The sequence below is a fragment of the Brevundimonas sp. genome, from assembly GCF_032055285.1.
Classification (GTDB): Bacteria; Pseudomonadota; Alphaproteobacteria; order Caulobacterales; family Caulobacteraceae; genus Brevundimonas.
Map to the genome: position 1 here is coordinate 111,795 of NZ_DAMBRE010000005.1, position 55,722 is coordinate 167,516.

Sequence of the window (55,722 nt, forward strand, 5' to 3'; positions counted from 1 at the left end):
TATGTGCTGGACGGCTGTCACGGATCGTCAGCAGCCATGATCAAGGCGGCGAACCTGCGTCCGGTGCTGAACCAGCCGGGTCAGATCGAGGCCTGGACGGCGGCGGGCGGCGGCGCCTGCGGCCTGCAGTTGGACACCGGCATGAACCGGCTGGGCTTCCGCGTCGAGGATGCGCCCGAAGCATTTGCGGGGCTGGAGTTGGTGATGACCCACCTGGCCTGCGCCGACGAGCCGTCCCATCCGCTGAACCGGGCGCAGCGCGACGCCTATGCAGCCGCAGTGACCCGCTATCCGGGCGTGACACGTTCCTTCGCCAACTCGGGCGGCTGCTTCCTCGGCCCCGACTTCGCCTTCGACGTCGTGCGTCCGGGCATCTGCCTGTACGGCGGCGGGCCTGAGGGCAAGCCGGACGAACGCATCGCCCCGGTGGCCACCCTGAACGCCCAGATCATGCAGGTGCGCGACGTGCCGACGGGCGAGACGGTCGGCTATTCGCAGGGCTATCGCGCCGAGACGCCGATCCGCGTCGCGACCTGCGGAACCGGCTATGCCGACGGCGTCATGCGCAGCAACAGTCCGCGCGGTCAGGTCTGGGTGGCGGGCGAGCTTCGGCCCATCATCGGCCGGGTGTCGATGGACGTGCTGGCGGTGGACGTCACCGGCCTGGACGTGGCGGCGGGCGACACGGTCGAGATCTTCGGCGCCAATCGCCTGGTGGACGACGCGGCGACGGCGGCGGGAACCATCAGCTACGAGATGCTGACCTCGATCACGCCGCGCGTGCCGCGCCTCTACGTCGGCTGACTTAGCTCAGGGCCATCGCGCCCAGGCCGATCGTTCCGACCACGAAGCTGGCCACCACGGCGGCGGCGATGGCGCTGACCACCATCCACAGCACGATGGCCGAGATGACGACGACGGCGGTGTAGGCCAGGGCCTTGTCCTGCGGGGCCTTCATCACCGTCGGCAGGCCGAGATACAGCAGATAGAAGCCGTAGAGGCCCAGCAGACCGCCCAGCCAGGCCAGCGCCGGGAACAGGTTGAAGATCGAGGCCGTCCACGCCGCCGTCATCGAATAGACGGCGACCTTCATCGACTGCACCTTGTCCTTGGTGCCGTTGAAGGTCGGGGCCAGGGCGTCGATGATCAGCCCCAGAACAAAGACCGACACCAGCGACAGGCCCCAGGTGACGATGGCGCCCAGCAGGCCGCCGACCATCGGGGTCCGCATCACCGACCCGAAGATGGAGATCGGGAACAACTGGCCGCCGATCAGGCTGGCCACCGGGCCGATGGCGGCCAGGATCATGGCGTAGCGGGCGAACAGGCTACGCGTCGTGGCGTACTCGGCCTCAATGACCGGCCATTCCAGCTTGGGCCGCATAAGGATGTTCTGCACGCGGGCGACGAGGCCCGGATCGATGGCGGGCGGGTTCGGAGCGGTCATGAAGGCCTCGGCGGGGGTTGAGTCGTAACGACGCTATAGCTTGGCAGGATGACGGGCATATGAGGCCCAATGCAAGCCGCGCGCGTCGCCCTGCGTCAGAACCGGACGCAGCCCGTCGCATGGCCCCTCGCCCGCGCCGCGATTCCTGCTAGGTCAGGGGCATGGCGCGCGACACCCTTCTCTATGTCTGTCAGTCCTGCGGGGCGGTTCACTCCAAGTGGTCGGGGCAATGCTCCGGCTGCGGGGAATGGAACTGCCTGTCCGAGGAATCCAAGTCGGCCCCGCCCGGCGCGATGAAGCCCGCCTCGACGGCACGCGGACGCGGCCTGACGTTCGAGACCCTGCAATCCGACACGCCCGAGCCGCCGCGCATCGTCACCGGCGTGACCGAGTTCGACCGCGTCTGCGGCGGCGGCGTGGTGCCGGGCTCGGCCATCCTGCTGGGCGGCGACCCCGGCGTCGGCAAGTCCACCCTGCTGCTGGAGGTCACGGCCAAGGCGGCCCGCAACGGCGCCCGCGTGGCCTATATCTCGGGCGAAGAAGCCATCGAACAGATCCGCGCCCGCGCCAAGCGCATGGGCGTCGCCGACGCCGCCGTGTCCCTGGCTTCCGCGACGGCCCTGCGCGAAATCCTGACGACGCTGAAGCGCGACAGGTTCGACATCGTCATCATCGATTCCATCCAGACCCTGTGGTCCGACGCCCACGAGGCCGGCCCCGGCTCGGTCACACAGGTCCGCGCCTGCGCCGCCGAACTGGTGCGGCTGGCCAAGGACGGCGGTCCGGCCATCGTCCTGGTCGGCCACGTCACCAAGGACGGCCAGATCGCCGGGCCGCGCGTGGTGGAACACATGGTGGACGCCGTCCTCAGCTTCGAGGGCGAGCGCGGCTATCCCTTCCGCATCCTGCGCGCGGGCAAGAACCGTTTCGGCGCCACCGACGAGATCGGCGTCTTCGAGATGAGCGACGTCGGCCTGCGTGAGGTCACCAACCCGTCGGCCCTCTTCCTGGGTGAAGGCAAGGACCGCGCGCCGGGCGCCGCCGTCTTTGCAGGCATCGAAGGCTCGCGACCGGTTCTGGTGGAGATTCAGGCCCTGGTCGCGCCCTCCGCCTACGGCACGCCGCGCCGCGCGGTCGTGGGTTGGGACAACGGTCGTCTGGCCATGCTGCTGGCCGTGCTGGAGGCCCGCTGCGGCCTCGGCTTCGGCGACAAGGACGTCTATCTGAACATCGCCGGGGGCCTGCGGATCAATGAACCCGCCGCCGACCTGGCCGCCGCCGCCGCCCTGATCAGTTCGGCGCTGGACAAGCCCCTGCCGCAAGGCTGCGTCGTCTTCGGCGAGATCGGCCTGTCGGGCGAGGTCCGCGCCGTCAATCGCGCCGAGGCGCGGCTGAGAGAGGCCAAGAAGCTCGGCTTCGACCGCGCTCTGGCCCCGTCTCAGGCCAAGGACAAGGTCAAGAAGGGCGACGTCGCCGTCACGGCCGCAGGCCTGCTGACCGAGGTGGTCGAGCGAATCTCCCAAAACCGCTATTGAGGCGGCGTCTTCTTCTCCAGCGATTGCAGCGCGCGTGACCGGCTACGACGTCTTCGTCATCCTTGTGCTTCTGGCCTCCGGCGCCGCCGGCTGGTTCCGGGGCGGCGTACGCGAGCTGACGGCCTTCTTCAGCTTCTTCCTGGCGGGCCTGTTGGCCCTGATCACCCTGCCCTGGACCGCGCCGGTGGGGCGGTCGTTGGTCGATCCCGACTGGGCCGGATCGGTGCTCGCCGTGGGGCTGACCTTCCTGATTCTCTACTTCGGCCTGCGCCTGCTCGGCGCGGCGATTTCCAAGGGCGCACGCGGCAATGCGCTCGGCGCCCTTGATCAAACCTTCGGTCTGACGCTGGGCGCCGTGCGGGCCTTGGCCCTGATCGGGGCCGCGCACCTGACCATCATGGGCGTCATGTCCGACAATCCCCCGCGCTGGCTAACCGAAGCGGCCCTGTCGTCTGTCAGCGAAGCCTCGGCAAAGGCCATCCAGACGGTCCTGCCGACGCTTGGAAAGGGCGCCGACGCCCTGACTCCCGTGGTCGGTTCTTCCGTCCGCGAAGGGTTTTCCGATCAATGAGCCTTGCCCTCGACGCAATGGCGGACTACGTGCGCGGCGCCGCCGCCTGAGTTATCCTGTCCCGGTCATCGGAGCCTGACGATGCGCCACCATATCGCCGATCCCATCGTTCACCGCGAGCACTGGCGCGAGCCGGAGGATGACCAGCTGCGGCTGGAATGCGGCGTCTGCGGCGTCTGGGGCGCGCCCGAGAACGAGGCCTCCTCCATCGTCGCGCTGGGCCTGCACGCCCTGCAGCATCGCGGTCAGGAAGCCTGCGGCATCGCCAGCGTCCACGACGACCGCTTCTACACCGAGCGCCATCAGGGCCTCGTCGGCGAGGCCTTCGGCAACGCCGAGCTGACCACCCGCCTGCCCGGCGGCGCCGCGGTCGGCCACACCCGCTATTCCACCGCCGGCGGCAGCTTCCTGCGCAACATCCAGCCGATGTTCGCCGATCTGGACCAGGGCGGTATCGCCATCGCCCACAACGGCAACCTGACGAACTTCAAATACCTGCACGGCCAGTTGGTCTCGGAAGGCGCGATCTTCCAGTCCACCTCGGACTCCGAGGCCATCCTTCACCTGATCGCCCGCAGCCGTAAGGCCAAGATCGTCGAGCGCTTCATCGACGCCCTGGGCCGGATCGAGGGCGGCTACGCCCTGGTCGCCCAGACCCGCTACAAGATGATCGGCGCCCGCGACCCGCTGGGCATCCGCCCCCTGGTGCTGGGCAAGGTCGGCGAGGCCTGGGTTCTGGCGTCCGAGACCTGCGCCTTGGACACCATCGGCGCCACCTTCATCCGCGACATCGAACACGGCGAAGTGGTCGTGATCGACGAGGACGGCCTGACCTCGATCAAGCCCTTCCCGCCCCGCGCCGCCCGACCCTGCCTGTTCGAGTATGTCTACTTCGCCCGCCCCGACAGCGTGGTGAACGGCCGCTCGGTCTATAACGTCCGCAAGGAAATGGGTCGCCGCCTGGCACGCGAGTTCGAGGTCGAGGCCGACATCGTCGTGCCTGTGCCGGACTCGGGCGTGCCTGCGGCTCTCGGCTATGCGCAAGAAAGCGGCATTCCGTACGAAGTCGGCATCATCCGCAGCCACTACCTGGGCCGCACCTTCATCCAGCCCAGCCAGGGCGCTCGGCAAAAGGGCGTGCGGATGAAGCACAGCCCCAACCGTTCGGCCCTGGAAGGCAAGCGCGTCGTGCTGATCGACGACTCGATCGTGCGCGGCACTACCTCGCTGAAGCTGGTCCGCGCCGTGCGCGCGGCGGGCGCCAAGGAGGTTCACCTGCGCTCGGCCAGCCCGCAGATCCTCTTCCCCGACTTCTACGGCATCGACATGCCCGAACGGACGCAGCTGATGGCCGCGACCCACACCATGGACGAGATGCGCGCCATCCTGGAAGTCGATTCGCTCGGCTTCCTGTCCATCGACGGCCTGTATGACGCCCTCGGCGCCGGACCGCGCGACGCCGCCAATCCCCAGTTCACGGACCACTACTTCACCGGCGACTATCCGACCCGGCTGCTGGACCGCGAAATCGAAGAAGGCGGCCGAGACGCCAAGGGCGGGCAACTTTCCCTGCTGGTGACCGCTTAAGGCGGTATGATCCAACTCGGCTACTTCACACTCGACACCCCGGACATCCAAAAGGCCCGCGCCTTCTATGCGGGCCTGTTCGGCTGGACCTTCGACGAAGCTAGTTCGCACCCGGCCTACGCCCACGTCAGCGGCTCTGATCCCGCCTTCGGCATCACCAAGGGCGAGCACCGGGCCTATCCCCACCTCTACTTCCGCGTGGACGACATTCACGCCACATGCGCGCGGGTGAAGGAACTGGGCGGCCACGCCGCCATGCCGGCCCAGAGCCCGTCCGGCCTGTCCGCCGTCGTCGCCGACGACCAGGGCGTCAGCTTCAGCCTGTGGCAACCGGCGCCTGGCTATTGATGCAAGGCTAAGCCTTTCGCAGGATCAGTCGGCGCGCTATCAGCGCAACATGTCCGAACACGCTTCCCTTCCCCTCGCAAATCGCATCGCCCTGGTCGTCGGCGCCTCGCACGGCATCGGCTATGAGACCGCCCTGGCCCTGGCCAAGGCCGGCGCCCACGTCGTAGCGACCGCCCGCACGCAGGGCGGCCTGGAAGAGCTGGACGACGCCATCTTCGCCGCCACCGGCCAGCACGCCACACTGGTCCCGTTCGACCTGGTGGACGGCGGCGCCATCGACCGTCTGGGCGGCGCCCTGTTCGAGCGTTTCGGCAAGCTGGACATCTGGGTTCAGGCCGCCGCCACCATGGGCCCGTCGGGCCTGACGCCGGTCGCCCATGCCGAACCGCGCGAGTTCGCCAAGGTCGAGAAGATCAACTTTACCGGCGTCTATCGCCTGATCCGCTCGCTGGAGCCGCTGCTGCGCGCCTCGGACGCCGGCCGCGCCATCTATCTGACCACCAGCGTCGCTGCTGACCCGCGCGCCTTCTGGGGCATGTACGCCGCCACCAAGGCCGGGGCCGAGAACCTGGTGAAGTGCTGGGCCGACGAAGTCGAAAGCACGCCCATCCGCGTCGCCGTGGTGGATCCCAGCCGCATGCGCACCCAGTTGCGCGCCCAGGCCTTCCCGGGCGAAGATCCCGCGGTTCTGCCCCATCCTTCGGAGATCGGCCCCCTGATGGTCGAACTGGCTCGTCCCGACCTGACCCCGCCCCTGACCGTCAGCTTCAAGGATTGGAAGCAAGGCCTGTCGGCGGAAATTCAGGTCTAGAGACCGGCTCATGTCGATCCAGTCGCCGGGGGGGCGGCTTTCAGGACCGACCGGACGCGCCGTCCGAACAGCGGCAGACGCAGCCACGCGACCCGCGCCCGTCATGCGCGCCACCCCCTATGGCGACATCCTGGCCTTCATCGCCTCGGTGATGATCGTCCTGATCTATTCCCAGTCCTGGGCGGCGCCGATGACGGGCTATGGCGCTCGCTCTGCGGACTTCCTGCGAAACGGCTTCTATCCCGCCTATGCTCTGGCCGTCGGCCTGTTGCTGACGCGGCCCGGCACGGCTTTGAAGGCCGTGGGGCGATCGCCCCTGCTCATCCTGATGCTGCTGCTCACCGCCGCCTCAGTCGCCTGGTCGATCACGCCCGACGTAACGCTGCGTCGGATCATGGCCTTGCTGTTCACTACTCTGGGCGGCGTCGCTCTGGCGGCGCGTTGGCGATGGTCCACCCTGACCGAGGTCCTGGCCGTCGCCATGACGGTGATGATGGTCGCCTCCCTCTTCCTTGGCGCCCTGATGCCCGAGTGGGGGCGGATGCATGAATTGTTTCCCGGAGCCTGGCGCGGCCTGTGGCTGGAAAAGAACGCCCTGGGCGAGAACATGGGGCTGGCCGCCATATGCATGGCGGCGGCGGCCGTCATGGTTCCCCAGCGACGGAGGCTTTGGCTGGTGTGCGCAGCGCTCGCCTCCGCCCTAGTCATTCTTTCAACCTCCAAAACCGGTCTGGTGGTCCTGGTTCTCGCCTTCGCCAGCATGGGGTTCGTCGGCCTGGTTCAGGGCGGTCCCAAGCGGGCCATCATCGGCACCTGGCTGGCCATCATGGTCGTTTGCGCCGCCCTGCTGGTGGTTGCGACGCAAAGCGACCTGATCTTCGACCTGCTGGGCAAGGACGCGACGCTAACGGGCCGCACCGAGATCTGGAGCGGCATCCTGCACCAAATGGAACAACGCCCCTGGTCCGGCTTCGGCTATGGCGCGATCTGGGACGACGCCTCCTTAGCCGGTCCAAAGGCCTGGATCGCCTATGAAGCCAAGTTCAGCGCCGCCCACGCCCACAGCGGCTGGCTGGAAGTCTATCTGGCCCTGGGCATTCCCGGCGTCATTCTGTTGGCCGCCTGGATGATCGAGATGTGGGGGCGTTCGCTATGGGCGGCCTATGCCCGGCCGTCTGGCTGGCTGCTTATGCCGATGATGACAGCTTACACCCTGACCATGCTGACCGAGAGCATCACCATGAACTGGCACAACCTGCGCTGGGTGCTGTTCGTCGCCCTGGCCTTGAAGGCGGTCATCGGCGATCAGGACGCCCCCGCCCGCATAGTCGCCGCCAACAAACGAACCAGGCGAACAAGACAGGCCTAGGGCTCGCTCAAAGAAAAAGGGCGAGCCGTCGTCGCTGACGGCTCGCCCTCAACCTTTACAAGCCGCCCCGGGCGACCCGCCTACTTCTTTGGCGCGTGCTTCTGGCCGGTGCGAATACGGCCCGAGCGCGAAACCTGGCGGGCGCCGCCGCGGGCGCCTTTCTGGACGGCTACGCTTTGACCGGCCTTCTTGCTGGCGCCGGCCTTAAGCCCGCCCAGGGCCTTCACCTTGGGTTTGATGCCCGACTTCTTCTGCTCCAGCGCCTTGCCCGGCAGGTTGGATAGGGCTTCAGCGGCCTTCTCGGCCTTCAGCACCTTGCGCGGCGCAGTCTTGGCCGTGCCCTTGTAACGCTCGGGACCGGACTTGGCGCCGCCCTCGGCATAGGGGTTGGCCGAGCCCGACTTGACCGTCAGGCGGATCGGCGTGCCGGGCAGGTCAAAGCTCTCGCGCAGGCTGTTCACCAGATAGCGCTTGTAGTGTTCAGGCATGTCGCCTGCGCGGCTGGCCATCAGCACGAAGGTCGGCGGACGGGCCTTGGTCTGGGCCATATATTTCGGCTTCACGCGCTTGCCGTCGACGGCGGGCGGCGGGTGCCTCTGGGTGGCCATGGACAGCCAGGTGTTCAGGTCCTTGGTCTTGACCTTCACCGACCAGGTTTCATAGGCCTTGATGATGGCCGGCATCAGCCGATCCACGCCGCGCCCGTTGTGCGAGGACAGGGCCACGAAGGGCGAGCCCTTCAGTTGCGGCAGCTTGTCCTCAGCCAGGCGTTTCAGCTCGGCCATCTTGGATTGAGGCTCTTCCTCCAGGTCCCACTTCGACGCGACATAGACCAGGGCGCGGCCTTCGCGCTCGACCAGGTCGGCCAGTTGCAGGTCCTGGGTGTCGAAGGCGTCGTCCTTGTCCATCACCAGCACGACCACCTCGGCGAAGGTGATGGCGCGGATGGTGTCGGCGACCGATAGCTTTTCCAGCTTCTCCTGGACGCGGGCCTTGCGGCGCATCCCGGCGGTGTCGACGAAGCGGATCGCCTTGCCTTCGTATTCCCAGTCGACCGAGATGGAGTCGCGGGTGATCCCGGCCTCGGGACCGGTCAGCAGGCGATCTTCGCCCAGCAGGCGGTTGATCAGCGTTGACTTGCCCGCGTTCGGACGGCCGATGATGGCGATACGGATCGGCTTGTCGGTCTCTTCCTCTTCCTCGATGAAGACATCTTCGGAAGCGACCAGCAGGGCCTGATACAGGTCGGCCATGCCTTCGCCGTGCTCGGCCGAGATGGCGACCGGTTCGCCGAAGCCCAGGCTGTGGGCCTCGCCTACGCCACCCGAGCTTTCGCGGCTCTCGGACTTGTTGGCCAGCAGGATGACCGGCTTGTGCACCTTGCGCAGACGGTCCGCAAAGATGCGGTCCAACTGGGTCACGCCCTCGCGGGCGTCCATGGTGAACAGGATGACGTCGGCGTCCTCGATGGCGGCCTCGGTCTGCTCGCGCATGCGTGCTTCAAGACTTTCGTCGGTGACGTCCTCGTAGCCGGCCGTGTCGATCAGCGTCAGATCCATGTCGCCGATATTGCCGTCGGCATAGCGACGGTCACGGGTCACGCCCGGGCGATCATCGACCAGCGCCAGACGCTTGCCGACGAGTCGGTTGAACAGTGTCGACTTGCCCACGTTGGGCCGGCCGACGATGGCGACTTTTAGAGCCATGTCGGCTTTCTAACTCAAATTCAGAAAAAAGATCAGCGGATGCTGACCAGTTCGCCCTTGTCCGTCAGGACATAGAGGGCGCCGTTGTAGGCGGCGGGAGCGATATAGGCCGCCGCACCCAGCCGGATGCTGGACTGCTGCGCGCCGGTTTTCGGATCAAAGGCCACGGCCTCGCCGTCCGAATTGACCAGCACCAGACGGTTCGATGCCAGGATCGGACCCGACCATGTCGGACGCACGGTGCGCTTGCCGAAGCCCAGAATGCCGCCTTCCTTGCGGACACGCCCCTCGTTCAGGTCGCGCGTCCAGTAGACCTGACCCGAGTCACGATTGACCACCGTCAGTTCGCCCGCCTTGGACACGACATAGACGACGTCGCCGACCGGCAGAGGGGCATTGACGCCAGCGACCGGCAGCGACCACTTGGCCTGACCCGAGCGAATGTCCATCGACTGCAGGACGCCCGATTGGCTGATGGCGTAGACAAAGCCGCGGCTGACGACCGGGCGACCGGCGATGTCGCGGATCTCCGACAGGGCGCTGGTGCGGCTGGTGCGCGACAGCACCTCCTGCCACACGGGCTGACCGTTCGAGGCGCGCAGCGCCACCAGTTCACCCGAGGAGAAGGGCGCCAGGACCGTGTCGCCGCTGACCGCCGGGCTGGAGGCGCGCATGATGCGGGCCGGCTCGGTGATGCCGCGATAGGACCAGTCCTGCTGGCCGGTGTTCACGTTGAAGGCGATCAGCTGGTTGTCGACATCGATGACGAAGACCCGCTGGCCCTGAACCGTCGGCGCGCCGTGGATCGGCAGATCAACCTTCGACGTCCAGACCACTGCGCCCGTAGCGGCGTCCAGCGCCGTCATGGAGCGATAGCCCGAGGAAACGAAGACCTTGCCGCCGCCGACGGCTACGCCGCCGCCGAAGCCGCCGCCGCCTGCACCGCCCCCGAAGCCGATGCCCAGGAAGCGCGAGCCGCGATCGGCCTCATCGACCTTGACGTCGGCCTTCCACAGAACCGCGCCGCTGCCGGCGTCGACGGCGGTCACGCCGGCCTCGCCGTCCAGAACGAAGATCTTGCCGTTGTCGGCCACGACCGGCGCCATGACCTGACGCGTCTTGCTGGAGCCGGCGCCGATGTTGCGCTTCCAGGCCACGGTGAACTCAGGAGCGGCGATGACGTGCTCGACCGCGTTTTCGGCGTTGCCGCCGGGCTGGGTCCACGCCGTGGCGGCCTGCGGTCCCGGCAGGAAGAAGTCACGCCCCGACAGGGCCGCCGAAGGCGCCAGCTGTTGCTCGAACTCGAGGATCGAGACGCGTTGACCTTCGGTCGCCTTGGCGATGTCTTCCTTTTGTCCGCCCAATCCGAACGGCAGGGCGTTACGCACCGTGCCGCAGGAGGCGACGGTCATGGCCAGACCGCACAGCAGGGCGACTTTCAGCGTTCGGTTCATGCAGGGCGTCCTGAAAGCGGCGATTACGGGCGAGCGGCGGCGGGCGCCGCTTCGGCAGGAGCGGCGGCGGCCGTAGCCGGCGCAACAGGCGCAGCAGCCGGCGCCGGCAGGGCGACAGCAGCGCGAACGATGGCGGCCAGAGCAGGCGCAGTGCCCGAATCAACCGCCTGAACCCCCGCCTGGGCGCGCTGGCGGATGTCGTCCGGCACGTTCTGACCCAGTTGCAGCTGGACGAAGATCTGACGCGCCTCGGCGGTCTTGCCATGCTGCAGCAGGGCCATGGCCTGGGCTTCCTGCGCGAAGGCGTGCAGCGGGCGCTTGTCGTTCGCCAGAGGCTCCAGACGCTTCTGGATATCGGCCAGCGGGGCTGTGTCCATCAGCAGGAAGGCCGCCTTGATCGCGGCGGCGTCGGCGATGATCGGATCGCCAGCGGCCTTAGCGGCGTCGTCGAACAGCTTGACCGCATCCTCGATCTTGTTGGCCGTGACGGCGATGCCGGCCTGCTGCATCAGGGCCAGCGCCTTGTAGGCGCCGTTGCCCGACTTGGCGGCTTCGGCGAAGGCGGCGTCAGCGCCCGACGGATTATTGGCCTGCAAGGCGATCATGCCGCGGTCATAGGCGGCCGAGGCCTTATCAGCCTGATTCGTCACATAGCTCTGCCAGCCCCACCAGCCCAGGGCGGCGACGAGCGCGACCGCCAGCAAACCTGCGCCGATCGGCAGCCAGGTGCGAGCCAAGCGCTTGTATCGATCGGAGCGAAGCTCCTCCTCGACCTGTTCGAAGACATCAACCACGAAACGTCGCCCCAAAAACCGCTGCCAAGACTGGTCGCTAAACCGGCGCGACCCTAGAGGGTCGTCGTCCTGCCCGCAACGCAGGCGTTCGCGCCGCGACCTGAAATTTCAGCAGTAGGTCGCGACTTCGGCAGGAAAACGGCGCTCAGATTTCCTGCGACAGCTTCACGACCCCGGCCGCAAGCAGCGCAACCAACACGCCAGCCGTGGCCCAGAACATCTGCATCCCGCCCATGGCGCTGAAGTCCAGCCCAGCCAGACCAATCCGGTCCAGCAAGGATTGCGCGGCCTGAGCGGCGTCCACGCCGGCCATGCTCAGCCCCTGAGCGGCAGGCTCTGAGCCGGCCGATGCAGACACGGACGACGACGCGAAATTGAAATCAACGTTCAGGACCTCGCGCACGGCGATGACGCCGCCGATCAGTCCCGCCGCCGAAAGGGCCACGGTGCGGAAACGCGAGGACTTGTTGAGTTTCGCGGCCAAGGCCGCCTCGAACTGGGCCGAATCGGCAAAGCTCGGAGCCTTGGCGAACAGGCGCTCGATGGCAGGGTCGAACTCATCAACCGACATGGGACGCGCTCCCGTGAGCAACCGGTTCCGACTGGAGCCGGGCCCGAAGTTTATCCAGACCACGCTTGACATGAGATTTCACCGTTCCAAGCGGCAAATTAATGGCGGCCGCGATTTCAGGATGGGACAGGCCCGCCCCGTGGCACAGGGAGACGCACAGGCGCTCCGGTTCCGTCAGCCCCTTCATCGCCTCATCCAGATCCATCCGCCCGGCGCTGTCGACGTTGGGCGCGATTTCGTCGTTCTCGACCTCGTCCACATAGCGGGCGTCCTTCGAACGACGCTTCAGATACAGACGCGCGGCGATGCGCTTGATCCAGGCGCCGAAGGTCCCCTCGCCGCGAAACTCGGCGCATTTCTCAAACGCCAGAAGAAAGGCGTCCTGGGCCACGTCGTCGGCCAGGGCGGGTTGCGCCCCCATCCGACGCAGCAGGCCGCGCACCGCCGGGCTGTGGCGACGCACCAACTCCCCGAACTCGCGACGCCCGCCCGCCGCCGACAGGGCGGCGAGCTCGACATCGTGCAGGTCACGTAAAGGCTTGGCCATGACGGTCTCCCCTCCCCGTCGCCCCTCAGCCCTTGTTCTTGTTGAAGATGCTCAGGACGATGAAGGCCAGACCGATCATGCCCGGAACCGCGGCGCTGCCGGCGATGGGATAGAAGGCGTCCATTTCAGCGAAGCTGACCATGTAGCCAAAGAGGGCGACGCCCAGGCTGACCGCCAGTAGGATGACGCCAACCCGCAGGTCGCGCGCCGCCGACGCCGGAGGCTTGATGTTGTCCTTGCTCAGCGAGTCGATGACTTCGGGCGGCAAGGGCTGGCCCTTTTCGATGGCCGAGCGCAGGGTCGCCTGCATCTCCTTGCGCTCCTTGCTCTTCAGCCAGCTCGGCACGATCACGATCGCACCGATCATGATGAAGAATGCAACGGGAATGAACTCTTCCATGGGTTTCGCCCCTTCTTGAACAGTGGAGCCGAGCGTGACGCTGCGGCCTTCTGATAACAAGAGGTGATGAGCGCGCCGATCAGATGCAGGATCGCGCATGAACTCTTTGTAAGGTGGTTCAACCCAGCGCCAGTCGACGAACCGCCCAGAAAACCGTTCCCACAGCGACGGCGCTCAACCCCACCACGCCCAAGGCCGGCTCCAACTCTCCGAACCCTGCCCCCACCATATCCAGCATTGGCCGCAAGGCCCACAACACCGCTGCCGCCACGACCGCCCAAGGCAGACAGGCCAGCACAGACAGAATTGCGCGACGTCGGGCGATCCTCTGAGCCGCCACGGTCATGAAGACAAGATCGCGCGCAGGCGCAGCGTCATTGGCGAAAAAGGCCTCCAACTTCTGTTCAGGCGTCATCGAGACCTCCCAACGCTTCGAACAGGCGCGCTCGACCGCGAGCAATATGCGACTTCACGGTTCCTATCGGCAAGGACAGAGCAAGAGACGCCTCGGCGTGCGACCAGCCGTCGGCCAAGCACAAGGCCACGCAGGCCCGCACGTCCGGCGGCAGATCTGCCATCGCCCCGGCAAGCGCCAGTCGGTCGGTAAGTGAAACGCCAGATGGCGCATCCACTGTCCCCAGCCAATCGGCGTCGCGCGCCGCGCCACGCCGCGCCGAACGTATCCGGTCCTGGGCTTTGCGCCAGGCGATGCCCAGCAGCCAGCTGCGAAAGCCGGTCGCGTCCTTCAGCCGATACAGGCTGCGCCAAGCGGTCAGGATCGCCTCCTGCGCCACGTCGTCGGCCTCGGCCCAGCCGCCGCCCAGGGTTCTGCGCAAGAACCCCCGCAGCGCCGCCTGATGCCGCTCGACCAGCCGAGTGAAGGCGATGTCCGACCCCGTCCGCGTCAGACCGACCAGTTCCGCATCCGTCATGCCCCCCAGCCCCCGACTGACGCCTCAGGATCGCCCGCGCCGGGTCAGGGCGTTGATCAGCGCCCAGATCGCCACCGCGCCCATGGTGACCGCCACAACCAGAAAGGCGCCGCTGCCCCCATCAATGCCGGTAAAAGCGCCGGCGGATCCGAACCCGGCGGCCAGGGCAGCAAACAAGCCGAACAAGGACCAGTAGTCCGCCGCCACGCGCGGCGCACGGGGCGTTGAAGCCTCAAACGACACCTCGCACACGGCGTCGGGATCGTGAGGCTTTTCAATCATCCGCAACAGCGCCTCAGGCGGTTCCTGGCCGCGCTCGACATAGGTCCGCACCAGATCCAGCGCATTCTTCTGGCCGCGATAGCGGAAGAAGCTCGAAAAGGCGCTGCCGACGATCCAGGCCAGCGGGAACATCAACCACCAGAAGTCACGAAACAGGCTTTCCATCGCTCTCTCCCCCTGCGCCCCGGCGACCATCGCCCCTGCGCTTTCATAGAGTAGTCGTCGCCGAACGCGGAAACGGATGCAGCCGACTTGGCTTTTTGTCACCACAGCGTGACTCGACAGCGGCCTCGGGTCGATCAACGGTGACGGCGCGGCGTTGTTCGCGCGTGCAGTGGCCTTGATCCTTCCTCCTGAACCTGAGGTGTCGCCATGCTGCCCCAACTGTCTGCGCTGGGCTGGTTTCATACGCTCGGCAGTCTGCCCGCAGTCCCCATCGGCCTGATCCTGCTGCTGATGCATGGGCGGATCGACCCCGCCACGCGGATGGGCAAGGCCTATCTGGCCTTCATGTTCATCGGCGCCATCTCGGCCATCTTCGTCATCAAGACCCCGCCGGGCGCGGCCGTGGCGGCGCTCAGCCTGATCTCGCTGACGGTCGGCGCGACGGTCGGCTTCATCAAGCCCCTGGCCAGCTATCGCTGGTCGATCGAGACCATCGCGCTCAGCGTCTCTTACTTCACCCTGCTGCTGCCCAGCGTCACCGAGACCCTGACGCGGCTGCCGGCGGGCGATCCCGTCGCCTCGGGCGTCGAGGATCCGCTGGTGGTCGGCTTCCAACTGACGTTGCTGGTCCTGCTGATCCTCGGGGTGAGCCTTCAGCTTATGTCCCGCCGCCGTCGCCTGTCGTCGGCGGCCCTCGCGTAAAGGAGACCGCGTGACCCGTATCGTCTATCGCATCGTCCCGCATGACGGCGGCTGGGCCTACAAGCTGGGCGACAGCTTCTCCGAGACCTTCGCCACCCACGACGCCGCGCGCGCCGCCGCCGTCGCGGTCTCGCGCGAACAGCAGGTGCCGGACCGCACCTCCTGGATCGAGTTCGAGGACGCCTCGGGCCAGTGGATCACCGAACGCGCGGACGGCCACGACCGCCCGGAAACCACCGTCGAGGACTAAGCGCCAAAGGCCTCGGCATAGCGCTCGGGCTTGAAGCCGACCAGGGTCCGCCCGTCGCCCAGGTCCAGCACCGGCCGCTTGATCATCGACGGCTGGGCCAGCATCAGGGCGACGGCCTTGTCGGCGTTCAGGTCGGCCTTGTCCGCGTCCGACAGCTTGCGGAAGGTGGTCCCGGCGCGGTTCAGCACCGTCTCCCAGCCATGCTCGGCGATCCAGCGCTCCAGATCAGCCTTATTCGCGCCCGCCACCTTGTAGTCATGGAAGGCGTAGTCCACGCCCTGCCCGTCCAGCCAGACGCGCGCCTTCTTCATCGTGTCGCAGGCCTTGATGCCGTGCAGGGTGATGGTCATGGGGCGCTCCCTCGCTTTGCTGAGGGCCGCGATCTGGCATCGGGCGGCGGAGGGGTCAAATTTCCACTTTTCTGATTTGAAATGGATATCGACTTCCGAGCCTTTGAAGACGCGCCACCTTTCCAGCGCTACATTAGGCCTACGGCCTAGCAGGGCGAGAGCGAGATGAGTGACGCTGACGACCATCGACCGATGCATCTCTGCCGGACTGCGAGATGGAAGGCTGCCCTCGGGGTCCTAGGTAGCATTGCCTTCGTCTGGATGGGGTGGGTTCTCATCAACGGAACTGGCACGGCACGCCATCCCGCAGTTTTGCAACATCTGACAGGCTGGACCAGTATCGTCTTCTTCGGGATTTGCTTTTTGAGCTGGCTGATCGCGCTCTTTGTCCCCGACCGCCTTGTACTTGAAAGTGATGGGTTCAGTTTGAGGAGGGGTTGGAGAGGAACAAAGCACTACAGATGGGACGAAATCGACCGGATCACGGTCCTTCGGCAGATGGGAGGCGCAAGGGTGGTCTGGACAAATAACGAGCAGTCTCGCGCCATCACAAGGGCGAAGCTCGGCTACGACGGATCGCTGCCGGGAGGCTTGAATATGCCCCCCCATCCGACTGGCAGAAGAGTTGCTATCCGCCAAGGAACGATATCGGCTCCGCACTACTTGAGATCAGCTTCCCACCCTTCGCTGACGCTTGGAATGCCCGCAGGCGGCTATCAGCGCCTGAAGGAGCCCTCATGAAGCTCTACGCCCATCCCTTCTCGTCCTACTGCCAGAAGGCGCTGATCGCGCTGTATGAGAACGACACGCCGTTCGAGTTCCGGCTGCTGGAGGGCGAGGCCGCCTTCGCCGAACTGACGGCGCTGTGGCCGGTGCGCAAGTTTCCGGTCTTGCAGGACCGCGACCGCACGGTCGTCGAGGCGACCTCCATCATCGAGCATCTGGCTGTGCATCACCCCGGTCCGGTGCGGCTGATCCCCGACGATCCCGCCGCCGCCGTCGAGGTGCGGATGATGGACCGGGTGTTCGACCACTATGTCTCGACGCCGCAGCAGAAGCTGGTGGCCGACGCCCTGAGGCCCGAGGGCGACCGCGATCCCTATGGCGTGGCCGAGGCGAAGCGGATGCTGGACGCATCTTACGCCTGGCTGGACGAGCGGCTGGCGGGGCGGGAATGGGCCACCGATCACGGCTTCAGCCTGGCCGACTGCGCCGCCGCGCCCGCGCTCTTTTATGCCGACTGGTCCCACCCCATCGAAGATCGCTTCACGACGCTGAAAGCCTATCGCGCCCGGCTGCTGACCCGGCCGTCGATGGCGCGGGCGGTGGACGAGGCCCGACCTTACCGCGCCTACTTCCCGCTGGGCGCGCCCGACCGCGATTAAGCGGCCTTTTGGCTCCACAGGTCCAGGTCGGCTTCGCGGCCGATCAGGGCCAGGCCCGAGGCGATGGATTCAAACTCGCCGCCCGTCTCGATCCGGTCGGCGCCGAAGCGGCGGATGAAGATGTCGCGCACCGCCGGCACGAAGGAGGTGCCGCCGGTCAGGAAGACGCGGTCGATCTGCGCCCCGTCCAGACCCGACTGGGCCATGGCCTCGTCGACGGCGACCTCCATGGCCTGAAGTTCCGGCGCGATCCAGCCTTCGAACTCTGTGCGCTTGACCGGCTTCTCGATCCGCACCGATCCGGCGATGAAGGAAAAGATCGCCTCCTCCTCGCGCGACAGGGCCTCTTTCAGGCCCGAGACGGCGCGATAGAGGGCGTAGCCGTGGTTGTGGTCCAGCACCTCGATCAGGCGTTCGATCTTCTCGGGCTCCAGCGCGGTCGAGGCCAGTCCCCGAATGTCGCGCATGTCCTTGGACGCGCGCAGCAGGGCCAGTTGGTCCCAGCGGGCAAAGGCGCTGTAGTAGCGCTGGGGGATCGGCAGGCGGTTGTCGAAGGCCCGGTACAGGCTGCCCTTGCCCAGTTCCGGCGAGACCAGCTGGTCGATGATCCGATAGTCGAAGGCGTCGCCCGCCACGCCCACGCCCGACCGCGCCAGCGGCGTGGACGTCAGCGCGCCGTCCGCCCGCTCGAACCGCACGATGGAGAAGTCGCTGGTGCCGCCGCCGAAGTCGGCGACCAGGACATTGGCGTCCTGTTTCAACTCGCGCGCAAAGAAGAAGGCTGCGCCGACGGGCTCATAGGCATAGCGGATGTCGGTGAAGCCCAGACGGGCAAACGCCGCCTCATACCGCTCCAGCGCCAGAGCCTCATTGGGATTGCCGCCTGCAAAGGTCACGGGCCGCCCCACGATGATGCGCGGCGGCAAGTCGTCCATCGCCCCGTCGGCATGGTGCTTGAGCCGCAGGAGGAAGGCCGACAACAGGTCCTCGAACCGATAGCGGCGGTTGTCGATGCGCGTCTCGGTGAAGGCGGCGCTGGCGGCGAAGGTCTTGAACGACTGGATGAAGCGCGTCTCCAGCGGGTCCTCGACATAGGCCTCGATGGCCCAGGGCCCGGCCTCGATCACCCGCTCGGGCGAGCCGCCGTCGCGCGCTTCGTGCAGTTGAAAGCTCAACGCCGAGCGGAAGGCGAACAGGTCCTTCTCCTCGACCTGGAACCGCACCAGGGTCGCGGGGCCGTCGCCGTGGGTCAGCGACACCACCGTATTGGTCGTGCCGAAGTCGATGCCGATGGTGGCGGGCGTCGCGGACGTCATGGGGGAGAACCTGCGGGGAGAGGGGCCGGGGTTCGTAGTCCCCTGCCCGCTCACGTCAAGGCCGTGCATGACTTGTCGCAGCAAATGGACCCCACGGCCCGGCTGCTTCACAGTCGCCCCATGCGCGATTCGTCCGATTCAGCCCCCAGCTTCTACGAGTTCTTCGCCGGCGGCGGCATGGTCCGCGCTGGCTTGGGCGCCGACTGGACCTGCCTGTTCGCCAATGATTTCGACGCCAAGAAGGGCTTTTCCTATCAGGCCAACTGGGGCACGGGCGGCGAGCTGACGGTGGGCGACATCCGCGCGCTGGAGGCGGCGCAACTGCCGGGCACGGCCGACATGGTCTGGGGCTCCTTCCCCTGTCAGGACCTGTCGCTGGCCGGAGCCGGCGCAGGGCTGAAGGGCGAGCGGTCCGGCACCTTCTACGCCTTCTGGGACCTCATCCACGGCCTGATCAAGGACGACCGCGCGCCGCGCATGGTGGCGGTCGAGAACGTCTGCGGCGCCCTGACGTCCCACGGCGGCAAGGACTTCGAGGCCATCTGCCGGACCTTCGCCGAGGCGGGCTATCGCTATGGCGCCCTGGTCATCAACGCCGACCTGTTCGTGCCCCAGTCGCGCCCGCGCCTGTTCGTCATCGGCGTCCACGCCGACGTGGAGGTCGCCTCCGATCTGCTGTCGCCCGAACCGATCGAGCCTTTCCACACGCGCGCCCTGCGCCGGGCGGTCGGCGCCCTGCCCGTCGACGTGCGTGAGCATCTGCTGTGGTGGAACGTGCCGACGCCCGAGCGACGCATCGCCACCTTCGCCGACATCATCGAGGACCGCCCGACCAGCGTCGCCTGGCACACCCAGGCCGAGACGAAGAAGCTGCTCGACATGATGTCGCCGGTCCACCTGGCCAAGGTCGCCGCCGCCAAGCGCGCCGGGCGCCGCATGGTCGGCGGCGTCTATCGCCGCACCCGCATTGACGAGACCGGCGCCAAGGTCCAACGCGCCGAGGTTCGCTTTGACGACGTCGCCGGCTGCCTGCGCACCCCTTCGGGCGGCTCCAGCCGTCAGGTCATCCTGGTGGTCGAGGGACGGCGCATCCGTTCGCGCCTGATCTCGGCGCGAGAGACGGCGCGCTTGATGGGGCTGAAGGACAGCTATGTCCTGCCCCGGCAATACAGCGACGCCTATCATCTGACCGGCGACGGAGTCGCGGCTCCGGTCGTGCGGCATCTGGCGGAACATGTTTTCGAGCCCCTGTCCGGCTCGCACGTCGCAGCCGCCCGGCCTGCGCGGGTCGCCTAAACCCGATCAAACCTGACTGGTTTCCGGCGCCTTGGTCATGGCCCTCGGCGTCGATAAGCGGCATGCGGCCAAAATGCGGCAAAGCGCGATTCGTCGGGAATGTAAACGGAACTCAAGCCCGAAATGTTGGTTAAGGGGAGGTTAACGTCCCGCTTAGCTTTGGCGCACTCGCCTTAAAGATGAATGAAATCGCCAAAGCCAAGTATCCAAGATACAAGCAACTGATCACTTAGGGCTGTAAGAGATGGTTGAAAATCGTCATTTCTACAATCGCCATGAAAACTATGTCGAACCGAGCTCGGCTGTAATAGTTGTTGCTGGTGGAGCTGGATTTCTAGGGTCGCATCTTTGCACCCAATTAATCGATAGCAGGCATTCGGTCTTCTGTGTCGACAACTTCCACACTGGACGCCCGCAAAATGTCGAGCACCTAAAGGCGTCGGAACGCTTCACGCTCGTGCATCACGACATCAACGAGCCTCTGCCGGCCGCCATTCCCCGATGCGACCAGATCTACAATCTGGCCTGCCCGGCCTCACCGGTTCACTATCAATATGATCGTGTGAAAACCGCGCTGACCTGCTCGCTCGGGACACTCAATCTGTTGAAGCGCGCCGCTGACGACAACGCCCGCTTTTTCCAGGCTTCTACCTCCGAAATCTACGGCGACCCTGAGGTGCATCCGCAGACGGAAAACTACCGAGGCAATGTCAACACGGTCGGCCCCCGCTCCTGCTACGACGAAGGCAAGCGCTTCGCCGAAACCCTGGTCACTGACTTCGGCGCTCAACACGGCCTGACGACCCGGATCGTGCGCATCTTCAACACCTATGGCCCGCGCATGCATCCCGACGACGGGCGCGTGGTGTCCAACTTCATCGTGCAGGCCCTGCGCGGCGAGGACATCACCATCTACGGCAGCGGCGAACAAACCCGCTCATTCTGCTTCGTCGACGACCTTGTCGAAGGCTTCGTGCGGCTGATGAACGCCAATGCGGACATCGACGGACCCATCAACATCGGCAATCCGAATGAAACGACCGTCAACCAGTTGGCCGAGCAGATTCTCGCCATGGCGGGATCGTCATCCAAGATCGTCTATCACCCCCTGCCCGTGGACGACCCCCGCCGCCGCAAGCCCGACATTTCACGCGCCCTGACGCGCCTGAACTGGTCGCCGCAAGTGCCGCTGCAGGACGGCCTGTCCCGAACCATCGCCTACTTCCTGGACGAAATGAGAAACAGCGGCCGCAATCAGACCAACGCCTTCGCATCCTGAAATCAGCGCAACACTGCCTCAAAGAGACACGCACGACACCACCGGAACGACAGTACTTCACCACGAAAATCCTGGGCGGGCCTTTCGATGCAAAACTATAGTATCCCGACGATCCTGATCTGGCTGTTCGCCATATCGCAGCTGCTCTATTTGGGCTGCTTCCTGCTCGAGATGTACTTCCGGTCACTGCGGGTCAATCAGGTCGACATGAACGCCCCCATGCCCGCCGAATCGGACACTCCCTTCATCGTCCTGCTCTATCCCGTGCTGCGGGAACTCGAACGCACCATGGAGACGACCTTCACAGCCCTGGCGAAGCTGGACTACCCAAGCGACCGCTATCGTGTCCTGGCCATCCCCAACTCGAACGACGTCGAGACAATCGCCAGCCTGGAACGACTGACGAAGACCTACCCTTTCGTGGAAATTCTGGCCGTTCCGCCGACCAGCGATCCTCGCTGGGACATGGTCTGGAACGCTTGGGACGCCAACCCCAAGGCCTACTGGTGGCATAGCGGCAAGCGCGCGGGCGTAAAGGATCTGCCGCCCAAGAAGACCCGGCAACTGATCTACGCCCTGTATCAGGTCGCAGAGACCTATCGTGACAAGACCAAACTAACCATCGACTATATCGACGCCGACAGTTGCCCGCCGGCCGACCACTTCAAGGCCGCCGCGATCGGGCTGCAGACATACGACGTGCTCCAGGCGCGGAACGTCGCAGGCAACCTGAACGCCAGTCTGGCCGCCGCCTTCCATGCCTTCGACCACATGACCTGGGACGGCGCCAAGTACGGCCACCTGTCCGACCCCAAACAACCCTTCTGGGTGCTGGGCAAGGGACTGTTCTTCAAGGTCGACGATCTGATCGCGCTCGGCGGCTTCCACCCCTGGATCACCATCGAGGACCCCGAGGTGGGCGAGCGCTTCTGGAAGAACGGCAAGACCCTGGGCATCATCGAGGGCTCGCTGATCGAAGAGGTGCCCGAAACCTTCAGCGAGGGCATCACCCAGAGAAAACGTTGGGTGGCGGGCTTCTTCCAGAGCCTCGGCGCGCCGCTGAAAGAGATGGACTTCTCCTTCGGCGAGCGGATGCGCGCCTGGACCAACTTCCTGCCCTGCATGTCGTTGTGGGTGAATACCCTGGGAATTCCACTCGGCATCTGGGCGGCGTGGCGTTTCTTCACCGGCGACAGCGCCCTTCCCTTGTGGCTGGTGGTTCTGTCGGTGTTCAACATCATCGCCTTCACCGTCCTGATCGTCGGCCTCTACATGCGGACCTGGACGCGAACGGGCCTGGTGCTGGAACGCACGACGGACCGCATCGGCTACATGCTGATGGTCAATCCGGTCTTCGTCATGATCTGGTGGTGTGTCTGGATCATTCCCCTGACGCTCGGCTTCGTCATGTACCTGAAGGACAGCGGTCAGGTTTGGCAGCGCACCGAGAAGATCGACGCCAACAATACGCTTGTGCGGTCCAAGCTGGATCAGTTCGGCGTTCTCCCCCATCACCATCACTGAGCGGAAGCGGTCATGGAAAAGCATATCCTGATCACCGGCGGCGCCGGCTTCATCGGATCGCACTTAGTCGACGCCATGCTGGCGCGCGGATACCGCGTGAGCGTTCTGGACAGCCTGTCGCCTCAGGTTCACGCAGACGGTGAAATGGACGCCGAAGGCTGGCCAACCTATCTCGACCCTCGCGCTCGACGGATCAAAGGCGACGTGCTGGACGAAGGCGTGTTCGAGGCGGCGCTACAAGGCGTGACCCATCTGGCCCACCTGGCGGCCTCGGTGGGGGTCGGACAAAGCATGACCAACATCGTCGACTACACTCGCAACAACGTCATGGCCGCCGCCGTCATGCTGGAGGTGCTGTCGCAGAAACCACATACGGTGGAGCGCATCGCCGTGGCGTCGTCCATGTCGATCTATGGCGAGGGGGACTACGTCCGCCCCTCAACCCATGCCCATGTCACCGCCGATGTGCGTTCACACGCCCAGCTTGAGGCGCGACAGTGGGAGGTTATGGTCGAGGGCGAGGAGTTGGAGCCCGTCCCCACGGCGGAGGACAAGCTGCTGCAGCCCAACTCCATCTACGCCGTGAACAAGCGCGACCACGAGGAGATGTTCCTCTCGGTCGGCAGGGCGCTGCAGATCCCGACGGTGGCGCTACGTCTGTTCAACGCCTACGGCTCGCGTCAGGCGCTGAGCAACCCCTATACTGGTGTCGCGGCCATCTTCATTTCTCGCCTCCTGAACGATCAGCCCCCCCTGGTCTTCGAGGACGGTCGGCAGATGCGCGACTTTGTCCACGTTCAGGACGTGGCCCGCGCCTTCGCAACTGTGCTCGACAGTGATCGTCAGACCTGGGACGTGTTCAACGTCGGCAGCGGCACGCCGATCTCCGTCAATGAGATCGCCGGCGTCCTGGCCCGCCTTCTGGGCAAGAACATCGCACCCGAGGTGCTGAACAAGTATCGCGTGGGCGACATTCGGCACTGTTTCGGCGACATTTCCAAGATCGAACGCGCCTACGGCTTCAAGCCGGAGCGCGACATGGATTCCGGCATGGAAGAACTGATCTCCTGGGTGTCCCACGTCAGTGCGCCCGTCGATCGAAGCGCTGAATGCATGGCTGAACTCGCGCGAGGGAAATTGGTCGTCTGAAAGTATTAACCAAAATGATCCAGCCTTCGCTGAAGCGCCTTCCTCTGCGCCGCTGAGAATGCGGTGCGCCGATACTATCGTCAGGAATGTTCATGACCGATCTTCGCCGTCGCCTCGCATCGAGAACCGCAATCGCAGCCGCGACGGCCATGGTCGGCGCGGCCTGTTGGACGAGCGCCGCTTTCGCGCAAAGCGATGTGACCATCTTCGCGGGCGGCAAGATCGATGTTGCGGATTCCGCCTATGCCGGAGCCACCTTCGGCTTGCCGGGATCGGTCGACAACAGGGGCTGGGCGGTTCGCGGCGCAGTCTTCACCGGCGGCTACGAATACAACAGCGGCCCCACGACCATCGACGCCGACTTCACCGGGGCCCAGGCCGAGTTGGTCCATCGCTACGGTTCAGGCCCGACCTGGGGCAGCCTAGGCCTGGGCTATCGCTATGTGGACACCGATCTGAGCCCGGCAGACCCCGGCAACCGCCGCGACGGCGGCGAGGGCGAAGTCATGGTCAGCCTGGACGGCGGCCATGTCGCGGGTCCCTGGCGCGTCGACTGGTATGGATCCTATGGCTTCACGCTCGACGACTATGACGCTCTGGTCAGCCTGACCCACACCGTGGGCAGCTCTGGCCGCATGCGTCTGGGCCTGGAGGTCGCAGCGGACGGAGATTCCAACTATTCCGCCTACCACGTCGGCCCTGTGTTGGGCGTCAAGGTCGGCGATCAGGCCGAGTTCCAGATTTCGGCAGGCCTAAGTGACGGCGACGACCGCGATTCCGATGGCTATGTTCGCGTCGGCTTCTATCGCAGTTTCTGACGCTACTCTTCAGCAAATCCAAGCCCCCTCGCCCAACATCGAATTAATTTCGGCCCTAGAAACACCAAAGGGCAATTGTTAACTCGGCATTATCTCCGGGAAGTTTAACAAGCACGCTTACTCTTCTCCGCGACCTGAGAAGGCTAGGCGTAGTATGCTGACGCTTCCGTCACGACGATCTGTATTGGCCGGTCTTGCACTGACGCCCGCGCTCGCTATTGCGCCGCATGGCGCTTGGGCCGAGGGAGAAGGCGCCGCTCTGCCTGACACGTCCAGCCTGCCGCCTTCCCTCTCCCACGCCGCGCGCAGCGGCGGACGGTACTACGGGGCCGCCGCCCGCGCCGATCACCTGCTTCAGGACAAAGCCCTGCGCGCCGCCGTTCTGCGCGACTGCGAGGTGCTGACCCCCGAGATCCATCTGAAATGGAACTCGCTGGAGTGGCGCAAGGGACAGTTCCACTTCGACCCCGTCGATGATCTGTTGACGTTCGCCGACGACAACGGTCTGCGCGTGCGCGGCCATACCCTGTTATGGGATCAGAGCACGCCCGACTGGGCCAAGCATGAAATGCTGGACAAGCGCGACTGGCGACTGATGTCCGAGCACTTCTCGCGCGTCCTCGGCCGCTACGGCTCGCGTATTGAGGAATGGGACGTGATCAACGAGCCCATCGACACCGAGGCGGGCGCCCGCACCTTGCGCCGCAACACCTTCTTCCGCGCCTTCGGCCCGACCTATATCGAGCGCGCGATGGAAGAGGCGCGGGCCTATGCGCCCAAAGCCCATCTGGTCATCAACGACTACGGGTTCGAGTACGGCAATCCCGTGGACAAGGCCCGCCGTCAGGCATTCGTCGCTCTGGCTCGCCGGCTGCGCGCCGCGAACGTCCCCCTGGACGGCGTAGGGGTTCAAGCCCACCTGGACCTGTCCAAGGGGCCGATCGACGCAGTCGGCCTGCAGGAAATGACCAAGGCCCTGATCGATCTCGGTCTCGACATCACGGTGACCGAACTCGACGTCAAGGAATCCGAAGCCGCCGCTCCGACCGCGGCGCGCGACCAGAAGGTGGCGGACGAAACCCGCCGCTATCTCGACGTCATGCTGGCCTTCCCTGAGGTGCGCGGCGTCGTGACCTGGGGCCTGACCGACAAATTCTCCTGGCTGACCGAGCAAGTGGACGCCCGCGTGCGCGCCGCACACGGCGCCAACCGCGGCCTGCCCTATGACGACGCCTATAGCCCCAAACCCATGTACTGGGCCCTGAACGAAACCCTTCGCGCCAGCGCCTGACCGCGAGGGTTCAGAACTTGCGGTTTCATTAGTCCGGCGCCACCGCTGGACAAGACCGGAGTTTTTGCGGCAGGAACACGCACCCTTTCTGTCTGGCTGGCGTTAGGGAAGCGAAGCCGGGGGCCAGGTTGCGTACACTCGCCAAAACAATCGATCTGGTCGCCGCGTTCGACGCATCGCCCAATCCCTACATGCTGCTGGACGCCCAGCTTCGCTATGCAGGAATGAACCAGGCCTATCTGGACGTGACCCACCGTCGCCGCGAGGACCTGCTGGGTCAGCCGGTGATGCAGGAATTCGACGCCGGGCCGGGCAAGGAAGCCCCTGAAAACGCCCGCCAGCTTCTGGCGTCCTTCGAGAAGGTGATGACCTCGGGTCAGCCCGATCATCTGGCCGTGCTTCACTATCCCATCCCGGTGCCCCAGGCCGACGGGACGACAATCTATGACGATCGGTACTGGAGTTGCACCCACACCCCGATCAAGGACGCCGAGGGCCGCGTCACCCACATCCTGCAGCACACCAGCGACATCACCGAACTGGAGCGGCTGCGCCGGCAGGTCGGACGACTGAGGCCCGAAGAAACGACCTCTGCTCTAGACAGCCTGATCGGCGGAGGCATGTTCCGTCGCGCCATGAGCGTGCAGGCGGACAATCGCCGGCTGGAGACCGAGCGGCGCCAACTGCTCGACATGTTCATGCAGACGCCGGGCTTCGTGGCGGTGCTGAACGGCCCGGAACATGTCATCCAGCTGCACAACGGCGCCTATGGCCAGTTGATCGGCCATCGCGACGTGGTCGGAAAGCCCATCCGCGAAGCCCTGCCCGAACTGGCGGGTCAGGGCTACTACGACTTTCTCGACGAGGTTCTGGCGACCGGCGAGCCGCTCCAAGGCCGCCAAAGCCCGGTGCAACTTCAACAGACGCCCAACGGCCTGCTGGCGACCCGCTACCTCAACTTCATCTATCAGCCGATCCGCAACGATGGCGGCGAGATCGTCGGCGTCTTCATCCAGGGGCATGACGTCACCGACACCGTCCTGGCCGCCGAGCGTCAGAAGCTGATGATCGACGAACTGAACCACCGGGTGAAGAACACCCTGGCCACGGTCCAGTCCATCGCCATGCAGACGGCGCGCTCGCATGAGGACCCTCGATCCTTCGCCGAGACCTTCCAGTCACGCATCCTGTCGCTGTCGCACACCCACGACCTGCTGACCCGCAGCCATTGGGAGGGCGCGGACCTGCGCGAGGTGCTGGAGCATGAGACGACCGCTTACGGCCTGCATCGGCTGACGCTGAACGGCCCCAACGTGGCGCTGGACCCGGCCATGGCCGTGTCTCTGGGCATGATCTTCCACGAACTGGCGACCAACGCCGCAAAGTACGGCGCCCTGTCCCCCGGAGAGGGTCGGGTCCTTGTCGACTGGTCGGTGGCGGACCAGACCAACCCGCATCTCGGCATCGTCTGGCGCGAGACCGGAGGCCCATCCGTAGCGCAGCCGGAACGCCGGGGCTTCGGCAGCCGTTTGATCGAACGGAATGTGCGACACGATCTGGCGGGCACAGTCCAGATGCACTACCGCGATGATGGCTTCACCGCCGAGATCACCATTCCACTGACCAAGGAAGCCGCATGACCAACGCTTTGCAGGGCCGTCGCATTCTGGTGATCGAAGACGAGTCCCTGGTGGCCATGCTGCTCGAGACGATCCTGGACGACATGGGCTGCGCCGTGGTCGGGCCGGAATCCAACATCGACGACGGCTTGATCGCCGCCACGACGGAGGCGTCGCTGGATGCCGCCCTGCTGGATGTCAATGTCGCCGGCCGCGAGGTCTTTCCAGTCGCCGAGGCCTTGAAGGCGCGCGGCGTGCCCTTCGTATTCTCCACGGGCTATGGCGAGGCCGGTCTGCCCGAGCACTGGCGCGGCAACCCCACGATCCAGAAACCTTTTACTGACCGCGCCATCCGCGACGCCCTGATGAAGGCGCTGAACATCAGCCTGGCTTGATGTCCTTCAGCACGGCGCGGGCGGCGTTGTGGCCGGGCGCGCCCGTGACGCCGCCGCCGGGATGGCTCCCTGAACCACACAGATAAAGCCCCGGAACCGGCATCCGATGGTCGGCATGACCCAGAACCGGCCGGGCGCTGAACAGCTGATCCAGCGTCAGCCGCCCGTGGAAGATGTCGCCGCCGATCAGGCCGAAACGCCGTTCCAGATCGCGCGGGCCCAGCGCCAACCGCCCGACCACCGAGGCCTTGAACCCCGGCGCATGAGCCTCGACCGTCTCGGTCATCAGGTCGGCCACCGTGTCGCGATGCTTGTCCGCCAGATCGGGCGAGACGTGCTGGCAGAACAGGCTGGCGACGTGCTGGCCGGGCGGCGCCAGGCTGTCGTCCAGGGTCGAGGGGATCAGCATCTCGACGATGGGCTTCGACGACCAGCCGTTCAGCCGCGCCTCGGCATGGGCGCGGTCCATATAGGCCAGCGACGGCGCGATGATGATGCCCGCTGTCAGATGATCGCCCGTCTCCGGCAAGGCGGTGAACTGCGGCAACTCGGACAGGGCGACATTCATGCGGAAGGTGCCCGAACCCGAGGCGTAGCGGCTCATCCGCTCGGTGAAATCCGCCGGGACCACCGCCGGATCGACCAGCCGGTCGAACAGCAGACGCGGATGAAGGTTGGAGACCACGGCGCGGGCGCGGATCACATCCCCCGCCTCGGTCACGGCCCCTACCGCTCTGCCCTTCTCCGTCAGCACCTCGGCGACCGGCGTATCCAGGCGAATGTCGACGCCCTGCTCGGCGCAGGCGGCGGCCATGGCCTGGGTGATGGCCCCCATGCCGCCGATGGCGTGGCCCCACGCCCCCTTCTTGCCGTTCACCTCGCCAAAGACATGGTGCAGCAGGACATAGGCCGAGCCGGGCGTATAGGGGCTGGCGTAGTTGCCGACCACGCTGTCGAAGCCGAACAGGGCCTTGATCGGATCGCTCCCAAACCAGCCGTCCAGCCAGTCGCCCGCCGACTTGGCGAACAGGTCCAGCAGATCGCGCCGCGCCGTCATGTCCAGGCCCGAAACCCGCCGCCCCAGCGAGGCCGCCTTCAGCATTTCCGGCAAGGCCGCCAGCCAGCCGCCTTCAACCACATTGGGCGGGGTGGTCAGGATCAGATCGCGCAGGATGGCGGCGACCGTCTCCAGCCGCGTCTCGTACTCGGGCAGACGTTCAGCGTCTCGGGTCGAGAACTTGGCCACCTCGGCCTGGGTCCTCCCCTCCCCGGTCAGCAGGTAGCGCCCGTCGTCGAAGGGCAGGAAGTTGGCCGCCCGCCGCTCGACCACGCGCAAGCCGTGGCGAGCCAGCTCCATGTCAGCGATGACACGCGGGTTCAGCAGGCTGACGGTGTAGCTGGCGGTCGAATTGCGGAAGCCAGGATGAAACGCCTCCGTCACCGCCGTGCCGCCGACGACGCCGCGCCGTTCCAGCACCGTCACCTTCAGCCCGGACCGCGCCAGATAGAAGGCGCAGACCAGCCCGTTATGCCCGCCGCCCAGGATAACGATGTCCGTAGTCGATTGCGCCATGCCGCCCCTCCGCTCGGAGAAGGCTAGCATCTGAGAACCGCGCCGTCAGGACGCCGAGACCAGCCCCATGACGCCCTTGGCGATCAGATAGATCTGCCCAGCCATGGCGGCGGCGCTCAGCACGGTCAGGGCGACGATCATGGACCGTGGCGTGGACAGTTCGGGGCTGCGCAGCATGACCAGGGTCTCCGCCGTGGATAACCCCATCATACAACTTCCCCAACCCTTAACACAACCTTAAGTTATGAAACTGGCCGCCCTGCCAGATAGCGCCGGTGCAGCAGGGGCGCGCCCAGCCAGTAGCAGAGCTCGGCCGGGCGGCTGATGTCCCAGACGGCCAGGTCGGCGGCCTTGCCCGCTTCGATAGTCCCGACCTCGTCCTGCAGCCCCAGGGCGCGGGCGGCGTGGCGGGTGGCGCCGGCGATGGCTTCCTCAGGCGTCAGGCGGAACTGGACGCAGGCCAGGTTCAGCGCCGCCGTCATCGAGGCGACCGGCGAGGTGCCGGGGTTGCAGTCGCTCGCCACCGCCATGCGGACGCCGTGCTGACGCAGCAGGGCGACGGGCGGAAGCTTCGTCTCGCGCAGCATCAGGAAGGCGCCGGGCAGCAGGACCGCCACCACGCCCGCCTCGGCCATGGCCTGCACGCCCGGCTCGGTCGTGTGCTCGATGTGGTCGGCGGACAGGGCGTGGTAACGGGCGGCCAGCGCCGCGCCGCCGCCGTCCGACAACTGGTCGGCGTGCAGCTTGACCGGCAGTCCCAGAGCCTCGGCCTTGTCGAACAGGCGCGCCACCTCGTCCGTGGTGAAGGCGATGGGCTCGCAATAGGCGTCCACGGCGTCGACCAGACCCTCGGCATGGGCGGCGGGCAGGATTTCATCCACAGCCTTGTCCACATAGGCCGCGCGGTCGGATTTGTGTTCCGGCGGCACCGCGTGCAGGCCCAGATAGGAGGTGCGGACCCGCACCCCGGCCTCGCGCCCGATGCGACGGGCGACGCGCAGCATCTTCAGTTCACTGTCGTGGTCCAGGCCATAGCCGGACTTGATCTCAAGCGTGGTCACGCCGGTGGCCTTCAGCCCCTCCAGACGCTTGCAGGCCGAGGCGTAGAGCTCGTCCTCGCTGGCCTCGCGGGTCGCCTTGACCGAGGAGACGATGCCGCCCCCGGCGCGGGCGATCTCTTCATAGGTCGCGCCCTCCAGCCGCCGCTCGAACTCGCCCGAGCGGTCGCCGCCGAAGACCAGATGGGTGTGGCAGTCGATCAGGCCCGGGGTGACCCAGCGGCCGCCCAGATGGTCGGTTTCCACAGCCTTGTGCACAGGCAGATCCGCGCGTGGCCCGACCCAGACGATGCGCCCGTCCTGGATCAGAATGGCGGCGTCCTCGATCGCGCCATAGGGCTGGCCGCCCTCGGTCATGGCGGCGGCGTGGCAGTCGGTAATGAGGCGGTCAGCGAGGATCATCGGCTTTCTCCGCTCATCCCCGCGGAGGCGGGGACCCAGTTCTGTCCAGCGAGACGCCGAGGTTTCAGGGTAGTCGAACGCACATTCTCAATGGCTGCGCCTGCTAGCCAAAGCACTGGGTCCCCGCCTCCGCGGGGATGAGCGGAAGTGAAGGTCATCGCGTGGCCACCCCCGCCAGGATTTCGCAGAACCAGCGGCCAGCGGTCAGGGAGCCGAGGTCGCCGACTTCCAGCGAGGGGTCGTATTCGGTCAGGTCGACGGCGCGGACCTTGGGACAGGCGCCGATGGCGCGGGCGGCGTCGAAGAAGTCGTGGACCGAGACCCCGCCGGGGCGCGCGCCGGGGCTGGCGGGCCACTGGCTGCGGTCGATCACGTCGATGTCGAAGTCGACGTAGATGACCTCGCACAGCGACGACAGGCGCTCCAGTTCCTCGATCACCACGGCGGCCAGACCACGCTGGCGGCACTCGCGGGCGGTGCGGACGTTGATGCCGGCGGCTTCTGCCTTTTCATGGGCGCGGCGGGTGTTGGCGAAGGGGGCGAGGCCGACCTGACTGATCCGACGGCCGTCCATGCCGTCGTCCAGCAGGGCCTGGATCGGATTACCGTTGGTCAGGCCCTGATCCGTGTCGCGCAGGTCGAAATGGGCGTCCAGCGTCAGCACGCCGACGCGGTCCAGACCCAGGGCGTGGACGCCAGGCCGGGTGATGGCGTTGTTGCCGCCGACAAGGATGGTCAGGGCGCGATGGGCCTGAGCCGCCACCGCGTCGCGCACCGGCTCGAAGGCGTCGAACGGCGAAACGGCCTTCAGCGCCACGTCGCCCGCGTCATGGACCTTGATCTCCAGCTCCAGCCCGGTCTCGACGTCATAGGTGGACAGGCGCGGCAGGACGGCGCGCAGGGCCTTGGGACCCAAGTCACAGCGGCCCGGCGTCAGCGACCGCTCGTTCAGCGGCGCGCCGATCAGGGCGACGGGGGCGTCGGGATGGTTCCCCACCAGATCGCCGACAGAGCGCCAGCCGAGGGCTTCAGACGGTTGGCTCATCGGGTCATCCTTTGGTCGGAGAGAAACGGGCGACCAGATCATAGGCCGCGCCGGGGAAAATCTGTGAGGCCCAGGTCACGCCCTGACCGTCGCGCCAGGTGCGGCGCTCCAGCCTCAGGCAGGGCGCGCCGTCGGCCAGACCCAGCCCCGCCGCCGCCTCGCGATCGGCGCCGACCGCCGAGATGCGATGCTCGGCCTCGGTCCAGGGCATATGGGCCAGCAGCCAGCCGCCCGGCGGCTGGGCGGTGAAGTCCGCGGCCTCGGCGTCGGGCGCGGCGCTCAGTGAGATCAGGCGGCGCTCGAAGACAAAGGGAAGATCGTCGGCCAGATGCAGGGTCTCCAGCTCGATCACCCGCTCGCTCAGCCCCTCGTCGGGGCGCGCCGGGCGGACGATCCGGCCCAGCAGACGGTGGGAATAGGCCAGCCCCCTGCCCTCAACCTCGGACTGGATGTCGGGGATGGCGACCAGCGCTGACGAATGCACCGGCGGATGGGCCACCACGGTCCCCGCCCGTCTGCGACGCACCACCAAGGCCCGCGAGGACAGGTCCGTCATGGCGCGCGACACGGTCATGCGGGCGCAGCCGTATTCGGCCATCAACTCGGCCTCGGTCGGGATGCGGAAGCCCGGCCGCCATTCGCCCGAGGCGATGCGGCGCTCGATGTCGCCGGCGATCCGTCGATGAAGCGGCTCATGATCCATGAATCGAAACTGCCTCTTGCACGCGATAATGTCTAGACATAACACTTGAGCCCAAGACACGACGGCGACCGACGCCGCATGGAGGATTCGATGGCCACCCCCAACACCCGCATCATCCGCAGCCCGCACGGGTCTGAAAAGACCGCCAAGACCTGGGCCGCCGAGGCCGCCATGCGAATGCTGATGAACAACCTCGACCCCGACGTGGCCGAGCGCCCCGAAGACCTGGTCGTCTATGGCGGGATCGGCAAAGCGGCCCGCAACTGGCAGGCCTTCGACACCATCGTCGATCAACTCCAGAAACTGGAAGCAGACGAGACCCTGCTGGTCCAGTCGGGCAAGCCGGTCGGCGTCTTCCGCACCCACGAAGACGCCCCGCGCGTGCTGATCGCCAACTCCAACCTGGTGCCCAAGTGGGCGACCTGGGACCACTTCAACGAGCTCGATAAGAAGGGCCTGGCCATGTACGGCCAGATGACCGCCGGCTCGTGGATCTACATCGGCACCCAGGGCATCGTTCAGGGCACCTATGAGACCTTCATGGAGGCGGGTCGCCAGCACTACGGCGGCGACTGGTCGGGCAAGTGGATCCTGACGGCGGGCCTCGGCGGCATGGGCGGCGCCCAGCCTCTGGCCGCGACCATGGCCGGCGCCTCGTGCATCACCATCGAGTGCCAGCGCAGCCGCATCGAGTTCCGCCTGCGCACCCGCTACGTCGACGTCCTGGCCGAAACCCTGGACGAGGCCCTGGCGCTTCTGGAGCAGTCGTTCAAGGACAAGAAGCCCCTGTCGATCGGCCTGTTGGGCAATGCGGCTGACCTTCTGCCTGAAATGGTCAAGCGCGGCGTCCGCCCCGATCTGGTGACGGACCAGACCAGCGCCCACGACCCCGTCAACGGCTACCTGCCCTCGGGGTGGACCGTCGCCGAGTGGGAAGAAAAGCGCGTCAGCGCCCCCCCCGCCGTCGAGGCCGCCGCGCGCAAATCCATGGCCGTCCACGTTCAGGCCATGCTCGACTTCCACGCCATGGGCATCCCCACCACCGACTATGGCAACAACATCCGTCAGGTCGCCTTCGACGAGGGCGTGAAGAACGCCTTCGACTTCCCCGGCTTCGTGCCCGCCTATATCCGCCCGCTGTTCTGCCGCGGCATTGGTCCGTTCCGCTGGGCCGCCCTGTCGGGCGATCCCGAGGACATCCGCAAGACGGATGAGGCGATGAAGAAGCTGTTCCCGGACAACGCCGGCCTGCACCGCTGGCTGGACATGGCCGGCGAGCGCATCGCCTTCCAGGGCCTGCCGGCGCGCATCTGCTGGATCGGTCTGGGCGACCGTCACCGCGCGGGCCTGATGTTCAACGAGATGGTGGCCTCGGGCGAGCTGAGCGCCCCCATCGTCATCGGCCGCGACCATCTGGACAGCGGCTCCGTCGCCAGCCCGAACCGCGAAACCGAGGCCATGATGGACGGCTCGGACGCCGTGTCCGACTGGCCGCTGCTGAACGCCCTTCTGAACACCGCCTCGGGCGCCAGCTGGGTGTCTCTGCACCACGGCGGCGGGGTCGGCATGGGCTATAGCCAGCACTCGGGCGTCGTCATTGTCGCCGACGGCACGGAAGAAGCCGCCAAGCGGCTGGAGCGCGTCCTGTGGAACGACCCGGCCACCGGCGTCATGCGCCACGCCGACGCCGGATACGAAATCGCCAAGGACGCCGCGCGCGAACACGGCCTGAACCTGCCGAGTTTGACCTGAACCTGAAGCCCTCCCCCTCGAGGGGGGAGGGTTGGGTGGGGGTGAATCCTCCGCCCTTTCCTTGAATGGCTCTGGAGGCGCCGCCTCCCGCGCTTGAACTTCAGGCGAACTGCCTACACCCCATCCCCGGCCCTTCCCCCTCGAGGGGAAGGGAGGAGAAGAAGACGAATGACCCAGATCATCATTGGCCAAGACCCGCTCACCCTCGCCCAGCTTCGCACGGTGCTGGCCGGCCCCGTGGCCGTCAGCCTGACCGACGCCGCCTGGGCCAATGTCGAAAAGGGCGCGGCGGTCGTCGCCGCCATCCTGGCCGAAGGCCGCACGGTCTATGGCATCAACACCGGCTTCGGCCTGCTGGCCAACACCAGCATTGCGCCGGAAGACCTTGAAACCCTTCAGAAGAACCTGGTGCTCAGCCACGCCTGCGGCGTCGGCGCGCCGCTGGACGAGAACGTCACCCGCCTGCTGATGGTGCTGAAGATCGCCAGCCTGTCGAAGGGCGCCTCGGGCGTGCGTCGCCACACGCTGGAGACGCTGATCGGCATGGTCAACGCGGGCGTCCTGCCGCTGATCCCGTCCAAGGGTTCGGTCGGCGCCTCGGGCGATCTGGCTCCGCTGGCCCATATGAGCTGCGTCCTGATCGGCGTCGGCGAAGCCCGCTATCAGGGTCAGGCGCTGGACGCCGTGACGGCCTTGGCCAAGGCCGGGCTGAAGCCTGTCGTTCTGGGTCCGAAGGAAGGTCTGGCCCTGCTGAACGGCACCCAGTGCTCGACCGCCCTGGCCCTGACCGGCCTGTTCGCCGCCGAGGACGTCTTCGCCGCCGCCATCGCCGCGGGCGGCCTGTCGGTCGATGCTCTGCTGGGTTCGGATGCGCCGTTCGACCACCGCATCCACGCCCTGCGCGGCCAGCCGGGTCAGATCGACGTGGCCCGTCGCCTGCGTGAACTGCTGACCGGCAGCGCCATCCGCGACAGCCACCGCCACGACTGCGCCAAGGTGCAGGACCCCTACTCGCTGCGCTGCCAGCCGCAGGTCATGGGCGCGACGCTGGACGTTCTGCGCAACGCCGCCGCCATGCTGGAGCGTGAAGCCAACGCCGTGACCGACAATCCGCTGGTCTTCATCGAGGACGGCGACGTGATTTCGGGTGGCAACTTCCACGCCGAACCTGTTGCTTATGCAGCAGATCAGATCGCCATGGTCCTATGCGAGATCGGCAATATCAGTGAGCGCCGCACCTCCATCCTGGTCGACCCCAAGATGACCGACCTGCCCGCCTTCCTGGTCAAGGACAGCGGCGTGAACTCGGGCTTCATGATCGCCCAGGTGACGGCGGCGGCTCTGGTGGCCGAGAACCGCATGGTCGCCCACCCCTGCGTCATCGACACCGTGCCGACCAGCGCCAATCAGGAAGACCACGTCTCCATGGCCACCCACGGCGCCCGTCGCCTGCTGGACATGGCCGCCAATACGGCGACCGTGGTCGGCATCGAACTGCTAGCCGCAGCGCAAGGCATCGAATTCCGTCGCCCCCTGACCTCGTCGCCGGAACTGGAGCAGACCTACGCCATCGTGCGCGAGGCGGCTCCGGCCTATGATCAGGACCGATACTTCGCGCCGGACATCGCCCGGGCCACGGATGGGGTGCGGGCCGGACGTTACCGCGCCTTCGCCGGCGACCTGCTGCCCTCGGCGTAAATCTCGGCCAGGCCCCGCACATGGACGACAGACGTGTGCGGGGCTGACACTCCCCTTGAAGCCGCGCCCAAGCCTGGGCGCTCCCTCTTAGCCTCCCCCCTAACGAGGCCGCAGAAGCTCCGGCGTGAACCTCAGCCGCCTCTGACCCGTTTAGGACGTGCGCGGCGTTTTGGTCGCGCTTGCGGGAGGCTTCTGAATGAAGGTCGTCGCTCTGAGCGGACTGGCGCTTGGCCTCATGATGCTGGGAGCCGGGGGCTGGGCGGCGTGGAACTCCACGGCCATCGCCCACCGCGACGTCGTCGGCGCCTCCATGCATATCGAGGTGGTCGCGCCCCAGGAACCGGACCTTCCAGCCCCTACCGCCCTGGCCGTCGGCGACCTGCGGGATGACTATGTTCATGACCCGGAGCGGCTACGGCCGCCCGCCGTACTCGATGCAGAATACGCCTATCTCGAAGCGGGTTGGTCCGACCCGCCTCCCGTAGAGGAGCCGCCGCTCGAGCGTACAGGCGGGCTGGTGTGGACGACCTTGCGCCCCGCACCGCCCCAACTCGAGCCTCACGACTACAGCTTCGGCTTCGACCAGCCGCTACCGGCTCAAACGCCGGAGGATGATCGCTCGCCAACCCAGATCGCGGCCGCCGATACGGCCATCCGGGACGAAGGCGGCCTCGACTAGAGCCGTCGAGGCCGCCGCATCATCAACGACGCGAGGTGACGCTGAGGGTGTAGTCGCCCTCTTCCGACGAGCCGAGCGTGTTGGCGCGGATCGAATAGGTTCCAGGACGCAAGGTCTGGACGATCTGGGCGCTGGTGCCGCCGCCGCTGTCGTCGTCGGTGGCCAGGGAGTCGCCATCACACTGCGGGCCTTCATAGAGGCCCAGGTAGGCGTCGAAGTCGCCGGAATCGAGACGAATGGCGACTTGGCTCGCGCGCGCGATCGTCAGGGCGTAGCAATCGTAGAAGGAGCCGTCGTCGGCGCGACGGTCACTGAACTCCAAGCGGCCCGAACGGCTCTCACCGACCGCGATGGGCAGGACCTGGGTCGTCGGTCGGATGCGCTCGCCCGCCGAGACGCGCAGTTCATAGCGGCCGGTCTCACCCTCGCTCAGGGTGTTGGCCTTGATGATCCACTGACCACCGTTGGAGGCGAAGCGCAGTTGCGAGTTGGTGCCCATGTCGGGACCGTCGTCATTGGTGACCGAGGTGTCGTCGCAGTCCGCCCCCGCGCCCGCCGACAGATAGGTGTCGAAATCCGACGAGCTGAGCGTAACCGTATAGGCCTCGTTCGGGTTGGTCTGGATGACGTAGCAACGGTAGTGCGAACCGTCGCCCATACGGGCGTCCTTGGCGGTGAAGTTGCCCTGCACCGTCTGGCCGGGGCGGATTGTGCTCTGGGCCGAAGCGGCGCCGGCCAACGCCAAGGCCGAGGCAAGAACCGTCGTCATCAGAAGGGTGCGCATAGAGGGGGAGTCTCCGTGGATGTTCCGAAAGAGCGCTTTAATACGAGCGCATAAACAGTTGATTTATTTTACACTTAACAAGGGAACGCGTTTCAACGCCGCCACGCTGGCGGCGTTGGTGCAGAAGCAGACCGTACGCAGCTGCCGGATCACGGTCTGGAAGTGACCGACCACCGCCTCGGTGGATTCCGTGGCCGCCTGAATGACGCCAGAGGCCATGCCGACCACGTCGGCGCCCAGACGGATGGCCTTGGCCGCATCGACGCCATCGCGGACCCCGCCCGAGCCGATAATCAGGGCCTCAGGAAGGGCATTGCGGGCCTCGGCGATGGCGCGGGCGCTAGGGATGCCCCAACCGGCGAAGGCGATAGCATGGGCCTTGTCCGCCGCATCGGTCGCGCGTTCGCCCTCGATCAGGCCCCAGTTGGCGCCCCCGGCCCCGGCCACGTCGATCCCCGCCGCGCCCATGGCGATCAGACGCTGGGCGGTGACGGCGGAAATGCCCGCCCCCGTCTCCTTGACGATGACCGGCGCGCCCAGATCGCGGATCAGGGCCTGAAGCGCGGCGCCGACGCCCCACCAGTCGCGGTCGCCCTCGGGCTGGCAGGCCTCCTGCAGGGGGTTGAGGTGCACCACAAGGGCGTCCGCCCCGATCATGTCCAGCGCCCGCTTCGCCTGTTCGACGCCGAAGCCGCGCGTCAGCTGGGCCGCGCCGATGTTGGCCAGGATGGGCGTGTCGGGCGCCCGGTCGCGCAGGGCGCGATCCAGCCCGCCGGTCGCCCCGCCCTCGATGGCCGCGCGCTGCGAACCCACGGCCAGGGCGATGCCCAGGTGTTGAGCCGCCTCGGCCAGACGGGCGTTGATCGCCTCGGCGCGGGCCGGCCCGCCGGTCATGGCGCTGATCAGCAGAGGCGCCTGCAACCGCCGCCCCAGAAAGTCGGCGCCGAGATCGATCTTGGCGTGGTCCAGATCCGGCAAGGCCTCATGAACGAAGCGCCAGTCATCAAAGCCCGAGGCCAGGGCGTGCCGCCCGCCGCCGGACAGCACCACGTCGAGGTGCTGATCCTTGCGGCCCAGGATCAGGTCGTCGCTCATCGCGCCCTCCCCTTGGCGATTAGGGCTGACGCTCGACCGTCAGCGCGTAATCGCCGGCTGAGGCGGCCGCAAAACTGCGGGCCCTCACGACATAGGTTCCGTCGCGCGGTGCGGTCCAGTCCAGGCGGGCGTGGGTGTCCGACAGACTGTCGTCGTCCTCGGCCAGGCTGCGGAAGTCGCCGTCCTTGTCCTCGCCCACCTCGACCACAGCGTCGAAGGCCGGAGAAATCAGGGTGAAGCGCAACTTCTCGTCCGCCTTGGCCTTGAAGGTGTAGGCGTCGAAGGAGACGCCCTCGTCGGTCAGGGCGTCGGCTTCGGACAGGCTGCCGCGCGCGGTCGAGCCGACCAGAAGACTGCCCGGACCCGGCTCAGGCCCGCGATCCGTGAATTCCAACGAATACAGCCCCTTGCCGGTGCTGGAATAGGGCGATGCGCGAAGAACATAGTCGCCGTCTTCCGGCAGGGTGAAGGTCAACCGCGCGTCCGTGCCCTGACGCAGGCCGTCGTCGTCGCTGGCCAGTTGCTCAAACTCGTCGCCCGCCTTGCCGACCTGCAGCAGGGCGTCGAAATCGCCCGAGCGCATGATGGCCTGGACGCGCTGCCCCTCCGTCCCGCTAAAGGTGTAACCGTCATAGAGGCGGCCTTCGTCATCCATCGCGCCCCCCTGCTTCAACTCGCCCTGAACCGTCTGGCCGAAGCTGAGCGCGACGGGCGGCGGCGGCGGCGCCACCTCTTCCACCTTCAGATCATAGCGCCCCTCGGCGTCCGAGAAACCACGCGCCTCAATCAGGTAATCCCCATCGTCGGGCAGGACGAAGGTCAGACGCGCGTTCAGCTCGCCGCCGCTGTCGTCGTCGGTGGCCAGGCTGTTGTGGTTGGCGTCGAACAGTTCGAGGAAGCTGTCGAAATCGTCGGCCTTCAGACTTATGGCCACGCGCTGACCGGCGCGGCCGGTGAAGCGATAGAGGTCGGCGGGGGCGCCCGCGTCGCTGCGGGGGCTGTCCTCGTCCAGGCGACCATCAACCTCGTCGCCGATCGCGATGCTGCGCGCCTCGGGCGCCGGCGGCCCCTGTTCCAGCGACAGGCGATAGCCGCCCTCGGCGCCGCTGCTGACCGACGAGGCCTGGATCACATATTCCCCGGCCTGTGGCGCAGTGAAGACCAGATAGGAGTTCAGACCTTTGCCAGCGCCGTCGTCGTTCTCGGCCGACTGCACGAAGGCGCCATTGACCATGCGGCCGATGCGCACCAGCGGATCAAAGTCGTCCGCTTCCAGCAGGACCGCGACGCGATCCCCGGCATTAGCCCGGAAGGCGTAGGCGTCGAAGGTCTTGCCGTCCTCATCCTCGGCGTCGCCGCTGGTCAGGCGACCCGAGACGTCACCGCCAACCGTGATCCGGCCCGGACGCGGTTGCCGCGGAACAACCCGCTCGCTGAGCGCCAGGGTGTAGGCGCCGGTCTCCAGCCCTGAATAGGGCCGAGCGCGGACGATATAGACGCCGTCGCTTTCGGGTGTGAAGCGCAGGCGGGCGTTGGTGCCGCTATCTGCGCCGTCGTCATCGGTCGCCAAGGGTTCGCCCGAGGTGCGCCCCTCGGCGTAGATAGCCAGAAAGGCGTCGAAGTCGCTGCTGCGCAGTTCGGCCTGCAGCCGCTGTCCGGCGCGCAGTTGCACCCGATAGTCATCGTAGCGATAGGCCTCGCCGCCGCGCGTGCGGGCGTCGCCCTCCTCCAGTCGTCCCCGGACCTCTGCCCCGACGTGCGTGTCGGTCGCTGCCGATTCCGAGGATTGGGCGGAAACCGAACCGGACGACAGCAGGGCGATAGCGCTGACCGCCCCGAACAGAGCCGCGAACTGAGAATGACGCATGAAAACCTCTTTGCTGGCGCTATCATAGACGCCGAACCGCAGCGGCTGTAAATCGCGGCCACGCTTTCCAGTTCCCGACGAATGGAGCCGATCATGGCTGACGAACCCGCCCGCGCCTCTCTCATCGACGGCAAGGCCTTCTCGCAGACCCTGGTCGAGCGCGTCGCCGCCGCCGCCGCGCGGCTGGAAGCCGCCCACGGGGTCAAGCCTGGCCTGGCCGTCGTCATCGTCGGCGAAGATCCCGCCAGCCAGCTCTATGTTCGCAACAAGGGCGAGACGACGCTGAAAGCCGGGATGCGGTCCGACACCCACCGCCTGCCCGACACCACCACCCAGGCCGAGCTGCTAGCCCTGATCGCGGCGCTGAACGCCGACGCGGGCATCCACGGCATCCTGGTGCAGCTGCCCCTGCCGAAGCATATCGATTCGGCGGCGGTCCTGGCCGCCATCGACCCGGACAAGGACGTGGACGGCTTCCATGTGGTCAACGTCGGGCGTCTGGCCGTCGGCCTGCCGGGCATGATCCCCTGCACCCCCCTGGGCAGCCTGATGATGCTCAAGGACCAGCTGGGCGACCTGTCGGGCCTGAACGCCGTCATCGTCGGGCGCTCCAACATCGTCGGCAAGCCGATGGCGCAACTACTGCTGGGTGAAAGCTGCACCGTCACCATCGCCCATTCGCGCACCCGCGACCTGCCCGCCCTGTGCCGCACCGCCGACATCCTGGTCGCCGCCGTCGGTCGCCCGGAGATGATCAAGGGCGACTGGATCAAGCCGGGCGCCACCGTCATCGACGTGGGCATCAACCGCATCCCCTCCAAGGACCCGGTCAAGGCCGCCGAGGGCAAGACCCGCGTGGTCGGCGACGTGGACTTCAACGAGGCGGTCGAGGTCGCCGGCCGCATCACCCCCGTCCCCGGCGGCGTCGGCCCCATGACCATCGCCTGCCTGTTGGCCAACACCTACACCGCCGCCTGCCGCGCCGCGGGCGTGGAGCCGGAAGACCTGAACAGCTAAACGTCTCGAAAAATCCAGCCTTGAAGCGGAGCCTTTCGGCCCCGATAGTCTTTACCGGATCAGCGGTCATCATGGCCGCCGGAGGAGCTCATGGCTGGATTCTCGCCCCGTCTCGCGGCTGTCGCCGCCGTCGTCGTCCTGACCCCCGCCGTGGCGGGTTGCGGCTACAACACCATTCCGACCAAGCAGGAACGGGCTGAGGCGGCCTGGGCCGACGTCCAGAGCCAGTATCAGCGCCGCTCGGATCTGGTGCCGAACCTGGTCGCCACGGTTCAGGGCGCGGCCATTCAGGAACGCACCACCCTGACCCAGGTGATCGAGGCCCGCGCCAAGGCCACCAGCGTCAACATCGACGCCTCCAACCTCGATAACGCCGCCGCCTTCCAGCAGTACCAACAGGCCCAGGGTGAGCTGTCGTCGGCCCTGTCGCGACTTCTGGTGACGGTCGAGGCCTATCCCCAGCTTCAGGCCAATCAGAACTTCCTGACCCTGCAGTCGCAGTTGGAAGGCACCGAGAACCGCATCGCCGTGGCGCGCCGCGACTACAATGAGGCCGTGCGCGACTACAACACCAGCCTGCGCACCTTCCCGACCGTGATCTGGGCCAAGACCCTGCACGGCGGCTCCAAGCCCATGCAGTTGTTCACCGCCACCGCCGAAGCCCAGAGCGCTCCAACGGTGAACTTCAACCTCGGCGTTCCGGGGGCTCAACCGGGTGGCGGCGCGCCTGCGACCACGCCGGGGGCCGCGCCCGGTTCGACGCCGCCCGCCGCAGCCCCGGCCCCGGCGGCGTAGTCAGCCCGACATGAACCCTTCCGCCCTCGCTGCGAGGGACAGACATGCGCCGGGTCTGATCCCGGCTCTGCTGCTCGGCCTCTTCCTGTGGCTGGCGGCCCTGCCCGCCTTCGCGGCCGAGATCAACTTCCCGGCCCTGACCGGACGGGTGGTCGATGACGCCCAGCTGCTGACGCCTGAGCAGGAACAGGCCCTGACCGGCAAGCTGACCATGCTGGAACAGCAGACCGGCGATCAGTTGGTCGTGGTCACCCTGCCCTCGCTTCAGGATCAGGAGATCGAGGATTTCGGCTATCAGCTGGGCCGTCACTGGGGCATCGGACAGAAGGAAAACGACGGCGGCGCCCTGCTGATCGTCGCGCCGAACGAGCGCAAGGTGCGGATCGAGGTCGGCTATGGGCTGGAGGGCGTGCTGACCGACGCCTATTCCTCGCTGATCATCCGCAAGGACATCCTGCCGGCCTTCCGGAACGGCGACTATGCGGCGGGCATCATCGCCGGCGCCGACGCCATCATCGCCCAGCTGACCGCCGATCCCGCCGAGGCCCAGGCCCGCGCGGCGGAGGCCAAGAGCGCGGCCAGCGAGCGCGAGAAGCCCATCCTGCCCGCCCTGATCATCTTCCTGATCTTCTTCTTCCTGTTCATCAGCCTGATCATGGCGGCGGCGGGCGGCAAGCGTCGGCGCGGCAAGAACGACGGCCTGACCCCCATCCTCATCTGGGCGGCCAGCGAGGCGCTGAAGAACCAGGGCCGCGACGGTCGCGGAGGTGGCGGCTGGGGCGGCGGCGGCGGCTTCGGAGGAGGCGGCGGTGGATTTGGCGGGGGCGGCGGCGGCTTCGGCGGCGGCGGCGCCTCGGGGGGATGGTGATGCAGTTCACAACCGACGACCACGCCCGCGTCGCCGAGGCCATAGCCCGCGCCGAGGAGAACTCTTCCGGCGAAATCTTCTGCGTCGTGGCGCGGCAGGTGTCCTCCTATCGCGACGTCAGCCTGGCCTGGGCGGCGGCGGCGGCCCTGCTGCTGCCGCTGGGCCTGATCCCACTGGGCTTCGAGGCGCATTGGCTGCCTTGGCTCGGCGCCGACTGGCAGGCGGCCCATGCCGCCGCGCGGGAGGTCGAGATCGGACAGGCCCTGGCCGCCTACGCCCTGGTGCAGGCGGCGGTCTTCCTCGGCGCCTTTCTGCTGAGCCTGATCCCGGCGGTGCGGCGGCTGCTGACCCCTGCTCCCCTGCGCCGCACCCGCGTGCGCCGCGCGGCGATGCAGCAGTTCCTGGCCCACGGCCTGCACGTCACCCAGGCGCGGACCGGAGTGCTGATCTTCGCCGCCCTGGCCGATCATCAGGTCGAGGTCATCGCCGACGAGAGCATCCACGCCTGCGTCAGCCCCGAGGTCTGGGCCGACGCCGTCGCCGCCCTGACCGCCGGCCTGCGTCGAAATCAGCCGGTCGAGGGCATGCAGCAGGCCATCGCCCTGTGCGGTCAGGTTCTGGCGGAACAGTTTCCGCCGCGGCCCGCTGATATCAACGAGGTCCCCGACCGTCTGGTTGTCATCTAGACCGGATAGACAGGCGGCGGGATCGACCGCGCCGACAAGGACTCATGCCCAGACTCGTCACCTATAATGTGCACCGTTGCGTCGGCGTCGACCGCAAGCTGGACGTGGCCCGCATCGCCGCCGTCATCGCCGAGCTGGAGCCGGACATCGTCTGCCTGCAGGAACTGGACGTCGGCCGCGCCCGCACCAACGGCGTCGACCAAGCCCATGCCATCGCCGAGCGTCTGGCGATGGGCTTCCGCTTCCATCCGGCCATGACCATCGAGGCCGAGCTGTATGGCGACGCCATCCTGACGGCGCGGCCCGAGAAGCTGATCCGCGCCGCCGCCTTGCCCACCCTGCCCAATCTGCGAGGGCTGGAGCCGCGCGGAGCCCTGTGGTCGGCCATCGACTTCGACGGGATCACGCTCAACGTCTTCAATACCCACCTGGGCCTGGTGCCGCGCGAGCAGAGACTTCAGGCGGCGGCCCTGGTCGGACGGGACTGGCTGGGCGATCCGCGCTGCACCGGGCCGACCCTGCTGACCGGCGACTTCAACGCCACCTCGATCACCCGCCCCTATCACGCCCTGACGCGGCGGCTAGCCGACGCCCAGCGCCGACTGGGGCTCAAGCCCTCGGTGAAGACCTTCCCGTCCAGCTTCCCCGCCATCCGCATCGACCACTGCTTCGTCAGCCCCGAAATCCGGGTGACGGGGGCCATGACGCCGCTGCACCCGCTGGCGCGCACAGCCTCGGATCACCTGCCCTTGGCCATCGACTTCGAGTTTCAGCTCCCCGCCTGAGGCCCGGTCAGCCTGGGACGATGCGAACGGTTCAACCGCTTCCACGGCCGCCAGGCGTCCATCGACGAGGCCGGATCGCCCAACTGCCATTCGGCGATCATCCGCTCGACCGCCGACGGCGGCGTCGAACCAAGCAGGGTCATCCGTTCCGAGCCGAAGGTCAGGACGGCCCGCCCTACCGAGCCCATGACAGCCTCGGCCTGGGCGAAATCTTCGCCCGAGACGCCGATGAAGTGGCCGATGGAGCGCTGACGGAAGCGCCGCACCACGTCGCGCCCCGCTTCGGTCGTCGGTTCGGCGGCCACGTCGCACTCGGTATCCAGGCCCTGTGAGCGGTTGTTCAGATTGGTCGAACCGATGCGCAGCAGCCGGTCGTCGATGACGGACATCTTGGCGTGGACGATGATCCGCTCGCCCTCGACCGTGCGCGGGCTGAAGGCGAAAAAGCGGTTGTAGCGATCGGCCTGCTCCAGCCGATACAGAACCTCGGCGCGGGCCGTGTCCATGGTCAGGCCGTCGAACCAGCTGGGGCTGCGTCCGGTAGAGACCAGAACAATTTCCGGCCCTTCCGGCTCGGCCAGCCGTTCGGCCAGGGCGTGCGCGATGACCGGCGAGGTGAAGTACTGGTTCTCCAGATAGATCAGCCGCTTCGCCCGGTGGATGGCTTCCAGATGCAGGGCCTCGTTCTCACGCACCTCGGGCCGGCCGCGGACCCGCGGTTCAGTGCGGGCGATCCCGACCGGCACGTCGGTCAGGGCGGGCTCGACCCCGTCTGGCCAGGGGTCCTCGTCGGTCTCGTCCGGCAGGGTGCGTTCCCAGGTGGCGCGGAACCAGCGCTCGCGCGCCAGATCGCCGAGGGCGCGGGCCGCCGCCCCGCTGATGACGCTCATCACCTCGTGCCGGGGGGCGCTGAACAGACCCGACGGCTGGCAACGGCGAGGATCATTGTCCAGATGTTCGTCGGTGTCCCAGCGGTCGGTGGCGATGTCGCCCCCGCCGCAGAAGGCCACCTTGTCGTCGATGACGATCACCTTCTGATGGTGGCAGGCTCCCAAAATGCCAGGCTTATCAAGGCGGAACTCGACCGTCCGCTTGCGAAACCATCGCTGCGCCCTGTGCGGATAGAAGCCCTGCGAGGCCGCGATCAGCAGCGGCGACTTCCAGATCAGCAGCCGCACGTCCAGGTCCGGCTTTTCACGCACCAGCATCCGCAGTTGATGGCCGATCTCGCCGCGATGGTCCGTCAGTGGAGACTCCGGGTTCAGCCGCGTTCGGGGGTCGAACTGCCAGCCCAAGACGACGATCGACTTTTTGGCCTTCTGCAAAGACGACGCCAGAGCGTCGAAGTAGGCTTTGTTCTCCATCAGTGGCGTGAAACGATCCGCCGTCGCCACGCGCCAGCAGACGCGCCCAGGATCGAGCAGGCTGCCTTCATAGGTGTCGCCCTGGTCGTGCATTCCGCCAAACTGTCTGATTCGCGTGACGTTCCGCTACGCGCCGTCCGGTACAGTGACGCTCGAACGGTTTTCGTTCCACGAACCGCAATCAATGGCCACGCTTCACAAAGAGGCCGCATTGTGAAAAGCGCTCGCATCTGTCATCATGATCACCATGCAAATGCTGCTGGAAATGCTGGCTGGCCTGATCGCAATGCTCGCTGCGGCGGCGTTGTCGCAGTTCGGCGTCGATCTGCACGCTCCGCGCCATGCGGAGCGCGAAATCCAACGCGTTCAGGATTGCAAGGAAGCGCCCGCTGCGACCGTCACGGTCACCTCCCCCAGCGACTGCTAAGGGAGGGGCGCCGGGACGATCATCCCCGGTCTTCTCACGAAATCCCGCCCTGCTAGCCTTTGCGTGACCCGATCAAGCCGTTAGGGTCCATTCTCCGCGCGCCCTCGCCGCGTTTTCGGCGAATAGTGAACGAGACCGACGCCCCATGAAGTCCAGCCATCGGCCGCCGCTCAATCTTTCCGACCCGGAACCGGGTGAGGATCACGACGCCGCCGCCGCTGTCGCAACAGACAACGGCCCGGCCAGCGGCGACGCGTTTGACGCTGACGACCTGACGCTTCACCCGGCGCCCGAAAGGCCGATGTCCGAACGCCGCCGTCGTCGCCTTCTGGAGGAGCAACGCCTGGCCGACGAGCGCGCCGCCGCCCTTCACGCCCAACCGGCGCCCGACCTTGGCCCCCTGACAGTGTCCGCCGACGCGCCGCCCATCGCCGTGGACGAGACGCCCCCGCCCGCCCCCGTCGCGGCCCGCCGCTCCACGGTTCAGGCGTCTGGCGGCAACGCCTATCTGATCGCCGGCCTGGCCTCGGCCCTGTGGATCGGCGGCGTCGCCTCCTGGTTCGCCTATGAATTCGGCTCGGGCGCCGTGCCGCTGGAGCCGCTGCGTCTGGCCGTCTACGCCCTGATCGCCCTGGCCCCCGCCGGTCTGGCCATCATGCTGGCCCACGCTATCCGTCAGGGCGCCCATCTCGCGCTGGAAACCCGCCGCGCCCGCGACATGGCCGAGGCCCTGGTGGGTCCGACGGCGCTGGCCGCCCATCAGACCGGACAAGTCCTGACCTCCCTGCGCGGCGACATCGACCAGGCGGCCCTGGCCGCCGAGCGCGCCCGCAACGACATGGCCCTGCTACGCGAGGCCCTGGCGCAGGAAACCACGCGCCTGAACGAGGCCGCCGAGAGCGCGGGCCGCACCGCGCGTCGTCTGACCGACCAGTTGGGACGCGAGCGCGAACAGATGGGCGCCCTGGGCGTGCAACTGGACAGCCAGGCCGCCGGCGTCGTCGATGCTGTCGAACGTCAGTCGCGCATGGTGGTGGACGCCTCCGATCTGGCCCAGACTCAACTGCGTGAAGCCGAGGCCGCCCTGGCCGCCCGCGCCGCCGACCTGGCCGCCGCCGCCAACGAGGCCCAGGACGCCGCCCGCGCCGCCGCCGACGACCTGGCCCGCCAGACCCTGCGTCTGGAAACCGCCGGAACCGGCGTCGCCGAACAGATCCAGTCGGTCGAGGAAGGCCTGAGCCAGCAGCGCGCCTCGCTGGTCACCGCCGCCTACGCCCTGCGCACCGATCAGGAGGACTTCTCGGCCCAGATCGAGAGCCAGCGCGCCCAGTTCACCGAACAGTTGTCCCTGACCCGCAGCGCTGCCGGCGAACTGAACCAGACCACCGGCGATGTCAGCGACGCCCTGAAGGCCCAGGTCGAGGCCGTGACCGACCAGTTCCGCGCCCTGGTGGACCTGTCGCAGCGCGAGGCCGACGGCTTCGACCACGCCACCAAGCTGGCGCTGGACCGCTTCGAAGCCCTGGCCGCCGAGGCCCGCGACCTGCTGGTCGAGGAGACCCGTCGTGCTCTGTCGGCCCTGCAGGCCACCGCCGACGAGCAACGCGCCGCCGCCGCCGCCGCCATCGAACAGGCCCAGATCCGCGCCGACCGCCTGGGCGAATCCCTGTTCGACGCCGCCCAGAAGGCCGACGAAGCCGCCGAGGCCCGCATCGACGGCGCTCGCAAGATCGTCAACCAGACCGCCGACATGGTCGACCTGACCGGCGAGAAAGTGGTCGAGCGGCTGGAAGGCACGCTGGAGCGCATGACCGCCGCCCTGGCCCAGGTTGAAAGCGCCGTGGCCGAAATGGACGCCCGCGCCGATCGCCTGCCGCAGGAAGCCGCCGCCCGTGTGGACGCCGTACGCGCCTCAGTCGAACAGGGCCTCGCCGCCCTGTCGGCCGCCTCGAAGAAGGCCGCCGACGACACCGAGGCCATGGAAGCCGGCTTCCAGGACCGGGTGCGCCGCAACTACGAGATGCTGACCGAGGCGGTGCGCGTCATGGGCGTGGTGTCCGGCGACACGCCCGCCAGCCGCCGTCGCGAGCCCCTGCTGTCCGTGCCGACGCCCGAAACCCCGCGCTACAAGCCGCGCCCAGCCGAACCGAGGCCTACGCCCAAGCCTGAGCCGGTCGCCAAGCCTGCCGAGGAACGCAGCTTCGGCCTGCGCGGTCGCCTACGGCTGGAGCCGACCGAGGACGCACCGCCGGCGCCCGTTCAAGACGAGCCCTTGGACTGGAACGACCTGGCCGGCGATCTGAACACGGAGGCGCACGAGGCGCCGCTCGAACTGGACGCCCCAGTCGGCACGCCGGTCGACGCCACCGTCCTGGCCGACCGCGTCACCGCCGCCATCCGTCGCATGGGGGTCGACCCCAACGCTCTTCTGCCCCGTGCTCGCATCGAGGAAGCCGCCCGCGCCCTGTCGGCACAGGAACCCGATCGGGCCCGTCAGATCGTGCGCCGTGTCGCCCCGGCCGCCGTGCGCAGCGTTTCGCGCCGCATCCTGGCCGACGCCGAACTGCGCGCCGACGCCGACGCCTATGTCCGCGCCTTTAGCCGCGAGATGCAGGATCACGCTCGTCAGGGCGACGCCCACGACGTCCAGGCGCGTCTGGCCACGGACGAGGGTCGGGCCTTCATGCTGCTGGACGCCGCCATCGGCGACCTGGGCTAGGCGTCTGCGCCGTAGAACCGTCACATTTTGCCTCGGCGGGCTTGACCTCTCGTCGGGTTTGACCGCACCGTTCCGGCTGCTGTCGCGTTAGTGTCACACAGGGTGAACTCCTTGCTGGATATGGATACCGGGCCTCGCCCAGACCGGCGCCCCGCCATCGCCATCTGCGCCTGGGACCCGGGCTTCACCGCCTGGGACCCGGTCGAAGACCTGTCGGGCGATCCGTGGAACCCGGTCGGCGCGCGCACCCTACCCGTTCCCGGTTCGGCCGAGGCCGACGCCCTGGCGACCGAACTCAGCGCCCTGCTGGCCAGGGGTGATTGCAGCGCCTTGCTGCTGGTGGGCCGCACCAGCCACGCCGGCGCCTTCCGTCTGCAGATGCGGGCCGAGAACCGACGTCTGGATCAGAGCGAGCGCCTGGATCACACTGGACCCGGCGTGGCCCGGGCCACGGCGCCCGCCGCAGAGATCGTGCGCGATCTGGCCGACGCAGGCCTGCCCGCCATGGCCGCCTCGGATGCCGAGGAGGATGCGGGCAGCTATATCCTTTATCGCATCCTGAACGACCTGCCCGATGGTCCGGCCTCGCCCGCCATCGGCCTGATCCGTGCGCCGTCCGACGCGCCGAACGCCAAGGTCCAGGCGGCGGTCAAGACGGCGGCCTCGGTCATCGCCCGCCATCTGGCGCCCCTGCCCCGGCCCAACGCGGCCTGAGGCCTCAGGCCTCCTTCAACCGCAATCCCAGGATCAGCCCAGCCAGCCCCCCGGCCGCCGCCAACCCCGCCATGGCCAGATAGCCCTTGAGACCAAAGGCGTCGTACAGCGGTCCTGACGCCGCCGTCGCCAGTCCGATCAGGACGCCCGCCGACACTACGGAGCTCAGGGTCTGGGCCGCAGTGTGATTGTCCGACGGCGACAGCCTCTCCACGATCTGCACCCCCGCCAGGTAGGTGGCCGCAAAGCTGAGCGCGTGCAGGGTCTGCAAGGGCCACAGCGCCCACAGCGGCGGCGAAAAGGCCATCAGCGTCCAGCGCACGACCGCCGCCCCCGCCCCGACCGACAGCATCAGCCACGGCCCGATTCCGGCGCGCCGCCGCCACGGCTCGATCACCCACATGAAGCCGATCTCGACCAGGACGGAAAAGGCCCACAGCAGGCCGGTCAGGCTTTCCGGAATGCCCTGCGCCTTCCAGGCGATGGCCGAGAAGCCGTAGTAGAAGGCGTGCGCCGCCTGCACCGCGCCGATCGCGAAGATGGCGGTCATGAAGACCGGATCGACCATCAATCGCCCCAGCCCCCTGAACCTTTCCAACCCCGGCACGCGAGGACCGTCGGTGACCGGCTCGGTCGGAAGGACGCGCCAGGCCGTCACCGCGATCAGCACCGCCGCCGTCCCGATCCAGATGATGACCGCATCCGGCGAGGCCCGCGTCAGCAACGCGCCCATCCCGACGTTCGCGACCACGAAGGCCGCCGAACCGCAACCGCGTGGCAGGGAGAAGGGAAAGCCGTCACGCTTGGCCACCCGCAGGGTCATCACATCGCTGAGCGGGATCAGCGCCGCCGCTGCCGTGGCCCCGACGAACCAGCAGACGGCCCAGGCCGCGAAGCCCTGAACCAGCCCTGCCCCGCCGTACCCCAGGGTCATGGCCAGCCCCAGCAGGGCGATGGGCGTGCGCCTGTATTTGAACCCATCGGCCCAGACGGCCAGCAACGGTCCTGTGACCAACCGCCCCAGCATGGGGATGGCCAGCAGGGCGCCGATCTCGGCCCCGCTCAGGCCCTGCGCGCGAAACCACAGGCCCGCGAACGGCAAGGTCACCCCGCTGGCGGCGAACAGCAGGACGTATTGCAGGGCCATGCGCGGGGCGGACTTCATCGCCGCTGCGATAGCAGACTCCGGCGAAGTTGTGGTCTAGACATTAAGCCATGAGACTCGATCGCAACCTGCTCGTCTTCGCCGCCTTCAACGGGGCCATGGCCGTAGCGCTCGGCGCCTTCGCCGCCCATGGAGCCGGGCCGGCGGTCAAGAGCCTGCTGACCACGGGCGCCCAGTATCAGATGGTCCACGCCGTACTGGCCGTGGCCTGCGCCACCTGGGCGAGCGGAGGCAAGACGGCGCGGATCGCCGGCTGGCTGGCCGCCGGCGGCGGGCTGATCTTCAGCCTGGCCCTGGCCATGATCGGCCTGCTCAGCCTGCCCGTCATGGGCATGATCGCCCCCGTCGGCGGGACCCTGATGATCGTCGGCTGGATCGTGCTGGCGATCGCGGCGTTCCGCTCACACAACATCAACGCCTGACCGGCCAATCTGAAAACCCCTCATTTCTGACATGGCATTTCCTGTGACCGACACCCTGCGCCGCGACCTCTATCCCGAGTTGGAAGCCTATGCCTCGGGCTGGATGCAGACCGACAGCATCCACGAGATCTATTACGAGGAAAGCGGCAATCCGCATGGGACGCCGGTCATCGTCCTGCACGGCGGCCCCGGCGGGGCGGTCAATCCGGGGATGCGCCGCTACTTCGATCCGGCGAAATACCGCATCGTCATGTTCGACCAGCGCGGCTGCGGCCTGTCGCGGCCCAACGCCTCGCTGGAAAACAACACCACCTGGGATCTGGTGGCCGATATCGAGCGCCTGCGTCAGATGCTGGGCATCGACAAATGGGTCGTCTTCGGCGGGTCGTGGGGTTCGACCCTGTCGATGACCTACGCCATCAAGCACCCGGATCGCTGCCTGGCCCTGATCCTGCGCGGCATCTTCCTGCTGACCAAGAAAGAACTGCACTGGTTCTATCAGGACGGTGCCTCGATGATCTTCCCCGACGCCTGGGAACGCTTCCTGGCCCCCATCCCCGAGGCCGAACGCGGCGACCTGATGGCCGCCTACAACAAGCGCCTGCTGGGCGATGACATCGCCGAACGCAACCGCTGCGCCGTGGCCTGGTCCACCTGGGAGGGCGAGACGGTCAGCGTCCAGGGCCCGTCAGGCAAGCCCGACAAGTTCGCCGATCCCGAGTTCGCCGTGGCCTTCGCCCGGATCGAGAACTGGTACTTCACCAACGGCGGTTTCTTCGACAACGAGCACTGGATCCTCGAGAACATCGACACCATCCGCCACATCCCCTGCTGGATCGCGCAGGGACGCTTTGACGTGGTGACCCCGATCTCCGGCGCCTGGGCCCTGCATCGCGCCTGGCCCGAGGCCAAGCTGGACATCGTCGGCGACGCCGGTCACGCCTCCAGCGAGCCGGGCATCATCGACAGCCTGATCAAGGGCACGGACTGGGCGGCAGGCCTCTAACGCACATCGCCCGCGCCGACCGTCGATGCGGCGGTCGGCGGCGGGTTGGTCTTCATCACCATTTCATTGAGCTGGAAGCCGATGCGGCGCGCCTCACGCTCCTCAGGTTTCTTGATCGCGGCCAGCACGACGTTGAGCTGGGTGTAGTGCTGGATCAGGCGCACCGGCTTTCCGTCGGCGTTGCGCCCGAAGAAGATGATCAGGTCCGGCCCCCAGAAACCGACATCGACGATCTGCATCGTGCCCTCGCCCGGCAGGCCGACGACGCGGGCGCCGATCTCCTCGTCCTTGTCTAGCTTGGCCTCGAACTCCTCGATCAGCTTGGACAGGCGCACGAAGGCCCATTCGGCAGGGTTGTTGCGCATCCGCACGCCCTCGGCCAGGACCGCCGCCTCATTCTTGGGATCGGCCATGACCGGCTGCGGACAGGGCGTGTCGCCGCAATCCGAAAACATCGAAGGATCGGCCTTAGGGACGGCGGCGGATTCGGGCGCTTTGTCAGTCATGGTCTCAGCCTAACGCCTGAAACCGAAATCAGAACAGCCCCTGCCCCTTCGGCAGTTCGACATAGCGGTGCACGTGGGTCGACAGGATCAGACCAAAGCCGATCATCACCGTCATCATGGTCGAGCCGCCATAGGACAGCAGCGGCATGGGCACGCCCACGACCGGCGCCAGGCCCATCACCATGGCCCCGTTGATCAGGATGAAGATGGCTAGGAAGGCCGTCATGCCCGCCGCGCTGATGCGCCCGAAATGGCTGTGCGACAGGGCCGCGATCCGCAGCGAGATCAGGATCAGGGCCAGATAGCAGCCCAGCACTGTGAAGGAGCCGAGGAAGCCGAATTCTTCCGACACGGTCGAGAAGATGAAGTCGGTGTGGCGTTCGGGCAGGAACTCCAGCTGGCTCTGACTGCCCAGGCCGTAGCCCTTGCCGAGCAGGCCGCCCGAACCCAGGGCGATCTTGGACTGGATGATGTTGTAGCCCGTGCCCGAGGGGTCTGCCTCGGGGTTGAGGAAGGTCAGGACCCGGTTGCGCTGATAGTCATGCATGACGAACATGACGAAGGGCGGGATGATCGCCACGGCGGCGGCGGCGCCCGCCGCAATCACCCGCCAGCTCAGACCCGCCATGAACATGACAGCCGCGCCGGTCAGGCCGATGACCATGGCCGAGCCCAGGTCAGGCTGCTTGGCCACCAGCAGGAAGGGCACGCCGATCATGCCGGCCGGGATCAGCAGCTTCCACGACCAGCGGGCATCCTGGGCCGAGTGGCCGTGGTACCAGCGCGCCAGTGCCAGAACGAGACCGATCTTGACGAACTCGGCGGGCTGGATGCGGATGAAACCCAGGTTCAGCCAGTTCTTGGCGCCGCCCGCCGTATAGCCCAGCGGCGTGAACTCGATCATCAGCACCAGCAGCAGCAGCACGCCGTAAACCGGATAGGCCGCGTGGAACCACCATTTCGGGTGGACCATGGCCAAGCCGATCATGGCGACCAACAGGACGCCGAAGCGCAGCAGGTGCTTCCAAGCCCACGGCGACCAACTGCCGCCCGCGATCGAATACAGCATGGCCGTGCCGATGCCGGCCAGAACGCACAGCAGGCCGATGACGCGCCAGTCCAGCTCGGCCAGCTTGCTGGAAATCCGGTCGCGTTCGCCGGGACGGGTCAGGGCGGAAGCGGTCACTGGGTAGGCTCCGGCGGGGGCGCGGCGACTTCGACGGCAGGTGTTTCAAGAGTCGGCGCATCGACGGGTTCGCCGCGGGCTTCAGCCTCCCTGGCCCCGGCATCCTCGGGCGCTTCAAAGCCCGCTTGTTCGATGCGGGCGCGGATTTCGGGATCCTTCAGCAAGGCCACCTTCATGACCTCACGGGCGCGCGGGGCGCCGGCCGTGCCGCCGCCCAGACCGCCGTGCTGAACGATCACCGACACGGCGTAGCGAGGATTGTCGGTCGGGGCATAGGCGATGAAGAGGTTGTGGTCCTTCTGGGCCCAGGGGCGCCCCGCGCCCTTGCGCGATCCCGCACCATAGTTCTGGGCCTGGGCCGTGCCGGTCTTACCCGCCATGCGGACGGCGCCGAGTCCCAGCTGACTGTTGCGGAAGCCGGTTCCGCCCACGTCGGTCACCGCCTCCATGCCGTCGCGCAGCACCTGCAGCATGGTTGTGTCGAACGGCAGATCGGCGAAGTCTGTCCCAGCGGTCTGCTCGACGCCCCCGATCGACTTGATCAGGCGCGGCGTCACCGCCTTGCGGCCGTTGGCGATGCGGGCCGTATAGACCGCCAGCTGCAGAGCGTTGACGTTCAGCGCCCCCTGCCCGATCCCATAGCTGGGCGTCTCGCCCGGATACCACTTGCCGTCGCCGCGCACGGGGTTCCGACGCCGCCATTCGCGGTCCGGCACCAGCCCCGCCTTCTGGCCGGTCAGGCCGATGTCGAAGGTCTGGCCAAAGCCCATTTCGCGCGCGGTTTCGGCGATGGCGTCCGGCCCGAACTCGGTTGCGATGGTCATGAAATAGACGTTGCACGAGGCCTTGATCGCGCCGCGCAGGTCCAGCGCCCCGTGCCGCCCCAGGCAGGCGAAGCGCCGCCCCAAGAAGAAGCTGCCGTTGCAGACCACGCGGCGGTTCGGGTCCCAGCCCCGCTTCATGGCCGCCAGACCGACGACCGGCTTGAACGTCGACCCCGGCGCGAAGGTGCCGCCCAGGGCCTTGTCCAGCAGGGGGCGGCGCTCATAGTCGGCCAGGGCGCGATAGATCTTAGACGGCACGCCCGAGACGAACAGGTTGGGATCGAACGACGGCGACGACACCATGGCCAGGATGTCGCCGTTGCGCACATCCATGACGACGCAGCTGCCGGCCTCCTCGCCGAAAACCTCCAGCGCCCGGTTCTGGACGTCGTTGTCCAGGGTCAGCATCACCTCGGCGCCCTGAACGGCGGGCCTCGATCCTGCGACGTCCTCGGCCACCACGCGACCGCGCGCGTCCACCTCGACCCGCTTGCCGCCGGCCTCGCCGCGCAGATCGGTGTCCAGGGCCTTCTCGATCCCCTGGCGACCGATACGGAAGCCCGGATTGAACAGGATGGAGGGCGGTTGCTCGCCCTTGTCGCGGATCGCCTTGACGTCGCGGTCCGAAACCTTGGCCACATAGCCGATCACATGGGCGTAGGCGCCGCCGAACGGATAGTAGCGGGCCT

The 55,722-nt window shown here is 67.1% G+C and carries 57 protein-coding genes (2 of these 57 running past the window's edge); 32 read left to right on the forward strand and 25 right to left on the reverse strand.

Annotated features, from left to right (window positions below):
* Positions 1 to 804, forward strand: partial view of an alanine racemase gene (alr, locus tag RTY13_RS12975; protein ID WP_312783988.1) — the 3' portion only. 234 nt of this gene lie to the left of the window's left edge; only the last 804 of its 1,038 coding nucleotides appear in the window; the start codon falls outside the window, past its left edge; its stop codon occupies positions 802 to 804.
* A gap of 1 nt (position 805) precedes the next feature.
* On the opposite strand, the gene RTY13_RS12980 is transcribed toward alr, so the two are convergent.
* On the reverse strand, positions 806 to 1,447 hold the full coding sequence (locus RTY13_RS12980; RefSeq protein WP_312783989.1) for a YIP1 family protein: 642 nt from the start codon (positions 1,445 to 1,447) through the stop codon (positions 806 to 808).
* A 161-nt stretch (positions 1,448 to 1,608) separates the two neighbouring features.
* Between RTY13_RS12980 and radA the strand changes: the two genes are divergently transcribed.
* The 6 genes from radA to RTY13_RS13010 all read left to right on the forward strand — a co-directional run bounded on the left by radA (position 1,609) and on the right by RTY13_RS13010 (position 7,668).
* The gene (gene radA, locus RTY13_RS12985; RefSeq protein ID WP_312783990.1) at positions 1,609 to 2,982 is read left to right on the forward strand and encodes a DNA repair protein RadA; all 1,374 of its coding nucleotides are present in this window, start codon (positions 1,609 to 1,611) and stop codon (positions 2,980 to 2,982) included.
* Positions 2,983 to 3,016: 34 nt separating this feature from the next.
* Positions 3,017 to 3,553 (forward strand): CvpA family protein, encoded by a 537-nt coding sequence (locus RTY13_RS12990; protein ID WP_312783991.1) that lies wholly within the window; start codon positions 3,017 to 3,019, stop codon positions 3,551 to 3,553.
* Positions 3,554 to 3,634: 81 nt separating this feature from the next.
* Positions 3,635 to 5,140: an amidophosphoribosyltransferase gene (gene purF, locus RTY13_RS12995; RefSeq protein ID WP_312783992.1), complete on the forward strand. Its 1,506-nt coding sequence runs from the start codon at positions 3,635 to 3,637 to the stop codon at positions 5,138 to 5,140.
* A gap of 6 nt (positions 5,141 to 5,146) precedes the next feature.
* The gene (locus tag RTY13_RS13000) at positions 5,147 to 5,488 is read left to right on the forward strand and encodes a VOC family protein (RefSeq protein ID WP_312783993.1); all 342 of its coding nucleotides are present in this window, start codon (positions 5,147 to 5,149) and stop codon (positions 5,486 to 5,488) included.
* 49 nt (positions 5,489 to 5,537) lie between these two features.
* A complete protein-coding gene (locus tag RTY13_RS13005) occupies positions 5,538 to 6,299 on the forward strand; it encodes an SDR family NAD(P)-dependent oxidoreductase (protein ID WP_312783994.1) in 762 nt (253 codons plus the stop codon).
* 103 nt (positions 6,300 to 6,402) lie between these two features.
* On the forward strand, positions 6,403 to 7,668 hold the full coding sequence (locus RTY13_RS13010; protein ID WP_312783995.1) for an O-antigen ligase: 1,266 nt from the start codon (positions 6,403 to 6,405) through the stop codon (positions 7,666 to 7,668).
* Between the two features lie 80 nt (positions 7,669 to 7,748).
* Here the strand turns inward: RTY13_RS13010 and der are convergent, their stop codons facing one another.
* The 9 genes from der to RTY13_RS13055 all read right to left on the reverse strand — a co-directional run bounded on the left by der (position 7,749) and on the right by RTY13_RS13055 (position 14,738).
* A complete protein-coding gene (gene der / locus RTY13_RS13015) occupies positions 7,749 to 9,374 on the reverse strand; it encodes a ribosome biogenesis GTPase Der (protein ID WP_312783996.1) in 1,626 nt (541 codons plus the stop codon).
* A 32-nt stretch (positions 9,375 to 9,406) separates the two neighbouring features.
* Positions 9,407 to 10,828, reverse strand: coding sequence for a PQQ-binding-like beta-propeller repeat protein (locus RTY13_RS13020; RefSeq protein WP_312783997.1), 1,422 nt, complete (start codon positions 10,826 to 10,828; stop codon positions 9,407 to 9,409).
* Positions 10,829 to 10,851: 23 nt separating this feature from the next.
* Positions 10,852 to 11,622: a tetratricopeptide repeat protein gene (locus RTY13_RS13025; RefSeq protein WP_312783998.1), complete on the reverse strand. Its 771-nt coding sequence runs from the start codon at positions 11,620 to 11,622 to the stop codon at positions 10,852 to 10,854.
* 145 nt (positions 11,623 to 11,767) lie between these two features.
* The gene (locus tag RTY13_RS13030) at positions 11,768 to 12,193 is read right to left on the reverse strand and encodes a hypothetical protein (protein WP_312783999.1); all 426 of its coding nucleotides are present in this window, start codon (positions 12,191 to 12,193) and stop codon (positions 11,768 to 11,770) included.
* Positions 12,183 to 12,740, reverse strand: a complete 558-nt coding sequence (locus RTY13_RS13035; RefSeq protein ID WP_312784000.1) for a sigma-70 family RNA polymerase sigma factor — start codon at positions 12,738 to 12,740, stop codon at positions 12,183 to 12,185. The genes RTY13_RS13030 and RTY13_RS13035 overlap by 11 nt, the downstream gene beginning before the upstream one ends.
* 25 nt (positions 12,741 to 12,765) lie before the next feature.
* Positions 12,766 to 13,140, reverse strand: a complete 375-nt coding sequence (locus RTY13_RS13040; protein ID WP_312784001.1) for a DUF6249 domain-containing protein — start codon at positions 13,138 to 13,140, stop codon at positions 12,766 to 12,768.
* 118 nt (positions 13,141 to 13,258) lie between these two features.
* Complete coding sequence (locus tag RTY13_RS13045; RefSeq protein WP_312784002.1) at positions 13,259 to 13,555, reverse strand: hypothetical protein; 297 nt, start codon at positions 13,553 to 13,555, stop codon at positions 13,259 to 13,261.
* Complete coding sequence (locus tag RTY13_RS13050) at positions 13,545 to 14,072, reverse strand: RNA polymerase sigma factor (protein WP_312784003.1); 528 nt, start codon at positions 14,070 to 14,072, stop codon at positions 13,545 to 13,547. Before RTY13_RS13050 ends, RTY13_RS13045 begins: the two co-directional genes overlap by 11 nt.
* Before the next feature lie 24 nt (positions 14,073 to 14,096).
* Positions 14,097 to 14,738 (reverse strand): hypothetical protein, encoded by a 642-nt coding sequence (locus RTY13_RS13055; RefSeq protein WP_312784004.1) that lies wholly within the window; start codon positions 14,736 to 14,738, stop codon positions 14,097 to 14,099.
* Between RTY13_RS13055 and RTY13_RS13060 the strand changes: the two genes are divergently transcribed.
* Together RTY13_RS13060 and RTY13_RS13065 are read left to right on the forward strand one after the other, a co-directional pair.
* The gene (locus tag RTY13_RS13060) at positions 14,727 to 15,221 is read left to right on the forward strand and encodes a hypothetical protein (RefSeq protein WP_312784005.1); all 495 of its coding nucleotides are present in this window, start codon (positions 14,727 to 14,729) and stop codon (positions 15,219 to 15,221) included. The two genes, RTY13_RS13055 and RTY13_RS13060, sit on opposite strands and share 12 nt — an antisense overlap.
* 10 nt (positions 15,222 to 15,231) lie before the next feature.
* Positions 15,232 to 15,471 (forward strand): DUF2188 domain-containing protein, encoded by a 240-nt coding sequence (locus tag RTY13_RS13065; protein WP_312784006.1) that lies wholly within the window; start codon positions 15,232 to 15,234, stop codon positions 15,469 to 15,471.
* Here RTY13_RS13065 and RTY13_RS13070 read toward each other — a convergent pair.
* A complete protein-coding gene (locus RTY13_RS13070; protein WP_312784007.1) occupies positions 15,468 to 15,821 on the reverse strand; it encodes an ArsC family reductase in 354 nt (117 codons plus the stop codon). The genes RTY13_RS13065 and RTY13_RS13070 overlap by 4 nt on opposite strands.
* A gap of 192 nt (positions 15,822 to 16,013) precedes the next feature.
* Between RTY13_RS13070 and RTY13_RS17710 the strand changes: the two genes are divergently transcribed.
* Positions 16,014 to 16,562, forward strand: coding sequence for an STM3941 family protein (locus tag RTY13_RS17710; protein WP_409450311.1), 549 nt, complete (start codon positions 16,014 to 16,016; stop codon positions 16,560 to 16,562).
* Positions 16,559 to 17,206, forward strand: coding sequence for a glutathione S-transferase family protein (locus tag RTY13_RS13075; RefSeq protein WP_312784008.1), 648 nt, complete (start codon positions 16,559 to 16,561; stop codon positions 17,204 to 17,206). Before RTY13_RS17710 ends, RTY13_RS13075 begins: the two co-directional genes overlap by 4 nt.
* Here RTY13_RS13075 and RTY13_RS13080 read toward each other — a convergent pair.
* Complete coding sequence (locus RTY13_RS13080; protein ID WP_312784009.1) at positions 17,203 to 18,522, reverse strand: Hsp70 family protein; 1,320 nt, start codon at positions 18,520 to 18,522, stop codon at positions 17,203 to 17,205. The genes RTY13_RS13075 and RTY13_RS13080 overlap by 4 nt on opposite strands.
* Positions 18,523 to 18,642: 120 nt before the next feature.
* Between RTY13_RS13080 and RTY13_RS13085 the strand changes: the two genes are divergently transcribed.
* From RTY13_RS13085 to RTY13_RS13120, 8 genes are all read left to right on the forward strand, one after another.
* Complete coding sequence (locus RTY13_RS13085; protein ID WP_312784010.1) at positions 18,643 to 19,818, forward strand: DNA cytosine methyltransferase; 1,176 nt, start codon at positions 18,643 to 18,645, stop codon at positions 19,816 to 19,818.
* A gap of 244 nt (positions 19,819 to 20,062) precedes the next feature.
* Positions 20,063 to 21,097: a UDP-glucuronic acid decarboxylase family protein gene (locus RTY13_RS13090; protein ID WP_312784011.1), complete on the forward strand. Its 1,035-nt coding sequence runs from the start codon at positions 20,063 to 20,065 to the stop codon at positions 21,095 to 21,097.
* A gap of 87 nt (positions 21,098 to 21,184) precedes the next feature.
* On the forward strand, positions 21,185 to 22,621 hold the full coding sequence (locus RTY13_RS13095) for a glycosyltransferase family 2 protein (protein WP_312784012.1): 1,437 nt from the start codon (positions 21,185 to 21,187) through the stop codon (positions 22,619 to 22,621).
* 12 nt (positions 22,622 to 22,633) lie between these two features.
* The gene (locus RTY13_RS13100) at positions 22,634 to 23,770 is read left to right on the forward strand and encodes an NAD-dependent epimerase/dehydratase family protein (protein ID WP_312784013.1); all 1,137 of its coding nucleotides are present in this window, start codon (positions 22,634 to 22,636) and stop codon (positions 23,768 to 23,770) included.
* Positions 23,771 to 23,862: 92 nt separating this feature from the next.
* Positions 23,863 to 24,588, forward strand: coding sequence for a cellulose biosynthesis protein BcsS (gene bcsS, locus RTY13_RS13105; protein WP_312784015.1), 726 nt, complete (start codon positions 23,863 to 23,865; stop codon positions 24,586 to 24,588).
* A gap of 184 nt (positions 24,589 to 24,772) precedes the next feature.
* Positions 24,773 to 25,879 carry an endo-1,4-beta-xylanase gene (locus RTY13_RS13110; protein WP_312784017.1) on the forward strand — a complete coding sequence of 369 codons (1,107 nt, stop codon included), beginning with the start codon at positions 24,773 to 24,775 and terminating at the stop codon, positions 25,877 to 25,879.
* Between the two features lie 128 nt (positions 25,880 to 26,007).
* Complete coding sequence (locus tag RTY13_RS13115; RefSeq protein WP_312784019.1) at positions 26,008 to 27,519, forward strand: HWE histidine kinase domain-containing protein; 1,512 nt, start codon at positions 26,008 to 26,010, stop codon at positions 27,517 to 27,519.
* Positions 27,516 to 27,893, forward strand: a complete 378-nt coding sequence (locus tag RTY13_RS13120; RefSeq protein ID WP_312784021.1) for a response regulator — start codon at positions 27,516 to 27,518, stop codon at positions 27,891 to 27,893. The genes RTY13_RS13115 and RTY13_RS13120 overlap by 4 nt, the downstream gene beginning before the upstream one ends.
* Here RTY13_RS13120 and RTY13_RS13125 read toward each other — a convergent pair.
* The 5 genes from RTY13_RS13125 to RTY13_RS13145 all read right to left on the reverse strand — a co-directional run bounded on the left by RTY13_RS13125 (position 27,880) and on the right by RTY13_RS13145 (position 32,674).
* Positions 27,880 to 29,466, reverse strand: a complete 1,587-nt coding sequence (locus tag RTY13_RS13125) for an NAD(P)/FAD-dependent oxidoreductase (protein WP_312784023.1) — start codon at positions 29,464 to 29,466, stop codon at positions 27,880 to 27,882. The two genes, RTY13_RS13120 and RTY13_RS13125, sit on opposite strands and share 14 nt — an antisense overlap.
* 45 nt (positions 29,467 to 29,511) lie before the next feature.
* Positions 29,512 to 29,676 carry a hypothetical protein gene (locus tag RTY13_RS13130; protein WP_312784025.1) on the reverse strand — a complete coding sequence of 55 codons (165 nt, stop codon included), beginning with the start codon at positions 29,674 to 29,676 and terminating at the stop codon, positions 29,512 to 29,514.
* A 32-nt stretch (positions 29,677 to 29,708) separates the two neighbouring features.
* The gene (hutI, locus tag RTY13_RS13135; RefSeq protein ID WP_409450312.1) at positions 29,709 to 30,923 is read right to left on the reverse strand and encodes an imidazolonepropionase; all 1,215 of its coding nucleotides are present in this window, start codon (positions 30,921 to 30,923) and stop codon (positions 29,709 to 29,711) included.
* A gap of 157 nt (positions 30,924 to 31,080) precedes the next feature.
* Positions 31,081 to 31,971 (reverse strand): agmatinase family protein, encoded by an 891-nt coding sequence (locus RTY13_RS13140; protein WP_312784029.1) that lies wholly within the window; start codon positions 31,969 to 31,971, stop codon positions 31,081 to 31,083.
* 4 nt (positions 31,972 to 31,975) lie between these two features.
* Positions 31,976 to 32,674 carry a UTRA domain-containing protein gene (locus RTY13_RS13145; RefSeq protein ID WP_312784031.1) on the reverse strand — a complete coding sequence of 233 codons (699 nt, stop codon included), beginning with the start codon at positions 32,672 to 32,674 and terminating at the stop codon, positions 31,976 to 31,978.
* 90 nt (positions 32,675 to 32,764) lie between these two features.
* Here RTY13_RS13145 and hutU point away from each other — a divergent pair, with 90 nt between their 5' ends.
* From hutU to RTY13_RS13160, 3 genes are all read left to right on the forward strand, one after another.
* Positions 32,765 to 34,426, forward strand: coding sequence for a urocanate hydratase (gene hutU, locus RTY13_RS13150; RefSeq protein WP_312784033.1), 1,662 nt, complete (start codon positions 32,765 to 32,767; stop codon positions 34,424 to 34,426).
* A gap of 168 nt (positions 34,427 to 34,594) precedes the next feature.
* On the forward strand, positions 34,595 to 36,124 hold the full coding sequence (hutH, locus tag RTY13_RS13155) for a histidine ammonia-lyase (RefSeq protein ID WP_312784035.1): 1,530 nt from the start codon (positions 34,595 to 34,597) through the stop codon (positions 36,122 to 36,124).
* A gap of 196 nt (positions 36,125 to 36,320) precedes the next feature.
* Entirely contained in the window at positions 36,321 to 36,803 is a 483-nt protein-coding gene (locus RTY13_RS13160; RefSeq protein WP_312784037.1) for a hypothetical protein, read from the forward strand.
* A 22-nt stretch (positions 36,804 to 36,825) separates the two neighbouring features.
* On the opposite strand, the gene RTY13_RS13165 is transcribed toward RTY13_RS13160, so the two are convergent.
* From RTY13_RS13165 to RTY13_RS13175, 3 genes are all read right to left on the reverse strand, one after another.
* Positions 36,826 to 37,587 carry a peptidase gene (locus tag RTY13_RS13165; protein ID WP_312784039.1) on the reverse strand — a complete coding sequence of 254 codons (762 nt, stop codon included), beginning with the start codon at positions 37,585 to 37,587 and terminating at the stop codon, positions 36,826 to 36,828.
* A gap of 63 nt (positions 37,588 to 37,650) precedes the next feature.
* Positions 37,651 to 38,682, reverse strand: a complete 1,032-nt coding sequence (gene fni, locus RTY13_RS13170; protein ID WP_312784040.1) for a type 2 isopentenyl-diphosphate Delta-isomerase — start codon at positions 38,680 to 38,682, stop codon at positions 37,651 to 37,653.
* Between the two features lie 19 nt (positions 38,683 to 38,701).
* A complete protein-coding gene (locus tag RTY13_RS13175) occupies positions 38,702 to 40,549 on the reverse strand; it encodes a PPC domain-containing protein (protein WP_312784042.1) in 1,848 nt (615 codons plus the stop codon).
* 93 nt (positions 40,550 to 40,642) lie between these two features.
* Between RTY13_RS13175 and folD the strand changes: the two genes are divergently transcribed.
* From folD to RTY13_RS13200, 5 genes are all read left to right on the forward strand, one after another.
* Positions 40,643 to 41,566, forward strand: coding sequence for a bifunctional methylenetetrahydrofolate dehydrogenase/methenyltetrahydrofolate cyclohydrolase FolD (gene folD, locus RTY13_RS13180; protein WP_312784044.1), 924 nt, complete (start codon positions 40,643 to 40,645; stop codon positions 41,564 to 41,566).
* A gap of 90 nt (positions 41,567 to 41,656) precedes the next feature.
* Positions 41,657 to 42,361, forward strand: coding sequence for a LemA family protein (locus RTY13_RS13185; protein WP_312784045.1), 705 nt, complete (start codon positions 41,657 to 41,659; stop codon positions 42,359 to 42,361).
* A gap of 10 nt (positions 42,362 to 42,371) precedes the next feature.
* Entirely contained in the window at positions 42,372 to 43,229 is an 858-nt protein-coding gene (locus RTY13_RS13190; protein WP_312784046.1) for a TPM domain-containing protein, read from the forward strand.
* A complete protein-coding gene (locus RTY13_RS13195; protein ID WP_312784047.1) occupies positions 43,229 to 43,915 on the forward strand; it encodes a TPM domain-containing protein in 687 nt (228 codons plus the stop codon). Before RTY13_RS13190 ends, RTY13_RS13195 begins: the two co-directional genes overlap by 1 nt.
* 44 nt (positions 43,916 to 43,959) lie before the next feature.
* The gene (locus RTY13_RS13200) at positions 43,960 to 44,700 is read left to right on the forward strand and encodes an endonuclease/exonuclease/phosphatase family protein (protein ID WP_312784048.1); all 741 of its coding nucleotides are present in this window, start codon (positions 43,960 to 43,962) and stop codon (positions 44,698 to 44,700) included.
* Here the strand turns inward: RTY13_RS13200 and RTY13_RS13205 are convergent.
* Positions 44,685 to 46,157, reverse strand: coding sequence for a phospholipase D-like domain-containing protein (locus RTY13_RS13205; RefSeq protein WP_312784049.1), 1,473 nt, complete (start codon positions 46,155 to 46,157; stop codon positions 44,685 to 44,687). The genes RTY13_RS13200 and RTY13_RS13205 overlap by 16 nt on opposite strands.
* A gap of 154 nt (positions 46,158 to 46,311) precedes the next feature.
* Here RTY13_RS13205 and RTY13_RS13210 point away from each other — a divergent pair, with 154 nt between their 5' ends.
* The 3 genes from RTY13_RS13210 to RTY13_RS13220 all read left to right on the forward strand — a co-directional run bounded on the left by RTY13_RS13210 (position 46,312) and on the right by RTY13_RS13220 (position 49,924).
* Positions 46,312 to 46,491, forward strand: a complete 180-nt coding sequence (locus tag RTY13_RS13210; RefSeq protein WP_312784051.1) for a hypothetical protein — start codon at positions 46,312 to 46,314, stop codon at positions 46,489 to 46,491.
* A 145-nt stretch (positions 46,492 to 46,636) separates the two neighbouring features.
* Positions 46,637 to 49,210 (forward strand): tipN, encoded by a 2,574-nt coding sequence (locus tag RTY13_RS13215; protein ID WP_312784053.1) that lies wholly within the window; start codon positions 46,637 to 46,639, stop codon positions 49,208 to 49,210.
* Between the two features lie 120 nt (positions 49,211 to 49,330).
* Entirely contained in the window at positions 49,331 to 49,924 is a 594-nt protein-coding gene (locus RTY13_RS13220) for a hypothetical protein (protein WP_312784160.1), read from the forward strand.
* Positions 49,925 to 49,928: 4 nt separating this feature from the next.
* Here the strand turns inward: RTY13_RS13220 and RTY13_RS13225 are convergent, their stop codons facing one another.
* Positions 49,929 to 51,089: an MFS transporter gene (locus RTY13_RS13225; protein WP_312784054.1), complete on the reverse strand. Its 1,161-nt coding sequence runs from the start codon at positions 51,087 to 51,089 to the stop codon at positions 49,929 to 49,931.
* A gap of 50 nt (positions 51,090 to 51,139) precedes the next feature.
* On the opposite strand from RTY13_RS13225, the gene RTY13_RS13230 reads away from it, so the two are divergent.
* Together RTY13_RS13230 and pip are read left to right on the forward strand one after the other, a co-directional pair.
* Entirely contained in the window at positions 51,140 to 51,511 is a 372-nt protein-coding gene (locus RTY13_RS13230; protein WP_312784056.1) for a DUF423 domain-containing protein, read from the forward strand.
* Positions 51,512 to 51,542: 31 nt separating this feature from the next.
* Positions 51,543 to 52,517 carry a prolyl aminopeptidase gene (gene pip / locus RTY13_RS13235; protein WP_312784057.1) on the forward strand — a complete coding sequence of 325 codons (975 nt, stop codon included), beginning with the start codon at positions 51,543 to 51,545 and terminating at the stop codon, positions 52,515 to 52,517.
* On the opposite strand, the gene RTY13_RS13240 is transcribed toward pip, so the two are convergent.
* The 3 genes in view from RTY13_RS13240 to mrdA are tightly spaced (at most 28 nt apart) and all read right to left on the reverse strand, a layout consistent with a single transcriptional unit that may run on beyond the window.
* On the reverse strand, positions 52,514 to 53,023 hold the full coding sequence (locus RTY13_RS13240) for a DUF6173 family protein (RefSeq protein WP_312784058.1): 510 nt from the start codon (positions 53,021 to 53,023) through the stop codon (positions 52,514 to 52,516). The two genes, pip and RTY13_RS13240, sit on opposite strands and share 4 nt — an antisense overlap.
* Positions 53,024 to 53,051: 28 nt before the next feature.
* Positions 53,052 to 54,209, reverse strand: coding sequence for a rod shape-determining protein RodA (gene rodA, locus RTY13_RS13245; protein ID WP_312784060.1), 1,158 nt, complete (start codon positions 54,207 to 54,209; stop codon positions 53,052 to 53,054).
* Positions 54,206 to 55,722, reverse strand: partial view of a penicillin-binding protein 2 gene (gene mrdA / locus RTY13_RS13250; protein WP_312784062.1) — the 3' portion only. The gene runs 490 nt beyond the window's last position; only the last 1,517 of its 2,007 coding nucleotides appear in the window; its start codon lies off the right edge, out of view; its stop codon occupies positions 54,206 to 54,208. Before mrdA ends, rodA begins: the two co-directional genes overlap by 4 nt.

Coding starts and splice junctions, on each gene's coding strand:
- RTY13_RS12980 (WP_312783989.1), bottom strand. CDS start 1,447: ATGACCGCTCCGAACCCGCCCGCCATCGATCCGGGCCTCGTCGCCCGC.
- radA (WP_312783990.1), top strand. CDS start 1,609: ATGGCGCGCGACACCCTTCTCTATGTCTGTCAGTCCTGCGGGGCGGTT.
- purF (WP_312783992.1), top strand. CDS start 3,635: ATGCGCCACCATATCGCCGATCCCATCGTTCACCGCGAGCACTGGCGC.
- RTY13_RS13000 (WP_312783993.1), top strand. CDS start 5,147: ATGATCCAACTCGGCTACTTCACACTCGACACCCCGGACATCCAAAAG.
- RTY13_RS13005 (WP_312783994.1), top strand. CDS start 5,538: ATGTCCGAACACGCTTCCCTTCCCCTCGCAAATCGCATCGCCCTGGTC.
- RTY13_RS13010 (WP_312783995.1), top strand. CDS start 6,403: ATGCGCGCCACCCCCTATGGCGACATCCTGGCCTTCATCGCCTCGGTG.
- der (WP_312783996.1), bottom strand. CDS start 9,374: ATGGCTCTAAAAGTCGCCATCGTCGGCCGGCCCAACGTGGGCAAGTCG.
- RTY13_RS13020 (WP_312783997.1), bottom strand. CDS start 10,828: ATGAACCGAACGCTGAAAGTCGCCCTGCTGTGCGGTCTGGCCATGACC.
- RTY13_RS13030 (WP_312783999.1), bottom strand. CDS start 12,193: ATGTCGGTTGATGAGTTCGACCCTGCCATCGAGCGCCTGTTCGCCAAG.
- RTY13_RS13035 (WP_312784000.1), bottom strand. CDS start 12,740: ATGGCCAAGCCTTTACGTGACCTGCACGATGTCGAGCTCGCCGCCCTG.
- RTY13_RS13040 (WP_312784001.1), bottom strand. CDS start 13,140: ATGGAAGAGTTCATTCCCGTTGCATTCTTCATCATGATCGGTGCGATC.
- RTY13_RS13045 (WP_312784002.1), bottom strand. CDS start 13,555: ATGACGCCTGAACAGAAGTTGGAGGCCTTTTTCGCCAATGACGCTGCG.
- RTY13_RS13050 (WP_312784003.1), bottom strand. CDS start 14,072: ATGACGGATGCGGAACTGGTCGGTCTGACGCGGACGGGGTCGGACATC.
- RTY13_RS13060 (WP_312784005.1), top strand. CDS start 14,727: ATGCTGCCCCAACTGTCTGCGCTGGGCTGGTTTCATACGCTCGGCAGT.
- RTY13_RS13070 (WP_312784007.1), bottom strand. CDS start 15,821: ATGACCATCACCCTGCACGGCATCAAGGCCTGCGACACGATGAAGAAG.
- RTY13_RS17710 (WP_409450311.1), top strand. CDS start 16,014: ATGCATCTCTGCCGGACTGCGAGATGGAAGGCTGCCCTCGGGGTCCTA.
- RTY13_RS13075 (WP_312784008.1), top strand. CDS start 16,559: ATGAAGCTCTACGCCCATCCCTTCTCGTCCTACTGCCAGAAGGCGCTG.
- RTY13_RS13080 (WP_312784009.1), bottom strand. CDS start 18,522: ATGACGTCCGCGACGCCCGCCACCATCGGCATCGACTTCGGCACGACC.
- RTY13_RS13085 (WP_312784010.1), top strand. CDS start 18,643: ATGCGCGATTCGTCCGATTCAGCCCCCAGCTTCTACGAGTTCTTCGCC.
- RTY13_RS13090 (WP_312784011.1), top strand. CDS start 20,063: ATGGTTGAAAATCGTCATTTCTACAATCGCCATGAAAACTATGTCGAA.
- RTY13_RS13095 (WP_312784012.1), top strand. CDS start 21,185: ATGCAAAACTATAGTATCCCGACGATCCTGATCTGGCTGTTCGCCATA.
- RTY13_RS13100 (WP_312784013.1), top strand. CDS start 22,634: ATGGAAAAGCATATCCTGATCACCGGCGGCGCCGGCTTCATCGGATCG.
- bcsS (WP_312784015.1), top strand. CDS start 23,863: ATGACCGATCTTCGCCGTCGCCTCGCATCGAGAACCGCAATCGCAGCC.
- RTY13_RS13120 (WP_312784021.1), top strand. CDS start 27,516: ATGACCAACGCTTTGCAGGGCCGTCGCATTCTGGTGATCGAAGACGAG.
- RTY13_RS13125 (WP_312784023.1), bottom strand. CDS start 29,466: ATGGCGCAATCGACTACGGACATCGTTATCCTGGGCGGCGGGCATAAC.
- RTY13_RS13130 (WP_312784025.1), bottom strand. CDS start 29,676: ATGATGGGGTTATCCACGGCGGAGACCCTGGTCATGCTGCGCAGCCCC.
- RTY13_RS13140 (WP_312784029.1), bottom strand. CDS start 31,971: ATGAGCCAACCGTCTGAAGCCCTCGGCTGGCGCTCTGTCGGCGATCTG.
- RTY13_RS13145 (WP_312784031.1), bottom strand. CDS start 32,674: ATGGATCATGAGCCGCTTCATCGACGGATCGCCGGCGACATCGAGCGC.
- hutU (WP_312784033.1), top strand. CDS start 32,765: ATGGCCACCCCCAACACCCGCATCATCCGCAGCCCGCACGGGTCTGAA.
- hutH (WP_312784035.1), top strand. CDS start 34,595: ATGACCCAGATCATCATTGGCCAAGACCCGCTCACCCTCGCCCAGCTT.
- RTY13_RS13160 (WP_312784037.1), top strand. CDS start 36,321: ATGAAGGTCGTCGCTCTGAGCGGACTGGCGCTTGGCCTCATGATGCTG.
- RTY13_RS13165 (WP_312784039.1), bottom strand. CDS start 37,587: ATGCGCACCCTTCTGATGACGACGGTTCTTGCCTCGGCCTTGGCGTTG.
- fni (WP_312784040.1), bottom strand. CDS start 38,682: ATGAGCGACGACCTGATCCTGGGCCGCAAGGATCAGCACCTCGACGTG.
- RTY13_RS13175 (WP_312784042.1), bottom strand. CDS start 40,549: ATGCGTCATTCTCAGTTCGCGGCTCTGTTCGGGGCGGTCAGCGCTATC.
- folD (WP_312784044.1), top strand. CDS start 40,643: ATGGCTGACGAACCCGCCCGCGCCTCTCTCATCGACGGCAAGGCCTTC.
- RTY13_RS13185 (WP_312784045.1), top strand. CDS start 41,657: ATGGCTGGATTCTCGCCCCGTCTCGCGGCTGTCGCCGCCGTCGTCGTC.
- RTY13_RS13190 (WP_312784046.1), top strand. CDS start 42,372: ATGAACCCTTCCGCCCTCGCTGCGAGGGACAGACATGCGCCGGGTCTG.
- RTY13_RS13195 (WP_312784047.1), top strand. CDS start 43,229: ATGCAGTTCACAACCGACGACCACGCCCGCGTCGCCGAGGCCATAGCC.
- RTY13_RS13200 (WP_312784048.1), top strand. CDS start 43,960: ATGCCCAGACTCGTCACCTATAATGTGCACCGTTGCGTCGGCGTCGAC.
- RTY13_RS13205 (WP_312784049.1), bottom strand. CDS start 46,157: ATGCACGACCAGGGCGACACCTATGAAGGCAGCCTGCTCGATCCTGGG.
- RTY13_RS13210 (WP_312784051.1), top strand. CDS start 46,312: ATGCAAATGCTGCTGGAAATGCTGGCTGGCCTGATCGCAATGCTCGCT.
- RTY13_RS13215 (WP_312784053.1), top strand. CDS start 46,637: ATGAAGTCCAGCCATCGGCCGCCGCTCAATCTTTCCGACCCGGAACCG.
- RTY13_RS13220 (WP_312784160.1), top strand. CDS start 49,331: ATGGATACCGGGCCTCGCCCAGACCGGCGCCCCGCCATCGCCATCTGC.
- RTY13_RS13225 (WP_312784054.1), bottom strand. CDS start 51,089: ATGAAGTCCGCCCCGCGCATGGCCCTGCAATACGTCCTGCTGTTCGCC.
- RTY13_RS13230 (WP_312784056.1), top strand. CDS start 51,140: ATGAGACTCGATCGCAACCTGCTCGTCTTCGCCGCCTTCAACGGGGCC.
- pip (WP_312784057.1), top strand. CDS start 51,543: ATGGCATTTCCTGTGACCGACACCCTGCGCCGCGACCTCTATCCCGAG.
- RTY13_RS13240 (WP_312784058.1), bottom strand. CDS start 53,023: ATGACTGACAAAGCGCCCGAATCCGCCGCCGTCCCTAAGGCCGATCCT.